The sequence below is a fragment of the Pseudomonas sp. TH49 genome (assembly GCF_016650625.1).
Classification (GTDB): domain Bacteria; phylum Pseudomonadota; class Gammaproteobacteria; order Pseudomonadales; family Pseudomonadaceae; genus Aquipseudomonas; species Aquipseudomonas fluorescens_H.
Window position 1 is genome coordinate 3,722,672 of the sequence record NZ_JAEKFL010000001.1, and the last position, 54,555, is coordinate 3,777,226.

Annotated in this window: 60 protein-coding genes (2 of these 60 only partly in view); 37 read left to right on the forward strand and 23 right to left on the reverse strand. The window is 58.5% G+C overall.

What is annotated here, in order from left to right; genetic code table 11:
• Positions 1 to 1,067, reverse strand: partial view of a heavy metal sensor histidine kinase gene (locus JFU48_RS16885; RefSeq protein WP_201136995.1) — the 5' portion only. It extends 283 nt beyond the left edge of the window; only the first 1,067 of its 1,350 coding nucleotides appear in the window; it begins with the start codon at positions 1,065 to 1,067; the stop codon falls past the left edge of the window.
• The gene (locus JFU48_RS16890; RefSeq protein ID WP_201136996.1) at positions 1,067 to 1,747 is read right to left on the reverse strand and encodes a heavy metal response regulator transcription factor; all 681 of its coding nucleotides are present in this window, start codon (positions 1,745 to 1,747) and stop codon (positions 1,067 to 1,069) included. The genes JFU48_RS16885 and JFU48_RS16890 overlap by 1 nt, the downstream gene beginning before the upstream one ends.
• A gap of 154 nt (positions 1,748 to 1,901) precedes the next feature.
• On the opposite strand from JFU48_RS16890, the gene copI reads away from it, so the two are divergent.
• Both copI and queF read left to right on the forward strand, forming a co-directional pair.
• Positions 1,902 to 2,435 (forward strand): copper-resistant cuproprotein CopI, encoded by a 534-nt coding sequence (gene copI / locus JFU48_RS16895; protein WP_201136997.1) that lies wholly within the window; start codon positions 1,902 to 1,904, stop codon positions 2,433 to 2,435.
• Positions 2,436 to 2,496: 61 nt separating this feature from the next.
• Complete coding sequence (gene queF / locus JFU48_RS16900) at positions 2,497 to 3,327, forward strand: NADPH-dependent 7-cyano-7-deazaguanine reductase QueF (protein WP_201136998.1); 831 nt, start codon at positions 2,497 to 2,499, stop codon at positions 3,325 to 3,327.
• 172 nt (positions 3,328 to 3,499) lie between these two features.
• On the opposite strand, the gene JFU48_RS16905 is transcribed toward queF, so the two are convergent.
• Positions 3,500 to 3,763, reverse strand: coding sequence for a DUF4404 family protein (locus JFU48_RS16905; protein WP_103485781.1), 264 nt, complete (start codon positions 3,761 to 3,763; stop codon positions 3,500 to 3,502).
• Positions 3,764 to 3,872: 109 nt separating this feature from the next.
• Positions 3,873 to 4,493 (reverse strand): hypothetical protein, encoded by a 621-nt coding sequence (locus JFU48_RS16910; RefSeq protein ID WP_003226562.1) that lies wholly within the window; start codon positions 4,491 to 4,493, stop codon positions 3,873 to 3,875.
• Positions 4,494 to 4,687: 194 nt separating this feature from the next.
• Between JFU48_RS16910 and JFU48_RS16915 the strand changes: the two genes are divergently transcribed.
• Positions 4,688 to 5,377: an MlaA family lipoprotein gene (locus JFU48_RS16915; RefSeq protein WP_103485780.1), complete on the forward strand. Its 690-nt coding sequence runs from the start codon at positions 4,688 to 4,690 to the stop codon at positions 5,375 to 5,377.
• 53 nt (positions 5,378 to 5,430) lie between these two features.
• Here JFU48_RS16915 and JFU48_RS16920 read toward each other — a convergent pair whose 3' ends face one another.
• On the reverse strand, positions 5,431 to 5,730 hold the full coding sequence (locus JFU48_RS16920) for a PilZ domain-containing protein (RefSeq protein ID WP_201136999.1): 300 nt from the start codon (positions 5,728 to 5,730) through the stop codon (positions 5,431 to 5,433).
• A gap of 274 nt (positions 5,731 to 6,004) precedes the next feature.
• Here JFU48_RS16920 and rssB point away from each other — a divergent pair, with 274 nt between their 5' ends.
• The gene (gene rssB, locus JFU48_RS16925) at positions 6,005 to 7,189 is read left to right on the forward strand and encodes a two-component system response regulator RssB (RefSeq protein ID WP_003226555.1); all 1,185 of its coding nucleotides are present in this window, start codon (positions 6,005 to 6,007) and stop codon (positions 7,187 to 7,189) included.
• Positions 7,186 to 7,668 (forward strand): anti-sigma factor antagonist RssC, encoded by a 483-nt coding sequence (rssC, locus tag JFU48_RS16930; protein ID WP_003226553.1) that lies wholly within the window; start codon positions 7,186 to 7,188, stop codon positions 7,666 to 7,668. Before rssB ends, rssC begins: the two co-directional genes overlap by 4 nt.
• A 238-nt stretch (positions 7,669 to 7,906) precedes the next feature.
• Here rssC and tal read toward each other — a convergent pair whose 3' ends face one another.
• Complete coding sequence (gene tal / locus JFU48_RS16935; protein ID WP_003226550.1) at positions 7,907 to 8,833, reverse strand: transaldolase; 927 nt, start codon at positions 8,831 to 8,833, stop codon at positions 7,907 to 7,909.
• Positions 8,834 to 9,040: 207 nt separating this feature from the next.
• Positions 9,041 to 9,991 (reverse strand): glycosyl hydrolase family 5, encoded by a 951-nt coding sequence (locus JFU48_RS16940; protein ID WP_201137000.1) that lies wholly within the window; start codon positions 9,989 to 9,991, stop codon positions 9,041 to 9,043.
• A gap of 291 nt (positions 9,992 to 10,282) precedes the next feature.
• On the opposite strand from JFU48_RS16940, the gene JFU48_RS16945 reads away from it, so the two are divergent.
• The 8 genes from JFU48_RS16945 to JFU48_RS16980 all read left to right on the forward strand — a co-directional run bounded on the left by JFU48_RS16945 (position 10,283) and on the right by JFU48_RS16980 (position 19,972).
• Entirely contained in the window at positions 10,283 to 10,723 is a 441-nt protein-coding gene (locus tag JFU48_RS16945; protein WP_003226547.1) for a low molecular weight protein-tyrosine-phosphatase, read from the forward strand.
• A gap of 38 nt (positions 10,724 to 10,761) precedes the next feature.
• Positions 10,762 to 12,990 (forward strand): polysaccharide biosynthesis tyrosine autokinase, encoded by a 2,229-nt coding sequence (locus JFU48_RS16950; protein WP_201137001.1) that lies wholly within the window; start codon positions 10,762 to 10,764, stop codon positions 12,988 to 12,990.
• Positions 12,991 to 13,031: 41 nt separating this feature from the next.
• Complete coding sequence (locus JFU48_RS16955; RefSeq protein WP_003226542.1) at positions 13,032 to 14,114, forward strand: glycosyltransferase; 1,083 nt, start codon at positions 13,032 to 13,034, stop codon at positions 14,112 to 14,114.
• 15 nt (positions 14,115 to 14,129) lie between these two features.
• A complete protein-coding gene (locus JFU48_RS16960; protein WP_201137002.1) occupies positions 14,130 to 15,242 on the forward strand; it encodes a polysaccharide pyruvyl transferase family protein in 1,113 nt (370 codons plus the stop codon).
• Positions 15,239 to 16,468, forward strand: coding sequence for a polysaccharide biosynthesis C-terminal domain-containing protein (locus tag JFU48_RS16965; protein WP_201137003.1), 1,230 nt, complete (start codon positions 15,239 to 15,241; stop codon positions 16,466 to 16,468). The genes JFU48_RS16960 and JFU48_RS16965 overlap by 4 nt, the downstream gene beginning before the upstream one ends.
• Entirely contained in the window at positions 16,459 to 17,562 is a 1,104-nt protein-coding gene (locus JFU48_RS16970) for a hypothetical protein (RefSeq protein ID WP_003226536.1), read from the forward strand. The genes JFU48_RS16965 and JFU48_RS16970 overlap by 10 nt, the downstream gene beginning before the upstream one ends.
• Before the next feature lie 12 nt (positions 17,563 to 17,574).
• The gene (locus JFU48_RS16975) at positions 17,575 to 18,618 is read left to right on the forward strand and encodes an acyltransferase family protein (RefSeq protein WP_201137004.1); all 1,044 of its coding nucleotides are present in this window, start codon (positions 17,575 to 17,577) and stop codon (positions 18,616 to 18,618) included.
• 214 nt (positions 18,619 to 18,832) lie between these two features.
• Positions 18,833 to 19,972, forward strand: coding sequence for an SGNH/GDSL hydrolase family protein (locus JFU48_RS16980; RefSeq protein ID WP_201137005.1), 1,140 nt, complete (start codon positions 18,833 to 18,835; stop codon positions 19,970 to 19,972).
• An 83-nt stretch (positions 19,973 to 20,055) separates the two neighbouring features.
• Here the strand turns inward: JFU48_RS16980 and JFU48_RS16985 are convergent, their stop codons facing one another.
• On the reverse strand, positions 20,056 to 20,460 hold the full coding sequence (locus JFU48_RS16985) for a mannose-1-phosphate guanylyltransferase (protein ID WP_201137006.1): 405 nt from the start codon (positions 20,458 to 20,460) through the stop codon (positions 20,056 to 20,058).
• A 38-nt stretch (positions 20,461 to 20,498) separates the two neighbouring features.
• Positions 20,499 to 21,332: a UTP--glucose-1-phosphate uridylyltransferase GalU gene (gene galU, locus JFU48_RS16990; protein WP_103484261.1), complete on the reverse strand. Its 834-nt coding sequence runs from the start codon at positions 21,330 to 21,332 to the stop codon at positions 20,499 to 20,501.
• Positions 21,333 to 21,721: 389 nt separating this feature from the next.
• Between galU and galE the strand changes: the two genes are divergently transcribed.
• The 6 genes from galE to JFU48_RS17020 all read left to right on the forward strand — a co-directional run bounded on the left by galE (position 21,722) and on the right by JFU48_RS17020 (position 27,919).
• Positions 21,722 to 22,738 carry a UDP-glucose 4-epimerase GalE gene (gene galE / locus JFU48_RS16995; RefSeq protein ID WP_201137007.1) on the forward strand — a complete coding sequence of 339 codons (1,017 nt, stop codon included), beginning with the start codon at positions 21,722 to 21,724 and terminating at the stop codon, positions 22,736 to 22,738.
• A 231-nt stretch (positions 22,739 to 22,969) separates the two neighbouring features.
• Positions 22,970 to 23,206, forward strand: coding sequence for a hypothetical protein (locus JFU48_RS17000; protein ID WP_003226528.1), 237 nt, complete (start codon positions 22,970 to 22,972; stop codon positions 23,204 to 23,206).
• A 144-nt stretch (positions 23,207 to 23,350) separates the two neighbouring features.
• Positions 23,351 to 24,412: a polysaccharide biosynthesis/export family protein gene (locus tag JFU48_RS17005; RefSeq protein WP_003226526.1), complete on the forward strand. Its 1,062-nt coding sequence runs from the start codon at positions 23,351 to 23,353 to the stop codon at positions 24,410 to 24,412.
• An 8-nt stretch (positions 24,413 to 24,420) separates the two neighbouring features.
• Entirely contained in the window at positions 24,421 to 25,086 is a 666-nt protein-coding gene (locus tag JFU48_RS17010) for a YjbF family lipoprotein (protein ID WP_103484263.1), read from the forward strand.
• A complete protein-coding gene (locus JFU48_RS17015; protein ID WP_103520635.1) occupies positions 25,083 to 25,844 on the forward strand; it encodes a capsule biosynthesis GfcC family protein in 762 nt (253 codons plus the stop codon). The genes JFU48_RS17010 and JFU48_RS17015 overlap by 4 nt, the downstream gene beginning before the upstream one ends.
• Positions 25,841 to 27,919: a YjbH domain-containing protein gene (locus tag JFU48_RS17020; protein WP_201137008.1), complete on the forward strand. Its 2,079-nt coding sequence runs from the start codon at positions 25,841 to 25,843 to the stop codon at positions 27,917 to 27,919. The genes JFU48_RS17015 and JFU48_RS17020 overlap by 4 nt, the downstream gene beginning before the upstream one ends.
• 1,228 nt (positions 27,920 to 29,147) lie before the next feature.
• Here the strand turns inward: JFU48_RS17020 and JFU48_RS17025 are convergent.
• From JFU48_RS17025 to JFU48_RS17035, 3 genes are all read right to left on the reverse strand, one after another.
• Complete coding sequence (locus JFU48_RS17025; protein WP_201137009.1) at positions 29,148 to 30,542, reverse strand: undecaprenyl-phosphate glucose phosphotransferase; 1,395 nt, start codon at positions 30,540 to 30,542, stop codon at positions 29,148 to 29,150.
• Positions 30,543 to 30,931: 389 nt separating this feature from the next.
• Positions 30,932 to 31,591, reverse strand: coding sequence for a winged helix-turn-helix domain-containing protein (locus JFU48_RS17030; RefSeq protein WP_103520637.1), 660 nt, complete (start codon positions 31,589 to 31,591; stop codon positions 30,932 to 30,934).
• Positions 31,592 to 31,870: 279 nt separating this feature from the next.
• Positions 31,871 to 32,614, reverse strand: coding sequence for a winged helix-turn-helix domain-containing protein (locus JFU48_RS17035; protein WP_201137010.1), 744 nt, complete (start codon positions 32,612 to 32,614; stop codon positions 31,871 to 31,873).
• A 507-nt stretch (positions 32,615 to 33,121) separates the two neighbouring features.
• Here JFU48_RS17035 and JFU48_RS17040 point away from each other — a divergent pair.
• A complete protein-coding gene (locus JFU48_RS17040; protein ID WP_201137011.1) occupies positions 33,122 to 33,952 on the forward strand; it encodes an undecaprenyl-diphosphate phosphatase in 831 nt (276 codons plus the stop codon).
• Here the strand turns inward: JFU48_RS17040 and JFU48_RS17045 are convergent, their stop codons facing one another.
• On the reverse strand, positions 33,953 to 34,381 hold the full coding sequence (locus JFU48_RS17045) for a DUF2388 domain-containing protein (RefSeq protein WP_242486645.1): 429 nt from the start codon (positions 34,379 to 34,381) through the stop codon (positions 33,953 to 33,955).
• Positions 34,382 to 34,408: 27 nt separating this feature from the next.
• Positions 34,409 to 35,419: a tRNA dihydrouridine(20/20a) synthase DusA gene (dusA, locus tag JFU48_RS17050; RefSeq protein ID WP_201137012.1), complete on the reverse strand. Its 1,011-nt coding sequence runs from the start codon at positions 35,417 to 35,419 to the stop codon at positions 34,409 to 34,411.
• Positions 35,420 to 35,521: 102 nt separating this feature from the next.
• On the opposite strand from dusA, the gene JFU48_RS17055 reads away from it, so the two are divergent.
• Positions 35,522 to 36,646: a site-specific integrase gene (locus tag JFU48_RS17055; RefSeq protein ID WP_201137098.1), complete on the forward strand. Its 1,125-nt coding sequence runs from the start codon at positions 35,522 to 35,524 to the stop codon at positions 36,644 to 36,646.
• Position 36,647: 1 nt separating this feature from the next.
• On the opposite strand, the gene JFU48_RS17060 is transcribed toward JFU48_RS17055, so the two are convergent.
• The 9 genes from JFU48_RS17060 to JFU48_RS17100 form a co-directional block, all read right to left on the reverse strand.
• Positions 36,648 to 36,923: a pyocin activator PrtN family protein gene (locus JFU48_RS17060; RefSeq protein ID WP_103305111.1), complete on the reverse strand. Its 276-nt coding sequence runs from the start codon at positions 36,921 to 36,923 to the stop codon at positions 36,648 to 36,650.
• Positions 36,920 to 38,101, reverse strand: a complete 1,182-nt coding sequence (locus JFU48_RS17065) for a hypothetical protein (protein ID WP_201137013.1) — start codon at positions 38,099 to 38,101, stop codon at positions 36,920 to 36,922. The genes JFU48_RS17060 and JFU48_RS17065 overlap by 4 nt, the downstream gene beginning before the upstream one ends.
• Positions 38,098 to 38,640 (reverse strand): phosphohydrolase, encoded by a 543-nt coding sequence (locus JFU48_RS17070; protein ID WP_201137014.1) that lies wholly within the window; start codon positions 38,638 to 38,640, stop codon positions 38,098 to 38,100. Before JFU48_RS17070 ends, JFU48_RS17065 begins: the two co-directional genes overlap by 4 nt.
• On the reverse strand, positions 38,637 to 39,176 hold the full coding sequence (locus JFU48_RS17075; protein ID WP_342216039.1) for a hypothetical protein: 540 nt from the start codon (positions 39,174 to 39,176) through the stop codon (positions 38,637 to 38,639). The genes JFU48_RS17070 and JFU48_RS17075 overlap by 4 nt, the downstream gene beginning before the upstream one ends.
• A gap of 55 nt (positions 39,177 to 39,231) precedes the next feature.
• Positions 39,232 to 39,549, reverse strand: coding sequence for a pyocin activator PrtN family protein (locus JFU48_RS17080; protein ID WP_038362343.1), 318 nt, complete (start codon positions 39,547 to 39,549; stop codon positions 39,232 to 39,234).
• Positions 39,550 to 39,707: 158 nt separating this feature from the next.
• Positions 39,708 to 39,989 carry a phage antirepressor KilAC domain-containing protein gene (locus tag JFU48_RS17085; protein ID WP_100847388.1) on the reverse strand — a complete coding sequence of 94 codons (282 nt, stop codon included), beginning with the start codon at positions 39,987 to 39,989 and terminating at the stop codon, positions 39,708 to 39,710.
• A 10-nt stretch (positions 39,990 to 39,999) separates the two neighbouring features.
• Complete coding sequence (locus JFU48_RS17090; protein ID WP_122612694.1) at positions 40,000 to 40,590, reverse strand: hypothetical protein; 591 nt, start codon at positions 40,588 to 40,590, stop codon at positions 40,000 to 40,002.
• On the reverse strand, positions 40,587 to 40,763 hold the full coding sequence (locus tag JFU48_RS17095; RefSeq protein ID WP_162999859.1) for a hypothetical protein: 177 nt from the start codon (positions 40,761 to 40,763) through the stop codon (positions 40,587 to 40,589). The genes JFU48_RS17090 and JFU48_RS17095 overlap by 4 nt, the downstream gene beginning before the upstream one ends.
• 84 nt (positions 40,764 to 40,847) lie before the next feature.
• On the reverse strand, positions 40,848 to 41,573 hold the full coding sequence (locus JFU48_RS17100) for an XRE family transcriptional regulator (protein WP_038362533.1): 726 nt from the start codon (positions 41,571 to 41,573) through the stop codon (positions 40,848 to 40,850).
• 100 nt (positions 41,574 to 41,673) lie between these two features.
• Between JFU48_RS17100 and JFU48_RS17105 the strand changes: the two genes are divergently transcribed.
• The 16 genes from JFU48_RS17105 to JFU48_RS17180 form a co-directional block, all read left to right on the forward strand.
• Entirely contained in the window at positions 41,674 to 41,898 is a 225-nt protein-coding gene (locus JFU48_RS17105; RefSeq protein WP_080750752.1) for a helix-turn-helix transcriptional regulator, read from the forward strand.
• Positions 41,899 to 42,225: 327 nt separating this feature from the next.
• A complete protein-coding gene (locus JFU48_RS17110; RefSeq protein WP_038362352.1) occupies positions 42,226 to 42,744 on the forward strand; it encodes a phage regulatory CII family protein in 519 nt (172 codons plus the stop codon).
• Entirely contained in the window at positions 42,737 to 42,967 is a 231-nt protein-coding gene (locus JFU48_RS17115; protein ID WP_122612692.1) for a TraR/DksA family transcriptional regulator, read from the forward strand. Before JFU48_RS17110 ends, JFU48_RS17115 begins: the two co-directional genes overlap by 8 nt.
• Positions 42,957 to 45,176 (forward strand): VapE domain-containing protein, encoded by a 2,220-nt coding sequence (locus tag JFU48_RS17120; protein WP_201137015.1) that lies wholly within the window; start codon positions 42,957 to 42,959, stop codon positions 45,174 to 45,176. The genes JFU48_RS17115 and JFU48_RS17120 overlap by 11 nt, the downstream gene beginning before the upstream one ends.
• A complete protein-coding gene (locus tag JFU48_RS17125) occupies positions 45,169 to 45,528 on the forward strand; it encodes a PA0613 family protein (protein ID WP_201137016.1) in 360 nt (119 codons plus the stop codon). Before JFU48_RS17120 ends, JFU48_RS17125 begins: the two co-directional genes overlap by 8 nt.
• 526 nt (positions 45,529 to 46,054) lie before the next feature.
• Positions 46,055 to 46,399, forward strand: a complete 345-nt coding sequence (locus JFU48_RS17130) for a phage holin family protein (protein WP_186633590.1) — start codon at positions 46,055 to 46,057, stop codon at positions 46,397 to 46,399.
• A gap of 146 nt (positions 46,400 to 46,545) precedes the next feature.
• Positions 46,546 to 47,148: a terminase small subunit gene (locus JFU48_RS17135; RefSeq protein WP_201137017.1), complete on the forward strand. Its 603-nt coding sequence runs from the start codon at positions 46,546 to 46,548 to the stop codon at positions 47,146 to 47,148.
• Positions 47,149 to 47,152: 4 nt separating this feature from the next.
• A complete protein-coding gene (locus tag JFU48_RS17140; RefSeq protein WP_201137018.1) occupies positions 47,153 to 49,177 on the forward strand; it encodes a phage terminase large subunit family protein in 2,025 nt (674 codons plus the stop codon).
• A gap of 1 nt (position 49,178) precedes the next feature.
• Positions 49,179 to 49,385: a phage head-tail joining protein gene (locus JFU48_RS17145; RefSeq protein ID WP_008087653.1), complete on the forward strand. Its 207-nt coding sequence runs from the start codon at positions 49,179 to 49,181 to the stop codon at positions 49,383 to 49,385.
• The gene (locus tag JFU48_RS17150; protein ID WP_201137019.1) at positions 49,385 to 50,866 is read left to right on the forward strand and encodes a phage portal protein; all 1,482 of its coding nucleotides are present in this window, start codon (positions 49,385 to 49,387) and stop codon (positions 50,864 to 50,866) included. The genes JFU48_RS17145 and JFU48_RS17150 overlap by 1 nt, the downstream gene beginning before the upstream one ends.
• Positions 50,863 to 52,017, forward strand: coding sequence for a head maturation protease, ClpP-related (locus tag JFU48_RS17155; protein ID WP_201137020.1), 1,155 nt, complete (start codon positions 50,863 to 50,865; stop codon positions 52,015 to 52,017). Before JFU48_RS17150 ends, JFU48_RS17155 begins: the two co-directional genes overlap by 4 nt.
• Positions 52,014 to 52,358: a head decoration protein gene (locus JFU48_RS17160; RefSeq protein ID WP_201137021.1), complete on the forward strand. Its 345-nt coding sequence runs from the start codon at positions 52,014 to 52,016 to the stop codon at positions 52,356 to 52,358. The genes JFU48_RS17155 and JFU48_RS17160 overlap by 4 nt, the downstream gene beginning before the upstream one ends.
• A gap of 64 nt (positions 52,359 to 52,422) precedes the next feature.
• A complete protein-coding gene (locus JFU48_RS17165; RefSeq protein WP_201137022.1) occupies positions 52,423 to 53,418 on the forward strand; it encodes a major capsid protein in 996 nt (331 codons plus the stop codon).
• Positions 53,419 to 53,420: 2 nt separating this feature from the next.
• Positions 53,421 to 53,741: a head-tail joining protein gene (locus JFU48_RS17170; RefSeq protein WP_201137023.1), complete on the forward strand. Its 321-nt coding sequence runs from the start codon at positions 53,421 to 53,423 to the stop codon at positions 53,739 to 53,741.
• Positions 53,738 to 54,403, forward strand: coding sequence for a hypothetical protein (locus JFU48_RS17175; RefSeq protein WP_201137024.1), 666 nt, complete (start codon positions 53,738 to 53,740; stop codon positions 54,401 to 54,403). The genes JFU48_RS17170 and JFU48_RS17175 overlap by 4 nt, the downstream gene beginning before the upstream one ends.
• A protein-coding gene (locus tag JFU48_RS17180; RefSeq protein WP_201137025.1) for a hypothetical protein crosses the window boundary here: on the forward strand, positions 54,396 to 54,555 show its start. 353 nt of this gene lie beyond the right edge of the window; only the first 160 of its 513 coding nucleotides appear in the window; the start codon lies at positions 54,396 to 54,398; the stop codon falls past the right edge of the window. Before JFU48_RS17175 ends, JFU48_RS17180 begins: the two co-directional genes overlap by 8 nt.

The following is a 54,555-nucleotide window of genomic DNA, read 5'->3' on the forward strand; positions in this document are numbered from 1 at the left end:
AAGCGCAGCGCGTTGTCCAGCAGATTCGACAAGGCCCGGCGCAACATATTGCGATCACCTTCCATGCGCGCATGACCTTCGCGGCTCAGCGTCACCCCGGCGTCCTCGGCCAATGGCGCAAAAAACTCCAGCAGCACATCGCTCTCATCCGCCAGTTCCAGCGCCTCACGCTTGGGCATCAGCAAACCGTGGTCAGCCTTGGCCAGATAAAGCATGTCATTGATCAGTTGCGCCATCCATTGCAGTTCTTCGAGATTGCTGTGCAGGGCTTCGCGGTAATCCTCGATCGGTCGCGGGCGGGTGAGGGTGACCTGGGTGTGGGTCAGCAGGTTCGACAGCGGTGTGCGCAGTTCATGGGCGATGTCGGCAGAGAACGCCGACAGCCGTTGAAACGAGTCGTCGAGGCGTCCGAGCATGGCGTTGAAGCTGTGGGCCATTTCCGCAAGTTCTGGCGGCATTTGCGCTTCCGGCAGTCGGGCGTTGAGCGAATGTGCGGAAATCCCACGCGCCACTGCACTCATGCGCCGCAGCGGACGCAAGCCGCTGCGTGCAGCCCAGGCGCCGAGCAGCGCGGTGGCCAGCGCCGACAGCCCGACGGTCAGCCAGATCAGGTGCTGCATGCGTTGCAAAAAGTGCTGGTGATGGGTGATGTCCAGCAGCAGTGTCAGTTGGGGCGTATCGGGTTTGTCCGGGTAGAGCGGAGCGTTGAGCACGCGATAGTCCATGCCGTCATTGCTGATGGTCGACAAGCCGGGCTGTTGCGGCAAGTCCTGTGGCACCTTGATCGAGCTGTCGTACCAGCGCTGGCCATCGGCCCCGGTGATGCGCAGCGAAAGATCGGCCTGCCGGCTGAGTTCATCGGCCAGCCGCGTTTCACTCTCGCTGGCCTGAACATCCTGCAAGGCACGGCGCAAACCGATCAGCTTGCCGTCGAGCAATTGCTGGTCGAGCTCAATGAAGTGCGCCTCGCTGGCGCGGTTGAACAACACCCCGGCGAACAGCGAGACCACGGCGGTGCAGGCGGCAAACAGCAAGGCCAGGCGCGAACTCAGGGACAGACGAGGCATCAGGCCGGACGCTCTTCAAGCACGTAACCCATGCCGCGCACGGTGTGGATCAGTTTGTTGGTGAAGTCATCGTCGATCTTCAGGCGCAGGCGCCGGATCGCCACTTCGATCACGTTGGTGTCGCTGTCGAAGTTCATGTCCCAGACTTGCGAGGCAATCAGCGATTTCGGCAGCACTTCACCCTGACGGCGCAGAAGCATTTCCAACAGGGCGAACTCCTTGGCGGTCAGGTCGATGCGCTGACCGCTGCGTTCGACCCGGCGGCGAATCAGGTCCAGACGCAGATCGGCCAGTTGCAGACTGGTTTCCTGGGGCAGGGCGCTGCCCCGGCGCAGCAGGCTGCGCACCCGGGCCAGCAGTTCGGAGAAGGCGAAGGGCTTGACCAGATAATCGTCGGCGCCGAGTTCGAGGCCGTGAACCCGGTCTTCCACGGCATCTTTGGCGGTCAGAAACAGTACCGGCGTGTCGAGGCCGGCAGTGCGCACCGCATGCAGGATCTGCCAACCGCTGCGCCCGGGCAGCATCACGTCGAGAATCAGCAGCGCATAATCGCCGCTCAAGGCCAGTTGCTGACCGCTGTTGCCGTCGGCCACCAGCTCTGTGTTGAACCCGGCCTCGGTCAGGCCCTGGCGCAGATAGTGGCCGGTTTTCGGTTGGTCTTCGACGATCAGCAGTTTCATGGGCGGCTCGGGTTGTAGAAACGAAAGCGTTATACCGTGAGAGCAGGCGACAGGCGCCAACCTGACAAAGTTGTAATCTGTCTGTCAGGTAGCTGCCAGCGCAGGCGGGCTAGAGTTTCCCACAGGCTGAACCTTTTCTTGTTGGAGTATGACTATGTTTTTGCGCAACCCTCTGGCCGTCGCCGCCTGTTTGCTGGCGCTGAGTTCACCTGTCTGGGCCGCACCCGCGCACAGCTATGACTTCGGCCAGCCGGCGCCAGCGGCCAAGGCCAGCCGCAACATCGAGGTGGTGCTGAACGACATGTCGTTCGAGCCGAAGGCGATTCAGGTCAAGGCCGGTGAGACGGTTCGCTTTGTGCTGGTGAATAAAGGCCAGTTGTTGCACGAATTCAACCTCGGCGACGCGGCGATGCATGCCAGGCATCAGCAGGAAATGTTGCAGATGCAGCAAAGCGGCATGCTCACGCCTACCGGCATGAAAGAAATGTCCCACGACATGGCCGGCATGGATCACGGCAGCATGGACCACGGCATGAAGCACGACGACCCCAACAGCGTGCTGGTCGAGCCGGGCAAGACCGCCGAGCTGACCTGGACCTTCAGCAAAGCCACCAGCCTGGAATTTGCCTGCAATATTCCCGGTCACTACCAGGCGGGCATGGTCGGCAAACTGACTGTCAGTCAGTAAGCACTCAAAGGCGGGCGCAAAGGCTGATAGAATCCGCTGATTCTTCAGTCAGGTTTCCGCCATGCATCCCGCAGCCGAACATTCGCCGCTGGGCAAATCCAGCGAATACATCGCCACTTACACGCCGTCCCTGCTGTTCCCGATTCCGCGTACCGCGAAATGGGCCGAGCTGGGCCTGACCGCCGAAACCTTGCCGTATAAAGGCGTGGATTTCTGGAACTGCTTTGAACTGTCGTGGTTGTTGCCATCGGGCAAACCGGTGGTGGCGATCGGTGAATTCAGCATTCCGGCGGATTCGCCGAACATCATCGAATCGAAGTCGTTCAAGCTGTACCTGAACTCGCTGAACCAGACGCCGTTTGCCGACATCACCAGCCTGGAAGCGACGCTGGTCAAGGACTTGTCGGCCGCTGCCGGCAAACCGGTCGGCGTGCGCGTGCGCAGCCTGAAAGATGTCGAAGCCGAAGGCGTCGTGGCGTTGCCGGGCGTGTGCATCGACGATCTGGATATCAGCGTCAGCAACTATGAGCATCCGCGTCCGGAACTGCTGCGTTGCGATGATTCGCGGATTGTCGAAGAGAGCGTGCACAGCCATCTGCTCAAATCCAATTGCCCGGTGACCAGTCAGCCGGACTGGGGCAGCGTGGTAGTCGAATATCGCGGCGCGGCGCTGGATCACGCGAGCCTGCTGGAGTACATCGTCAGTTTCCGCCAGCATTCGGACTTCCACGAACAGTGCGTGGAGCGGATCTTCCTCGACCTGCAACGTTTGCTGAAGCCAGAGAAACTGACGGTGTTTGCGCGCTATGTGCGTCGGGGTGGGCTGGATATCAACCCGTATCGCAGCACTGAAACGGTACAACTGCCGAACCATCGCCTGGTGCGTCAATGAACATCTGAAGGGTGGGAGCGGGCTTGCTCGCGAAAGCGGTGTGTCAGTTGATGATGCATTGGCTGACACACCGCTTTCGCGAGCAAGCCCGCTCCCACAATGACCGTGTTCACATCACGAATATGAAAAAGCCCTGCCAGACATGGCAGGGCTTTTTTGTATGGCGCGGGAATCAGATCCCCATGCTGCCCAGCGCATTGACGATATTGCGCAGGGTGCCGGCAATGGCCGGGTGTTCGACTTCGAAGCGTTCCACCGCCAGGTTCACACCGTCGGCGATGCTCGCGTCCTGAGTGGCAGTTTCCAGTTTGATTTCCGATTCAATCTGCGCCATCAGCGCACGCAGATCTTCACGCTCGGCTTCGGACAGCGGCGGATTCTGCTCCAGTTGCTCGCGCAGGGTATTGAGCTGTTCTTGAAGTTCACGGGCGGGCATGGTGTGGTTCCTTTTATCTAGAGGCACTGGCATTGACCACAGCCGCGCGCCAAAGGTCTATGGCTGACCTTTAGATTAATCCACTCTGCTGCAACCTGCATGATCCCGGTCAGGGCTTTTCGCCTTTGAGGCGGCGCAGGCTGATGTCGGCCAGGCAAGTGTCGAGTTCGCCCAGATGATCGATCACCGAGTGCACGCCGAGGCCAAACAACTGCATGGTCGCCTTGCCGCGCAGCTGCTCGCGTTCCTTCTGGCTCAAGGCTTGCCACTCGCTCGGCGCCAGGCCGCACAACGAGCCGCAGGACGCCAGGCCAATGGTCCACAACCCGGCGTTGAGGCCCGATTGCAGCAAGCGTGGCTCGCCGCTGACCAGCACGCAGCCATCCAGACGGCTGACGTTCAACCCCATCAGCGCCTGCCAGCAGGCGTTCGGCGCTGGCCATGGATTGATTGTTGCTGAATATTGCGTCGGTTTGATCCAACCCGGCAGCGAGGCCGCCAGCGGTTGCGCGAGGGCCGGGGGCAGCTCATCGATCCACGCACAGGGAATCTGCTGGCGCTGCAGGCTGAGCAGGCTGTCGAGGGCGCCGGGCGTGGCGTCGGCCTGTTCGGGCAGTACGCTGGCGTGTTGATGGGCGCGGGCACCGAAATCCACCAGACAGCCACTGAGTCCGAACAGCACGGCGGTCAGACCGGGTGCGGCGACAGGCAAGGCTTCAGCGTGTGTCATGGCAACGTCCCTGAAATAGTCATGAGGCTAGGGGACGGCGGTGACAGTTGGATGACAGACGTGTGAAGGGGCTTGGAAAGGTCCTACACGACTCTTCATTGGTAGACTGCCCAAAACGGCTTTTGCGCTTATACTAGCGGTCTTAACGCCTGGGCCCGGGTGCCCGCGCCAGTAAAAATCCAAGGAGTTTTTCTATGCGCTGGAGCAATCCTCTCGCTCAGCTATGTGTATGTGCCAGCGTCTTGCTGGTTCCGTTCGCCGCCAACGCCGCAACGGAAGAAGACCCTTGGGAAAGCGTCAACCGCCCGATCTTCCAGTTCAACGACTTCGTCGACACCTACGCGCTCAAGCCGCTGGCGCAGGGCTACGAGTACGTGACGCCGCAGTTCCTCGAGGACGGCATCCACAACATGTTCCGCAACGTCGGTGATGTCACCAACCTGGCGAACAACATTCTGCAGGCCAAACCGGCAGCAGCCGGTGTCGATACCGCGCGTATCATTTTCAACACCACCTTCGGCCTGCTGGGCTTCTTCGACGTCGGCACCAAAATGGGCCTGCATCGCAGCGACGAAGACTTCGGTCAGACTCTCGGTTACTGGGGCGTTGGCAGCGGTCCGTATGTGATGCTGCCGTTGCTCGGCCCTAGCACCCTGCGTGACGCACCGTCGAAGTACGTCGACAGCTACACCGCTCCGTATCGCTACATCAACGACATCCCGGTGCGTAACTCGACGTTTGGCCTGAACATCGTCGACACCCGCGCCAGCCTGCTGTCGAGCGAGAAGCTGATCAGCGGCGACAAATACACCTTCATCCGCAACGCCTACCTGCAGAACCGCGAGTTCAAGGTCAAGGATGGCAAGGTCGTAGACGATTTTTAATGTCGATCCATGACCAGAAGGCGGCCTCTTGAGGCCGCCTTTTTTGTGTGCGCTTATTTCATCTTCAGAATGGTCAGACCGAGTTTCTGGCTGTCACGGTCCTGGGGCTTAACCCAGACCACTTCAGTCTCGGCCTCCAGTCCGCTCAGCGCCGCGTGCTCGGAGTCGATGCGCACGCTCAAGCGGTCGCCGACCGCGAACTGGCGCGGTGCTTCAACCTGCATGCCACTGCTGGAGAGGTCGATGCACACGCCCGACACCTGATCCCCTTCATGAATCAACACCACATCGGCATCGACCCGCATGCGGATGAAATCGCGCTTTTCGCTGTAGTCCCGACCGGTTTGACTCATGGCTTTGACCTTCCATTGGGTTACGGTTTGAGCTGTTCTTATAACTCTCGGTGATTTGACAAGTAAAGTCGTCAAGCGACCATCGGCGCATGCTTGAAACGCCCCGCGGATGGGAGTACCGTCTGCGCCTTAGAAGGGCACCTCTGGTGCAATCGCGTTCCGGCTCAGTGCTCGAAAGCGGTGCAGCAGAGAGGCTAGAAAGCGAATCCAGTAGTCTGAGCCGGGCCGATGCCCCGCCTGCTACGCCAACCTAATTCTGGCGCCGTTTGCCCACATGCCAAAAACCAGTGCCACGCTGCTGATAATCGATGATGACGAAGTAGTGCGCGCGAGCCTCGCGGCCTATTTGGAAGACAGTGGTTTCAGCGTCCTGCAGGCCAGCAACGGCCAACAGGGTCTTCAGGTATTCGAGCAAGACAAGCCCGACCTGGTCATCTGCGATCTGCGCATGCCGCAGATGGGCGGTCTCGAATTCATCCGTCAGGTCACCGAGCGGTCACCGCAAACGCCGATGATCGTCGTTTCGGGGGCGGGCGTGATGAACGACGCGGTCGAGGCGCTGCGCCTGGGTGCAGCGGACTACCTGATCAAGCCTCTCGAAGACCTGGCCGTGCTCGAGCACTCGGTGCGTCGCGCGCTTGATCGTGCGCGCCTGTTGCTGGAGAACCAGCGCTACCGCGAGAAGCTGGAGAAGGCCAACCGCGAGCTCGAAGCCAGCCTGAACCTGCTCCAGGAAGACCAGAACGCCGGTCGCCAGGTGCAGATGAACATGCTGCCGGAAAGCCCGTGGCGCATTGACGAGTTCCAGTTTGCTCACCAGATCATCCCGTCGCTGTACCTGTCGGGTGATTTTGTCGATTACTTCCGCGTCGACGAGCGTCGGGTGGCTTTCTACCTGGCCGACGTCTCGGGCCATGGCGCCTCTTCAGCGTTCGTCACCGTGCTGCTGAAGTTCATGACCACGCGCTTGCTGTTCGAGTCCAAGCGCAACGGCACGTTGCCGGAATTCAAGCCTTCGGAAGTGCTTGGTCATATCAACCGGGGGCTGATCAGCTGTAAGCTGGGCAAGCACGTCACAATGGTCGGTGGAGTCATCGACGAGGAGACCGGTTTGTTGACCTATAGCATCGGCGGCCATCTGCCGTTGCCTGTGTTGTACACGCCTGACAGTGTTCGTTACCTCGAAGGCCGCGGTTTGCCGGTGGGCTTGTTCAATGAGGCCACCTACGAAGATCACGTGCTTGAGCTGCCTCCGACTTTCAGCCTGACGCTGATGTCCGACGGCATTCTGGATCTGTTGCCAGAACCGACGCTCAAGGAAAAAGAAGCTGCTTTGCCTCAACGGGTGAAGGCGGCGGGCGGCAGCCTGGATGGTCTGCGGCAAGTGTTTGAATTGGCCACGCTAGGGGAGATGCCGGATGATATCGCCCTGTTGGTGTTGAGCAGGAATCTTCAATGAGTACCGGTAGAATCCAGTTCGCCGAGCAGGACGGCACCTTCGTCCTGAAGTTCGTCGGTGAAGTTCGCCTGACCCTGTGTTCGGCGTTGGATGCGACTATTGAGAAAATCTTCACCGCGTTGAATTTCAACGCGATCGTGATCGATTTGACCGAAACCCGTAGCATCGACAGCACCACCCTCGGTCTGCTGGCCAAACTGTCGATCCTGTCGCGGCAAAAGGTCGGCCTGCTGCCGACCGTCGTCACCACCCACGAAGACATCACCCGTCTGCTGCAGTCGATGGGCTTCGAGCAGGTGTTCAACATCGTCAACCACCCGGTGCCTTGCCCCGAGTGCCTGGACGACCTGCCGGATCAGGATCAGTCCGAAGAAGTGGTGCGGATCAAGGTGCTCGAAGCGCACAAGATCCTCATGGGCCTGAACGACTCCAATCGTGAAGCCTTCCATGATCTGGTGAATGCCCTCGAAAGACACTGAGTGGCCTCTGTGGCGAGGGAGCTTGCTCCCGCTTGGCTGCGCAGCAGCCATAAAACCTGCCGGCACGGTGTTTCTGAAGAACTCGGATAGCCAATTGGGCCGCTTCGCAGCCCATCGGGAGCAAGCTCCCTCGCCACAGGGACACCACCTGCCATAAGTCATCATTTGCACTGATCAACACCAACAAAAAAGGGCGAACCCAACCGGGTTCGCCCTTTTTGCATTTCAGCGACTCAGATCACAGCTTGGCCTGCAGCAGCGCCTCAAGTTTCTCCTGGTCACGGGCAAACTGACGGATGCCCTCAGCCAGTTTCTCGGTGGCCATCGCGTCTTCGTTGGACAACCAACGGAACTGCGCTTCGTTCAGGATCAGGCGGGCTTCGCCAGCGTGGCCCGGGGCGAGTTTGCGCTCCAGTTTGCCGGTGTCTGCCGCGAGCTTGTCGATCAGGTCCGGGCTGATGGTCAGACGGTCGCAACCGGCCAGTTGCTCGATCTGGCTCAGATTTCGGAAGCTGGCGCCCATGACCACGGTCTTGTAGTCGTTGGCCTTGTAGTAGTTGTAGATGCGAGTCACCGACTGTACGCCCGGATCATCGGCACCGGTGTAGTCGTTGCCGTTGGCCTTCTTGTACCAGTCATAGATGCGGCCCACGAACGGCGAGATCAGGAACACCCCGGCGTCAGCGCAAGCGGCAGCCTGAGCGAAGGAGAACAGCAGGGTCAGGTTGGTCTGGATGCCTTCCTTCTCGAGAATTTCGGCAGCGCGGATGCCTTCCCAGGTCGAAGCGATCTTGATCAGCACGCGGTCACGGCCGATGCCGGCCTTGTCGTACAGCTCGATCAGACGATGCGCACGCTTGAGCACGGCGTCCTGGTCGAACGACAGGCGCGCATCCACTTCGGTGGAAATCCGGCCCGGGATCACTTTGAGGATTTCCTGGCCCACGGCGACGCCAAAACGGTCGCTGGCCAGGCCCACATCGCCCTTGCAGTCGCTGACGCAGGCGTTCAGCAGCTCGGCGTAAGCCGGGATGGCGGCGGCCTTGAGCAGCAGGGAAGGGTTGGTGGTGGCGTCGACCGGCTTGACCCGGGCGATCGCTTCGAAGTCGCCGGTGTCGGCAACCACGGTGGTCATCTGTTTGAGTTGTTCCAGCTTGGAAGTCATGGGTGTGCTCTGTCCTGTGGGTTTGACGACATTACCCGAGCGCTGACAGTCACTCAAGGGTATCCGGGCGTATCGGAGGCCCCGCTGGCAACAACCTGAGAACGGCTGCTTGATGGGCGGGGCGCGGTATCGATGAATACGATGCCAAAAGCGGTCACAGGTTCAAAGCAACTGACGGCCAGCGCCCTTTGGGCACATCAATGGAGGTTATTGCTGGCTCAGTTGGGTTTTGACCGCAGTTTCCGCCGGTTTCGGCTGGCCGTCGGCGGTCAACAGACCGAAGTTCTTCTCGCGGTCATTGCTGCCGGTGTCGCTGTTTTTCCATTCGTAAATCGAGGTCAGGGCAATGTTGCGGGTTTTGATATCGGCCACGAATGCACTGATTTTACTGGCTTGGCCTTCGGTGCCGCCGTTGGAGGGGAGCGCCGAGATACCCCATTCGCTGATCACCCCCGGCAGGTGGAAGTTCTGCTGGATAAACGTCTGGGCGTTGCTGATCTGCGTGCCGGTCATGCCATAGGGATGGTAGGAAACCGCGCTGAGGCATTTGGGGTATTCGCTGACGATTCGGTTCAGTGCCACGGTGGACGCCGAGCCGGCAGTCGGCGGGCGGGCAAAGCCAAAACCGATCACCGGGATGGCTTGCGGCTTGTCCTGCAGGGTTTTGCACGCCGCGCTCATGAACGGCACGAATGTCGTATCGAAATTGCCGGTCGGCCAGTAGGTGTCGAGGTCTGGCTCATTCCACAGCTCGACTGCGACCAGTTGTGAGCCATAGGTCGCTGCCAGGCTGGTCAGCGCGTTGGCATACGCGACCCCCGCGTTCGCCAGATCATTGGCCGGTAACGGCTTGGTCGCGCGCAGGGTCATCAGCACCGGCAGACCGGCTGCGCGGGCCACGGCGAAGGCATCGCTGATCTGCTTCTGGTAGGCCGCGCTGGGCAGGCTGTCAGTCCATACGCCAAAACGCACGAAACTGAATCCGGTGGCTTTGACGCGCTCGGCGTCGGCAGCGGAGAAGGTCTGGACTTTGACCTGAACTCCGATGGTCTTGTTGGTGGGTAATGCCGGGAACAGTTCATTGGCCTGACTCTCGCCGGTTGCCGCCAGCAGTAACAGGGTCAGGGCGCTCAGGTGTTTGAGATGGACTGACTTCATGTCGGTTCTCCAGGTGAGAAATGACAACGGCGAAAAGGTATCTCGTGATAACTGCTTCGAAACTAACATTGGCACTAAGTGCGCCAATGTTATTTTTTGTCAGGAAAACCAGACCTGAAAATCACAGTTATTTTTAGTCCGGTAATTCTATTTTGGCGACTTTTGGCGCTGTGGTACTTAATACACTGGTACTGACAGGGCGAATCTATTTCTGAGTGCGGAATGATCTAGTGGGTTCATTAAGATCCGCTCTAGATGTTGGCAGAATGATATTACACAGGAATGTAAACCTTGTTCAAAAAGATCCTTGTCGTGTGCGTTGGCAATATTTGCCGAAGTCCGACAGCAGAACTTCTGCTGCGTAACGCGCTGACCCCCTCAACCATCTCTGTGACTTCCGCAGGCCTCGCGGCGCGGGTTGGCGAGGGCATGGAAGCGTCGGCGCGCCAGGTGCTGGAAGACCACGGGCACAGCGCCGAGGGCTTCCAGGCCCGGCAATTGACCGCCGATATCGTCAATGAATCAGACTTGATTCTGGTCATGGAAAAACAACATGTGAATCAGGTACTGAAGATTGCCTCGCACGCCCGAGGCAAAGTGTTTCTTCTTGGCAAGTGGCAGAGCGAAAGAGAAATACAGGATCCGTATCGTCAAGGTAAGGCCGCTTTTATTCATGCCCATGCATTGATTGAAGATGCTGTTAGCTCGTGGGCGCAGCGCCTCGGACATTGATGAATATTCTTCAGATCAGTGAATGGTAAGAAAGACTTATGCAGTTACCGTCAGTAATCGCCAACCGTGATAACGATCAAGACAGTATTGATCTTCTGGGTATATTCGGCAGTTTGATCGACCAGAAATGGCTGATCGGTGCATTCACCGGTGCCTTCATGGCCGCTGGTGTTGCCTATGCGGTATTGGCGACGCCGGTGTACCTGGCGAACGCGCTGGTTCAGGTCGAACCGAAAAAGAACGACATGCTCGGCTTTTCCGACCTCAGCAGCATGCTCGGCGGGCAATCGCCGTCGGTGACCGAAATCGGCATCATCAAGTCCCGCGCGGTGATCGGCAAAACCGTCGACGATCTGCGCCTGGACATCGACGTCACCCCCAACACCTTCCCGGTCATCGGCGGTTTTCTCGCACGGCGTTATCGCGGCGAAACCGAATTCAGCGTGGCGCCGCCGCGTTTTGGCCTCAACAGCTACGCCTGGGGCGGCGAGCGTCTGGAGTTTACCCGCCTCAACCTGCCCAAAGAACTGTTGGGCAAGAAGCTCACCCTGGTGGCTGGCGAACAACAGCACTTCCAGTTGCTCGATGACGACGACAACCTGCTGGTCGAGGGCGTCGCGGGCGAAGCCTTCGCCCAGGACGGCGTCGAGGGTTTGATCGAACGCCTGCAAGCCAACCCAGGCACGCGCTTTGAAGTGGTGCGCTATCCACGGATTGTGACCATTCAGGGTTACCAGGATGCGCTGGATATTTCCGAGCAAGGCAAGGAGTCGGGGATTATTCGCCTGGCGCTGGCCAGTTCCGATGCCGCCGAGGCAGTGAAGATCCTCAACAAGATCGCCGCGCTGTACGTCGATCAGAACGTGCGCCGCACCTCGGCGGAAGCGGCGCAAAGCCTGGCGTTCCTGCAAAGCCAGCTGCCGCAGGTCAAGCGTGATCTGGCCAAGGCCAGCGATGCGCTCAACGCGTATCAGACCCGTGGCAAGACCGTGAACATTTCCCTGGAAACCCAATCGGTGCTCGGTCAATCCGTGGCGCTGGAAACGCGGATTTCCGAGCTGAAAATGCAGCAGGCGGAAATGGATCGCAAGTTCACCAAGCAGCATCCGGCGTATCGCGCGCTGATGTCGCAGATTGGCGAATTGACCCAGCAGCAGAAATCGCTGGAAGGCAAGGTCGGCGATCTGCCGGCGACGCAACAGGAACTGCTCAACCTGACCCGCGATGTGGAAGTCGCTTCGCAGATCTACACGCAGTTGCTGAACAAATCCCAGGAGCTGGACATCGTCCGCGCCGGTGCGGTGGGCAACGTACGCTTGATCGATCCGGCGGATGTCGACCTGAGCAGTCCGGTCAAACCGAAAAAAGCCCTGATCGTGTTGATCGCGACGTTCCTCGGCGCCTTTCTCGGTGTGGCGCTGGTGCTGTTGCGCAAATCCCTGAGCAAAGGTCTGGAAGGCCCGGAAGCCATCGAACAGCTCGGGCTGCCGGTGTACGCCTCGATTCCCTACAGCGCCTTGCAGCGCGACGAGGACACGAAAAAGGGCCGGGCCAAAATCACCGCCGAAACACCGGCCTATCTGCTGGCGCTGCGCAACCCGACCGACCTGTCCATCGAGTCGATTCGCAGCCTGCGCACCTGCCTGCATTTCGCCGCGCTGGATTCGACCAACAACCGCATCATGATCTCCGGCCCCAGCCCGCAGGTCGGCAAGACCTTCGTCTCGTCCAACCTCGCGGCGGTCATGGCGCAGAGCGGTCAGCGCGTGTTGCTGATCGACGCCGACATGCGCAAGGGCCACCTGCACAAGACGCTGAATGTACCGATCGCCAATGGTCTGTCGGACCTGCTGGTAAAGCGCTGCAGCATCGAGCAGGCGATCAATAAGGTGGAAATCGACAACCTGCACTTCATCAGCCGTGGCCAGGTTCCACCCAATCCTTCCGAGCTGCTGATGCACGCCAACTTCCGCGATCTGCTCGCCGAGCTGAGTCAGCGCTACGACGTGGTGATCATCGATACACCGCCACTGCTGGCGGTGACGGACGCGGCGATTGTCGGGCGTGAAGCCGGGATCAGCCTGATCGTCACGCGGTTTGCGGTGAACCCGGCCAAAGAGATCGAAATGACCATTCGCCGCTTCGCGCAGAACGGCATCGAGCTCAAGGGCGCGGTGTTCAACGGCGTCGAGAAGCGCGCTGCCAGTTACTACGGCAACGGCAACTACGGTTACTACAACTACGAATACGCGTCCGACAAATCCTGAGTGTCAGCGATTGTCCTTACATGCAAGGAAGTGGGTGGGTTGTGAAGAAAATACTGCACGTGGCTGAAACGATAAAAGGTGGGGTCGCCACCGTTATCCGCACCATCTCGGCCTCTCCCGAAGGCCAGGACTCGAATTACGAGCTGGTCTATCTGGTGCCGCTCGACCAGAAAAAAGAGCTGCACGGTATCGATGAGCAGCAGATTCGCACGTTCGAACGCAGCGGGCGCGATGTGCGTTCGCTGCTGCGTTTTGCCTGGCAACTGACCCGAGTGATGCTCAAGGAAAAACCCGATGTGGTGCATTTGCACAGCACTTTTTCCGGGGTGATCGGCCGCGTGGTCTGCGTGCTTCTGCGACCGTGGCGCAAACCGAAAATCGTCTACTGCCCGCACGCCTTTTCGTTCCTGATGGAAAGCTCGCCGACCAAGCAGAAGCTCTACGCGTGGATCGAGCGCGTCCTGCAGCGGGTCACCGACGTGATCATCTGCGTCAGCCGCTACGAGATGGACAAGGCCGCGCGGTTCGGCATTCAGCGCTCGCGCATGAAGCTGATCTACAACGGCATTCATCAGCGCGATGAGGCGCCGAAGGCCGAGAGCCCCGCGCCGATTCATCTGCTGTTCGTCGGTCGTCTCGACTACCAGAAAGGCTTCGACGTGTTGCTCAAGGCGTTTGCCAAGGTGCAGCGCAGCGATCTGAAACTGACGGTGGTCGGCAGTGCGGTCAACGAGGACAAGGTCGAGTGTCCGCAGATGGACGCCGTCGAGTACCTGCCGTGGGTCACCCCGGCCGAGGTGCAGGCGCTGTATCAACAGGCCGACGCGCTGATTGTCCCGAGTCGCTGGGAGGGCTTCGCCATGGTGCCGCTGGAAGGCATGGCCATGGGTTTGCCGGTGATCGCGAGCAACTGCACGTCGCTGCCCGAACTGGTCACCCATGAGGTGTCCGGCTACGTCTTTCCTACCGGTGATCACCAGGCGCTGGCCGATGTGCTGGCGCGAATCCAGAAGCCGCGGTTGCTCGACCTCGGCAGCGAGGGCCGGAACATCGTGCGCGAGCGTTTCAGCGCCGCGCTGATGATCCGCCAGACCTACGACGTGTATTGCGCTCCCACTTATTAAGTAGAACTCAAGCTTATGAACGTAACGATTTTGCATGGCTACAGTGCGTCCAACTCCGGTGACGGCTTGCTCGTCGATCTGGCCATCGCGTTGGTGCAGCGCAACTTTGGCGACGACACCGCGATCAATGTCGTGGCGTCCGATCCGCAGTCTTTCGCCTACTTGCCGCACCCGCGTTTCGACGCGCCGGTGATGGCGGCCAAGGGGCTGGGGCGGGTCAAGCAGGCGGTGTTCCTCAATCAGTCGTATGCCGGGCTGGCGGATCTGTTGCGCAAGACCGATCTGATCGTCGGCGTCGGTGGCGGCTACATGCGCTCGAAAAGTGCCTTCGAACACATCAAGCTGAAACTGGGCCACGCCAAGCAACTGGAAACGGCGATTCTCAGCAAGGTGCCGTCGGTGTACCTGCCGCAAAGCATCGGGCCGTTCCATGGCGAGAGCCGCAAGATCGTCGAGCACTACGCCAGCGCCGATGCGGTGTTCGTGCGCGATAACCGTTCCTCGGCGATGTTCGATGCCTGCGAAAACGTCTACCGCGCGCCGGATCTGGCGGTGCAGTCGCTGGCCAGCAAGATCCTTCAGCAACCCAAGTTCACCCGCTGCGCCGCGTCGCCGGCCACCGTGTGCGTGGTGCTGCGCAAACCGCCGGAGTGGAGCAAGGAAAAGAAGGTCGCTTACGTCGCCAACCTGAAGTTGCTGCTGCAGCGCCTGAAGAACAAAAGCAAAGTGGTCTGCGCCGTGCAGAGCGCCGTTCGCGGCAACGATGATGGTGCGTTCTATCGCGAGTTGGGCATCAGCGAAGACCTGCTGTCGTTGAAGGCGACGATTGCCAAATATCAGCCGGACCTGGTGATCTCGGTGCGCCTGCACGGCGCCATCGAGTCGCTGCTGTCCGGTGTCCCGGCGTACCACATCAGCTATGAGCGCAAGGGCTTTGGCGCCTATCAGGACATGGGCGTGGAAGACTGGGTGATCAACGGTGGCGACATCGATGTCGAGCAGATCATCGACACCGTTTACGCGCCGAATGCCCTGTCGAATTTCGGCAAGCGCCTGACCGACACCTGCCGCGAGATCGAGGCAAAAACCGTGGCCATGGACGAGATCATCAAAGGGATCGTTCGATGATATTTCGCCTGCTGCTGCGCGGCGGAGCTCTAGGCGCGAAGTTCTTGCTGGTGTTGGCCATCACCCATTACCTGGGCTACGAAGCGCTGGGGTTTTATGGCGTGGTGGTCGCAGCGTCGCTGATCGCCTCGAAGTTCTACAGCGTCGGTTTCAGTTCCGAGATCAATCGGCTGATCAGCGTCGGCGGCAGCTCGCGGCGGGTGGTCGACAAAGTCCTGCTGCTGTATCTGGCGGTGGGGCTGCTGCTGTCGCTGGTGACGGTGGGGATTTACTCGCTGTTCCAGCAGGTCGAGGCGGGCACCGCGTTGATTCTTTGCGTGACGCTGGTGCTGCTCACCGAACACCTGTCGTTCGAGATCAATTCGTTCGTGTTTTCCGCGCAGAAAGCCACCGCGGGCGCGCTGCTGTTCTTTATCAAGACCGGCCTCTGGGCGCTGCTGGCGGTGGGCGGGATGATGCTCGACTGGGTGTCCGGCATCGCCAGTGTGCTGTGGCTGTGGGTGGCCGCCAACGTGCTGGTGATCATCGCCGGTTACCTGATCGTGGTGAATGTGCACAAGGGCCGGGTCAGCGAAGCACTGACTACCGCGACCGTGTGGAAGGCCGGGCTGCCGTTCTACTTCGGTACGGGGTTGATCGCGCTCAGTCAGTACGCCGAGCGCTTCCTGATTGCCGATCTCGAACCGTATGCCAATCTCGGTAAATACGTGTACGCGTGGTCGGCGGCGAACACTTTGCAGGCGCTGTCCTACGCGGTGGTGGCGGTGGTGGGGATTCCGGTGCTGGCCAAGCGGTTTCAGGCGGATCAGCAGGCGTTCACGGTCAGGCATTTGTTCGTCAACAAGTGGGTGATGCGCTCGCTGCTGGTGTCGGCGGCGGTGGCGGTGCTGATCTATCTGTTCTTCAACGTGGTACTCGATTACGTCGCCACCAGCGTGCCGCGTCCGGATAACGCGATTCTCGGCGTGCTGATCTTTTCCTTTGCCTTGCGGGCCATTGGCGACATCGTCTGGGGCGGTCTGATTGCCTCGAAAAACAGTCGAGTGTCATTCGCCAGCGCGGCGATCTGCCTGCTGGTGTCGGTGCCGGTCAGCTACCTGCTGATCAAGCACTATTCGATTTATGGCGCGGCGTGGGGCAATGTCTTCGCGATCATCGTCCAGCTCGGGGTGATCGCCGTGTTGACTCGGGCGACCCGTGCAAAAGGGGCGCTGGCATGGGGTTGAAGTTGCCGTGCATCGAGTTTCGCGGACGCAAACTCGATTCCTCGCTGTCGTTCCTGATTCTGTTCACCGGGCTGTTTCTGTCGGTGGCGATGCCGCTGCTGATCCCCCGCGCTCCGGGCCCGGATGCGATGACGTTGTGGTCGTCCTATGCGCGCGCCGACAACTGCAATTTCTGGAACCCGTTCTCGCCGGATCGCTCCTCCTACGAGTGTTCGGCGTTCCTGCTGCGGCCCACCGGGATCAACCTGACCAACGCCTGGGCCTACGGGATGTTCTGCAATTTCTTCCTCACGGCGATTCCGGTGGTGGTGTTCCGGCGCATGCCGCTGGCGATCTTCGGCACCCTGTGTCTATGGGGGATTGTGCGTTCGTTTTTTCTGGAAAACCTGACCAAGGAAATCATCGTTTCGGTGGCGGTGCTGAGCATCTTGTTCAGCTCGCTGACGCGCAAATACCGCGGCGGATTTTTTCTGTCGGCGGTGATCTACGGCGTGCTGATCCGCCCTTACTGGATTCTGTTTTCGCTGTCGTGGGTCGGCGTCTGCGTGATGAAAAAGTACGTGTCGCGCTTCACTTTCTTCCTGATGTTGTTCCTGTTTTATCTGGCGGTGGCCATGGCGATTCAGCTGGCGCTGGGGTTTCCGGTGTCGTCGATTCGCGCCAGCAACAACGAGTTGCGTACGGCGGGGGAAGAGGGCTCGAAATCGCTGATCGTCTCGTGGCTCAGCGGCAGCGACTTTGTTTCCCAGGCGTTGGACTCGATGATCATCTTCTTCCGGCTGTCGTTCCCGGTGGAGCTGATTCTGTTGTCCGGGCCGGGGCAGGTGATCTTCGTTGCGTTGATGATCATGACCGCGCTGCTGCTGTTCAAAGTCATCACTTCCACCGACTACAAAGGCGCACCGATCGAAACCAAACCCAAGGAACTGATCGCGATTCCGCTGGCGTTCCTGCTGGTGCAGGGTTTGTTCGAACCGGACTTCGGCTCCTTCGCCCGGCACTTTTCCATGGTGGTGCCGGTGCTGTTTGTCGGCCTGGGTTTGATGTTGCGCGCCAACAAACCGGTGCGGGTTGAATCAAGAGTTCTGAATTAAGGCGGGTGCTGTATGTCGAGCAAGAAAAAATCGCTGGAGATCGAAACCCTGCGTGGCCTGGCGTGCCTGCTGCTGGTGCTCTATCACGTCATCGGCCCGTTGGGCGGGGGCTTGAAGATCGATCTCGGCTCGCCGTTCCGCGTCATCGCCGACTCGATGGTGTACGTGCGCATGCCGCTGTTCACCTTCATTTCCGGCTACATCTATTCGATCTACAAAATTCGCGGCAATGACTTTTCCGCATTCTTCAGCGGCAAGGTGCGGCGGCTGATCGTGCCGCTGTTTTGCGTCGGAGTGCCGTTCTCGGTGTTGCAGGCGGTGGGGCCGGGGGTGAACAAGGACGTCGGGGTGATCGATGCGTTGTTGTCGTTCTGGGTGCCGGTCAATCACTTCTGGTTCTTGCAGGCGGTGTTCATCATTTTCATGTTCGTCGGCCTGCTCGAATGGCGCGGGCTGCTGCGCTCGATGACGCGCTTGTATCTGCTGTTCGGGTTCGCTGCGGCGGTGTTTCTGCTGCCGCCGTTCAAGCTTGATGCGTTCGGCATCAATGGTGCGATTTACCTGCTGCCGTTTTTTGTGGCGGGGATGATCGGCCAGGAAAATGTCGAGGCGCTGAAGCAGCGCTTCAAGGTGATCGGGCCGCTGGTGTTTGTGTTGATCTCGCTGACGCTGCTGTACGTGGCGGCGATTGATCGCGAGTTGATTGTCGACCGCCGTAGCCTGATCGGTCTGACCGTGGGCTGCGTGTCGTGCATCGCCTTGCTGTCGAGTGACATGCGCTCGAAATGGCTGACCTGGCTGGGCGGCTACTCTTACGCGATCTTCCTGTTCCACGTGCTGTTCGCCGCGACTTCACGGTTTGTCATGGGTCGGCTGGGGATAAAGGACGAAAGCATTCTGGTGCTCAGCGGCGTGCTGTTCGGCTTGTTGGGGCCGGTGATGTTGTCGATGATTTTCAGCCGCTTCAATGTCACTTCGGTGCTGTTTCTCGGGGAGCGCGCGGCGAAGAAGAAGCCAGCGGTTGGCGTTACTCCGGTGGTGCCGGCCAATAGCTGAAAAGCTTCGCGAGCAAGCCCGCTCCCACAGATTTCGGTGCTGGACACAGATTCAGCAGATGACCGCAATTCCTGTAGGAGTGAGCCTGCTCGCGATAGCGGTATGTCAATCAGAGTTGCACCGTCTGAATCAACGCCATCGCGAGCAGGCTCACTCCTACAATGGATCTGGGTCGTACTCCAGTCCCCTCATTCCAGACTGAAGGAAATAACGCATGTTGGCAGTAGATGACGCTCAGCCCGTCGCGGCGTCGGTGGTGGAAGTGGGCGATGCCCGCGAGCGCTTTGCGCAGTGGCGCGAAGGCAAGAACGGGAAGGTGTTGTCGGTCTCGGTGATCGGCGACAGCTACAGCGCCGGGCAGAATTTTTATCTGAACAAACTGGTGCAGCGCGTGGCCGGCGAGGTCGGTTTTGCCGGCCCCGGTTATGTCGGTTTCAACCATGGCGCGGCGCTTGGTGGCACGCACTTCAAATACACCCGCAGCAGCGAAAAATTTTTCGGTGGTGGCTGGCAAGTGTCCGGCCTCGGCCAGGCCAGCCCCGACAGTCGCACGGTGACCGGCAAACCCGGCGCCTGGCTGCAAATCGATGCCAGTCCGACACCCGCCATCGACACCAAAGTCACTCAGGCGAACCTGCTCTACCTAGGCAACGGCGAGCCCAGTGAGCTGCGTTACCGTTGGACGCCCGCGCAAGACTGGCAGCCCTTGAAACTTGAAGGGGCAGGCGTACAGGAAGTACCGCTCGCAGGTCTCTCTTCGGCGGCAGACTGGTCATTCAAACTGGAAGTGGTGAAGGGCGCGCCGACCTTGTTTGGCCTGTGGCTGAGCAACGATCAGCACGGCGTGCGGGTCTCGAAACTGGCGGCATCGGGCGCGGCATCGGCGGACTTTTATCACCAGGATCCGCAATGGCAAATGCAGTGGAAAGCCGCCGTATCGAAGATTCCCGCCGACGTTTACCTGATCATGCTCGGCGGCAACGATCAGGGCTTCGGGGTGAAACCCGCGGAGTATCTGCAGAACGTTCAAGGCCTGGTGGCGATGATCCGCGAGATTCAACCGGCGGCGAGCATCAACCTGATCATGCGTCAGGACACCACGCGTTCCAGTGCCTATCCGATGTCAGCGTATGCGCAAGTCTTGCAGCCGTGGGCGCATGAGCAGCAGTTGGGCTTTGCCAATCTGCAATGCGCGTTCGGCCCTGACGTCAAACGCTATGCGGCGGCGATGATCGGCCCGGACAGGATTCATCCGCAGCCGGCCACGGGCGGGAAGGTGATTGCCGATTACTTCTATCGCTGGATTGTCAGTGGCATCAACGCGGACAGTTGCGACCCCACCAAACCTATGTAGGAGCTGCGGCACGCTGCGATCTTTTGATCTTAAAAACAAGATCAAAAGATCGCAGCGTGCCGCAGCTCCTACAGGGGGAGCGTTTATTGGAATTGGTCTATCTGGCTCAGGAGCTCGGCAGTCTTCTGCGGCATCAACTGCGTCGCACACCGCGTCTCGACATTGATGATGATCGCCGGCTCGTTGCAGCACAGGCGTACGCGGAAGCGCCAGTCGCTGAAGATCACTTTCAGGCCATCACGGTCATCCATTTCCAGCGCCTGATCGGCATAGCGTTGTTTCAGATGGGCGAGCAGGGGATAGGGATCCGCCAGCGCTCGGCGAATGTCGCCGGACGCCGGAAACATGCCGATGCGCTCCACCAGCAGAATGCTGCCCAGCCATGACTCGTTGGCGCTGGGCAACGGCTGATGGCGTGGCAGCCAACTCACCGCCCCGAGGTTGCCCACCTCCCGTTCAATGTCGGCTGAATGTTGTGCCATGTTCATGCTGGTCTCCTGAATAGAGAAGTGGGCGGGGGACCGTCTCAGCGGCCCTTGAGGTAAACGTTGTCGTAACAGAAGTTGGTCGCCTGCAGGTAACCCTCGGCGTCGCCGCAGTCGAAGCGCAGGCCCTTGAACTTGTAGGCCAGCACGCAACCGTTCTGCGCCTGTTTCATCAGCGCGTCGGTGATCTGGATCTCGCCGCCCTTGCCCGGTTGGGTGTCGGCGATCAGGTCGAAGATGTCCGGGGTGAGGATGTAGCGGCCGATGATCGCCAGGTTCGACGGCGCGTCCTGTGGCGCGGGTTTTTCCACCATGTTGTTGACCCGATAAATGCCGTCGGACATCAGCTCGCCGGCGATCACCCCGTACTTGTGGGTCTGGTCGGCCGGGACTTCCTGGATGGCGACGATCGAGCAGCGGAATTTCTTGTACAGCTGGATCATCTGCGACAGCACGCCGTCACCTTCCAGGTTCAGGCACAGGTCATCGGCCAGCACCACGGCGAAGGGTTCATCGCCGATCAACGGGCGGCCGCTGAGAATCGCGTGACCGAGGCCCTTCATTTCCACCTGACGGGTGTAGGAGAAGGTGCAGGTGTCGATCAGTTCGCGGGTGCCGGCGAGGAATTTTTCTTTCTCGGTGCCGCGAATCTGGTGTTCGAGTTCGTAGCTGATATCGAAGTGGTCTTCCAGCGCACGCTTGCCCCGACCGGTGACGATAGCCATGTGTTGCAGGCCGGCGTCCCGTGCTTCTTCAACGGCGTATTCGATCAACGGTTTGTTGACGATCGGCAGCATCTCTTTCGGCATGGCTTTGGTGGCCGGCAAGAAACGCGTGCCGTAACCGGCAGCGGGGAACAAACATTTACGAATCATAAAAGTATCCTGGACAGTCATGGAACACAGGCAACGGATGCGCACACTTACGAAGGCGCACAAGTTTCAATGATTATTGAGCGAGTACTTTAATACCTGAGTCAGGTTGTTAATGGCAATTAGCGCGAAGGCTAAAACATGACAATGTTATGAGATGTCGGTAATAACGTTATTAGTTATTTTTAGTCGGTATCTGTTGATAGTGATGAGTGTACTTGGAGTGCTAATAAGTACCGGGCAATACAGTTTGACCTGCAAAAATATTTATTGCCAGTGGTTGAACCAATTTTGTTTGAGGCTGTTGTCGTCCTTATTTGTGTGGTGCGCCACAGATTGAATAAAAGGGACTTGACACGCTACTTGTCACTTATCCAATGACGGACCGCGCTATGAAGATTCTGGTAACGGGTGGCGCCGGCTATATCGGCTCGCACACCACACTTGCGCTGCTTGAAGCAGGTTATGAAGTTGTTGTACTGGATAATCTTTGCAACAGCAGCGATGCGGCACTGCACGCGATAGAAGGTATTTGCGGCAAAAGCGCGCTGATGATTCGCGGCGATGTCTGCGACCGGGCGTTGCTCGACCGGATTTTCCGCGAGCATCAAATCGACGCGGTGCTGCATTTTGCCGGGCTCAAGGCCGTCGGCGAGAGCGTGCGCAAGCCGCTGGATTACTACGAAAACAACGTCGGCGGCAGCATCACCTTGTGTCAGGCGATGGCCGCAGCGGGGGTGTTCCGTCTGGTGTTCAGCTCGTCGGCCACGGTGTACGGCGAGCCTGAGCAGATGCCGATCCGCGAGGATTTCCCCACCGGCATTCCGACCAATCCTTATGGTCAATCCAAGCTGATCGTCGAGAACGTGCTGCGCGACCTGAGTCAGGCCGAGCCGCGCTGGAGCATCGCCTTGCTGCGTTACTTCAACCCGATCGGCGCGCATCACAGCGGGCACCTGGGCGAAGACCCCAACGGCATTCCCAACAACCTGCTGCCTTACATCAGCCAGGTCGCGGTCGGCAGCCTGCAGGAGTTATCGATCTTCGGCGACGATTACCCGACCATCGACGGCACCGGGGTGCGCGATTACATCCACGTCGTCGACCTCGCCGATGGCCATCTGAAGGCCTTGCAATCGATTGCCGGACGCCCGGGCATTCACACCTGGAACCTTGGCACCGGCGACGGCTACAGCGTGATGCAAGTGCTGCACGCCTTCGAACAGGCCAGCGGGCGACCAGTGCCGTACCGGGTGATGCCGCGTCGCAGCGGTGACATTGCCGAGAGCTGGGCCGACGCGTCCAAGGCTGCCAAAGAGCTCGGCTGGAAAGCCACGCGCAGTTTGCAGGACATGGTCACCGACACTTGGCGCTGGCAATCCAATCATCCGCGCGGTTATCTCGAATGATGTCGTTCTAATACTGAATGTTAGTTTCGGTCAGCTGTTAGATATCGTCGGGAAAATACGCTGGAAATGCCTTTTGCAAGTCCGTAGATATAAACCTGCCGTTCGACTTTTATCAGTTGGGTAAGACTGTGAAAGAACGACGGATCTTGTTCGCGCATTTTGCGGACTTGAACGCTACCACCGCTAACACAGGCCGGTTTTTAACAGGCCGAATGTTAGAAAGGAGTTGATATGAAAAAAGTGATGGCGATTGCCCTGTTGACGATGTTGAGCAACTGGGCGTCCGCTGCTGAAGCGCCGCTTACTGCGGTAACCAATGTATCTGGCAGTGTCGCGGCTTCTACCGCGCCTGCTGCCAGTACGGCAATGGTTGCCAGTGCAGTAGCGGCGTCCAACAGTGGTGGAAGTGCCAACGGCGGTACCACCGGTACTACGGGTACCACCGGTACAACCGGCACGCACAACTAACAGGAACATTTGTTAGTGCAGTACAGGGTCGCCCGACGCAAGTCGGGTGACTTTGTTTTTAGATTCGCCCTTGAATAGCGTAGTGCCATTATGACTCGTAGTTTTTCTCTTTTGCTGTTGGCAAGTATCGCTTTGCAAGGTTGCATGTTTTCCCCCGGCCAATACCTGAGCACCGGCGACATCACGCGCCAGGGCGCCAGCGAAAGCAGTCGGGTCGAGCTGATTCCGATCACGCCCAAACTGATCTCGATGACCCGCGCCACGCAAAAGCGTGAGACGGTGCCGGCGGAATTGTTGGCGACGCCGGCGGAATACCGCATCGGCAGCAACGATGTGCTGTACATCACGGTCTGGGATCACCCGGAGCTGACCGCGCCATCGGGGGCACAACAGCAGATCGACGCCAACGGTCGACTGGTGCGCTCCGATGGCACGCTGTACTACCCGTTCATCAAGGAAGTGCAGGCGGCCGGCAAGACTATTCAACAGTTGCGTGCGGACATCGAATCCCGCCTGTCGGCGTTCATCGCCGAGCCGCAAGTGGATGTCGCGGTGCTGCGTTTCGCCAGTCAGAAAGTGGTGGTCTCGGGCGCCGTGGCCAAGGCCGGCCCGCAGCCGATTTCCACCAACCCGTTGAGCGTGGTCGAAGCCCTCGGTACTGCCGGTATCGACACCAACAACGCCGATCTGTCGGGCCTGTTGCTGACCCGCAATGGCCGGGTGTATCCGCTCAATCTCGACTCGCTGAACCATCAGGATTCCGAGTTGCAGCACGTCTTTCTCAAGGGCGGCGACCAGCTGTATCTGCCGTACAACGACAACAAGCGCATTTACGTCATGGGCGAAGTCAATCAGCCCCGTGCGCTGAGCTTCAAGACCGCGACGATGAACCTCTCCGACGTGCTCGGTTCGGTCGGCGGCTTGAGCCAGACCACTTCCAACGGCAACGCGGTGTACGTGATTCGCGGGGTGGAAAACCTCGATGTCGAGCCGGCGAAGATCTATCAACTGGAAGCCCAGTCGCCGACCGCCATGGCACTCGCTTCGCACTTTGAAGTGCGTCCACAGGACGTGGTGTACGTCGGCCCGGCCAACGTCACGCGCTGGAACCGCTTCATCAGCCAACTGGTGCCGTCGGCATCGATTGTCGGGACCGGGGCTTCCGCTGCGAAGAACTGGAGCGAATTCAGTAACAACAGCAAATAAGGCCGACCGTGAAAACCTTGAAAGTTGGCGTCTGCCTGATGGCGGCCTTGATGTTGTGTGGCTGTAACCCGCTGATGACCGCTTCGGTGCGCAACCTCAAGTCGGCGGTGATCGGCCCGGATGAGCTGGACGTGAGCGCGGCCCAGGTGGCCGAGGTCAAGTATCCGCAAGTCAAACTGACCACGCCTTCCGGCTCCGGGGTGCTGGCGCTGGTGCGTGAGCGTGATGATCTGCAGTTCTGGGTCGCTTCCGGCAAACAGGTGTTGCTCCTGCGTGACGGCCTCGCCGTGCGCACCATCGGCCTCGGCGTCGAGGGCGATCTGGACGGCACGCGGTTGGCCGACAACGCGCCGTTCAAACGCGGCCTGCATCAAGTTGCCGATGGTTTCACCAGTCAGCGCTGGATCGACCTGTACAAGGGCCAGGAGGTTGGCTTGATCGTCAACAGCCGGTTCTCCCGCCGATCCACGCAAACCCTGGACATTCTCGACAAGCAATACACCGTGTTGCGTGTTGACGAACGTATCGACGTCCCGGCCATCGGCCTGCGCGCGACCAACCATTACTGGGTCGATCCGGTGGACGGTTTCATCCTGCAGAGCGAGCAGCAACTGACCGCGCAAATGCGCGTGCGCATCGTGCAATTGACCCCCGATCGCAGGCACCTGCCATGAAGCGCTTACGGATGTTATCGGCGGTTTTGCTGTTGCTCAGCGGCGTCAGTCAGGCAGCGGTCACGGTCAGTGGCGATGTGGCCAATCCGGGGCCGGTGGAATTGCCGCCGGGCGGGCGCTTGCTCGACGTGATCAGCGTGGCGGTGCCGAATGCCGAAGGTTACTGGCTGGCCGGTGAGTTGCTGCGCCAGTCGTTGCTGGAACAGCAGGCCCGGCTCAAGGCCGGGGTGCTGTTCGATCTTGATGTGTTGCAACGCATGGCTTCGTTGTTTGACCGACCCAGTCGCGCGGCGCTGGCGTTGCGCCTGGCCGAGCAGGTGCGGCAGATGCCGGTCACCGGGCGCCAGGTCGCGGATCTCGATCCGGTCGCGGTGGAAGTCGGTTTTGCGCGCAACATTCGTCTCGACGATGGCGATCGCCTGATTTACCCGAAACGGGTCGACGAGGTGCAAGTGTTGGGCGCCGTCGCCGAGACCTGCCACCTGCCTTATCAGCCTCTGCTGGAGGCGCGCGAGTACCTGGAAAGCTGCACGCCGCTGGACGATGCCGAGGCCGATTACCTGTGGCTGATCCAGCCCAATGGTGCGGTTCGGCGCGTGGGTATCGCCCACTGGAATCGCGAGAGCGGGCAGTTTCCCGTGGCCGGCAGCAAGATTCTGGTGCCGGTGAAAAACGATGATCTGGATCCGCCTGTTCCTGAACTGAATCAGCAGTTGGCCGAATTGATTGCCACGCAGCTGGCTGAGGTGGTTCGTTGAAGTTACGTGTTGCAGCTGTGTTGTTATTGCCGTGCGGTCTGGTGCATGCCGAACCGCGTATTACCCAGAATGATTTCGGTGGCACCGGTCTGTTGCAGACGCCGACCGCACGCATGGCCCCGGCCGGCGAGCTGAGCGTCAACGCCAACCGCACCGAGCCTTACAGCCGCTACAGCGTGTCGCTGCAGCCGCTGGACTGGCTCGAAGGCTCGTTCCGCTACACCGCCATCACCAACCGCCCGTACGGGCCGGAGTCGATGAGCGGCAGCCAGAGCTATAAGGACAAGGCGGTCGATGCCAAAGTCCGGCTGTGGCAGGAAACCCACTGGGCCCCCGATGTCGCTTTGGGCTTCCGAGACATTGGCGGTACCGGCTTGTTCGCCAGCGAATATTTCGTCGCCAACAAGCGCTTTGATAATTTCGATTTCAGCGCCGGCATTGCCTGGGGTTATCTCGGTAATCGCGGCGACCTCGACAACCCGCTGGGCTACCTCGATGATCGCTTCAAGACCCGTCCGGCCCTGGAAGGCACCGGTGACGTCAACGCCGGTTCGTACTTCCGTGGCAAGCCCTCGTTCTTCGGTGGTGTGAGCTATCAGACGCCGTGGGATCGACTCAGCCTGAAACTCGAATACGAAGGCAACGACTACAAGCACGAGCCGAAGGACAACGTGATCAAGCAAGACTCGCCGATCAACTTCGGCGCGGTGTTCAAGGTGGCGGATTCGGTGGACGTCAGCGCGGCGTGGGAGCGGGGCAACACGGCGATGTTCGGCGTGACCTTTCACACCAATTTCGTCAGCCGCAAGGCGCCGGCCAAGACCTACGATCCGACGCCTGAACCGCTGCCGGCGAAGATGCCGACCACGCCGATGGAACAGGTCAACTGGGCCGACGTGTCGCAACGCTTGCAGCAAAATGCCGGGTACAAGGTCGAGCGCATCAGTCAGCGTGATTCCGAGCTGATCGTCTACGGCGAGCAGCAGCGCTACTTCCATTCGTCCAAGGCCGTTGGCCGCGCGAGCCGGATTCTCGACAACAGTGTGAACGACGACATCAATTGGTTCACCGTGGTCAACAAGCGTTACGACCTGCCACTGGAAGAGACCAGCGTGCCGCGTCAGACCTTCCGCGAAGTGATCAACAATGAGGAGCCGCTGGAGTCGTTGCACCGCACCACCGAGATCAACCCGGCGATGCCGCACAACGAGAAAACCCTCTACAGCGAAGCGCCGCAGCACTTCAGTTATGGCGTTGGTCTGGGCTTCAAGCAAAACGTCGGCGGCCCGGATGGTTTGCTCTATCAATTGAGTGCCGATGCGGACGCCGAGTACCGTTTCAACCGCAACACCTGGTGGAGCGGGCTGGTCAGTGCCAACCTGGTGAACAACTTCGACAAGTTCACTTACGATGCGCCGAGCGGTCTGCCGCGGGTGCGTACCGATTTGCGTCAGTACCTGACCACCTCGGAAGTGACCATGCCGTTGTTCCAGATCAGCCATGCCGAGCAGTTGGACAAAGACCTGTATGGCATGGTCTACGGTGGTTATCTGGAGTCGATGTTTGCCGGCGTCGGCGGTGAGGTGTTGTTCCGTCCGACCGGCGAGCGCTGGTCGGTGGGGGCGGATCTGAACTATGTGCGTCAGCGCGAGTTCGACCAGGGTTTTGGCCTGCGCGACTATTCGGTCTGGACCGGGCACATCACCGGCTACACCGACTTGCCGTACGACACGCTGGCGGCGGTCAGCGTCGGTCGCTACCTGGCCGGCGACTGGGGCGGCACGCTCGACATCTCTCGCGAGTTCTTCAACGGCGTGCGCTTCGGCGCCTGGGCCACGATCACCACCGCCGGCAGTGCCGAGTATGGCGAAGGCAGTTTCGACAAAGGCCTCTACCTGTCGATCCCGTTCGACGAAATGATGAGCATGTCGACCATGCGCCGCGCCAACCTCGTCTGGGCCCCCCTGACCCGTGACGGCGGCGCCAGGCTCAATCGCAGCTTCCAGCTGCACTCGATGACCGATAGCCGCGAGGGCGACATGTTCTACCGCAACTTCTCGAAGATTACCGAGTAATCCTTGGGAATCGGTGGGAGCAGCTGGCCTGCTCGCGATGGTGCCGGCACATCCAACATTTGTGCAGCCTGACCCAACGCTTTCGCGCGCGAGCCACGCTCCCACAGTGGTCCGAGGGTGAAGCAAATATCTTGGTCCACACCCCAATCCCTGTGGGAGCGAGCTTGCTCGCGAAGGCGTCGGCACATTCAACATATGTGCTGCCTGACCCACCGCTTTCGCGGGCAAGCCACGCTCCCACAGTGGTTCGAGGGTGAAGCAAATATCTTGATCCACACCCCAATCCCTGTGGGAGCGGGCTTGCTCGCGAAGGCGTCGGCACATTCAGCATATGTGCTGCCAGATCCACCGCTTTCGCGGGCAAGCCACGCTCCCACAGTGGAACGGGATGAACTGGATATCCTGATCCCCCCCGATCCCTGTGGGAGCGAGCCTGCTCGCGAAGGCGCCAGCCCATTCAAAATCCATGTTGCCTGATCCACCGCTATCGCTTGCAGGCAAGCTCCCACAGTGATTTTGTGGTGTGCCCGATTTGAGTGAACGCCGCCGGACCCTGTGGGAGCGGGCTTGCTCGCGAAGGCGTCGGCACATTCAACATCTGCGCTGCCTGACCCACCGCTTTCGCGGGCAAGCCACGCTCCCACAGTGGTACGGGGTGAACCGAATACCCGATCCATACCCCGATCTCTGTAGGAGTGAGCCTGCTCGCGATGTCGTCGGCACATTCAACATCCCTGTCGCCTGAAACACCGCCATCGCGAGCAGGCTCACTCCTACAATGGGGTCGCGGTGAGGCCACACATCCCGATGCGATCCCCAATCCCTGTGGGAGCGGGCTTGCTCGCGAAGGCGTCGGCCCATTCCAGCATATGTGCTACCAGACACACCGCTTTCGCGGGCAAGCCACGCTCCCACAGGGGAACGGGGTGAAGTCAATATCTCGATCCACACCGAGATCCCTTGTGGGAGCGAGCCTGCTCGCGAAGGCGTCAGTCCATTCAAAATCCATGTTGCCTGATCCACCGCTATCGCTTGCAGGCAAGCTCCCACAGTGATTTTGTGGTGTGCCCGATTTGAGTGAACGCCGCCGGGCCCTGTGGGAGCGGGCTTGCCCGCGAAGGCGCCGGCACTGCCACCATCGCAACAGCCTGATCCACTACCCAAATCCCGCCCACAAAAAAGGGGACTTTCGTCCCCTTGCGGTATCGCCTGGCTTGTCACCAGTCCATCAATAAATATCTTTCGACAACAACGTAAACGGCGTCTTCACCAGGATCTTCAGATCCAGCCACAACGACCAGTTGTTGATGTAATGCAGGTCCATCTCGACGCGGCGCTGCATCTTGTCAATGGTGTCGGTCTCGCCACGGCAGCCGCTGATCTGTGCCAGCCCGGTAATACCCGGTTTGATTCGATGACGAGCCATGTACGCGAGGATTTTCCCCGAGTAGTAGTTGTTGTGCGCCACCGCGTGCGGACGTGGACCGACCAACGCCATTTGCCCCTGCAGCACGTTGAACAACTGCGGCAGCTCGTCCAGCGAAGTGCGGCGGATGAAGCGCCCGACCGCAGTAATACGCGAGTCATTGCGACTGGCCTGAACCACTTCGCGGTCATCGTGCACGCGCATCGAGCGGAATTTCCACACCTGAATCACCTTGCCGTTCCAGCCGTGGCGATCCTGCTTGAAGAACACCGGCCCCGGCGAGTTGATCTTCACTGCCAACGCAATGAACAGCAGCACCGGACTCAACAGGATGATCGCCAGCAACGCCACGCCTTTTTCCAACAGGCTCTTGCTCAGCGCAGCAGTAGGGCGGCTGGTCAGCGGGCTTTCGTTAAGGCAGATCGCCGGCAGACCGTCCACGACCTTCACCGAGTGATTGAGCAGGGTCAGACTGTTCAAGTCCGGCACCCAGACCACATCGACGTTGGCGCCGAGCAAATCGACGTACATCGCTTCGATTTTCGCCGCCTCCGCCAGCGGCAGGGTGATGTACAGACGACGGATGTCATGGTCTTTGATCAGCTCGAGCAAATCTTCCTGATCGCCGACCACACGCGGCGCATTCGCATCCAGATTCGGCGTCGGGCCATTGCTGACCAGGCCTACCAACGGCAGGTTTTCCACCTGACTGATCTTCTTCGCCAAACCCAGTGCCAGCTCGCCGGTACCAACGATCAGGGTCTTCTGCGCGCTGGTGCGGGAGCGCTGGTAGTACTTGGAAAAGGCGTGCAACGGTGCGTACAGCAACGCCTGACCGAGGAAACCGTACACCGCCCAACTCAGCGTCACCTCGCGGGAGAACACCTCGTCGGCCTTGCACACGAACGCGATGCAAGCCAGCGCGACCATGGTCATCGACCAGCCCATGAACAAACGTCCGAGCCCGGTCAGGTAATTGTCCTGCTTGCGATACACGCCGCTGAACGTATACGCCGGTACCGAGGCCAGTACCGCCAGTGTCGCGCACATGCGGTAATAGAACTCGACGGTGCCTGTGTGCCGTTCAGCCAGTATGAATAACAACGCAACAATGAAAGCCTGCGCCAATGCCCATTGGCCCCAGAAGGTAAGTCCCTTGAGGCCGTTATTTCGATTGATCCGTAGAGAAAGTTCCATGAGATATCCCCAGAAATACGTCCATTCAGGTTTCGACAGTTGAAGTCCGAGTTGCTAGATAGGCTTGTTGTTGTTATTGGACGAGTGTCCTGAGGTAACAACGTCGATAGGCCGAACTGTCGTCAATCAATAGACTAAGTTATTGCCGGAGAGGGTGTCTGACGAGTTCTAACAAGATGGCACAGTGCCAACTTTTTAATAATCAAATACAAGGTTGTTAGAAAAGGTCGCAGAGCAGGGGGTGAATAAATTATGTTGTGTTTGTTACTGTAGGAGGGGTGGAGGCAGGGAGCTATTATTACCAGGGAGGTGAAGTCAAACAGAGTGCTCTTGTTGTTTTTGTAATCGCACTGTTTTCTGTTTGTTTTGTTCGTGGATATCGTACGTGTTTACGCAACGATTTCCTGGATGAGGCAATAACCGCGGTTTCTTACGGCACGAAACAATCGCTCACCATTACTCGCGCTTTTGAACTTGTCCTGCAGTCGACTCAGGCACATCTCCAGGCCACGATATTGCTCCGGCTCGCGGCCGATGCTGAGGATCAGGTCATCACGACTGACTACGCGTTCCTCGTGATGGAGCATTTTGCGCACCAGTGCGGTTTCCAGGCCGGTAAGGCTGATCTCGACGCCTTCCTTGACCAGAGCGCCCTGATCGTTGTCCAGGTGCCAGGTTTCGCTGCACGGAGTGCCGTCTTCATTGGCTGAAGTCTGGTGGCTGGTGTCCGCGTTCATTGTCGGGGATTGGTGAAACGGGTTTGCCGATTGTGCGGCGAGCCATTCCGATTCGAGGGTGGCCAGTATGCGCTGGGTATCGTGTTCAATCGTGCGGGCGACGTTTTTCCGAGTGCCGCTTGGGTAAGAAAACTCCATCAGCATCGGGGCGGAAGAGGGCGAAGTAGCACCTTCAATAAACATTTGTGCCTGAGACGTGCCAAACGAATTGAAGCGCTCGCTGGACAGAATGCTCTCAAGTTCACGCTGCGACGTTGTACTGTTGGTCACGACGACAAAATATTTTCTTGGGAGGGTTGTACTAGTTTCCATGTCTCTCTCCTAAAATGTGCACCAAAATGGGCGAAAAGATAAATCGGCAGGCGAGCAATAACTTCCTTGGAAGTAATCGACAGGCAGGGTCTGGGCCCAAAATGGCCCTCGATAAGTTCCACTCGTTCTGCTGCTATGTTGTTAAGTTTATTGTTATGGTTCGGTGTAGCCGTGCTCATTCAATTGCTTGATTATAATTAGGTATGAAGTACAACTAGAGCGGTATGGTTGCATATGACGATCCTTCGTAAGTATGCAAAGAGGATGGCTGCCCGAGAGTCAGGCAGTCGATATCAGACCCCGCATCAGGCGATAGCCGTAGCCGCGGATGCTCTGAATCGCGTTCGTACCATACATGTCCTTGATTTTTCCACGCAAGCGGCTGATGGATTTTTCCAGCGCCCTCGGGTCGTAGAAATTGGTATTGAGCCCCATGATGCTGGCGATTTCATCATGGCTGAGAATGTGATTGCTGGTCTGCGCAAAGGCTTCCAGGATCTTCATCTCGGCAAACGAGATGTCGAGTTTCTGGCGGGTGCCGCCCAGCAGGCAGATGCGCGTAGGGTCGAGTGTGAGGTTGATATCCCGCTGCCATTCTTCACTGTTGAAGAACTCACCGAGCAACTCGTCGCCCTCGTCGGAAAGGGTATTGAGCTTGATACAGAAGTCGGCCCCGGCCAGGAAATACTTGATCTTGTTGAACGCGCCGCGACCGGTAATGACCGCGCAAATGATCGGCTTCAAGTTATTGACGCGCAGGTTCTCGATCAGCGCAAGATTGTCTTCCAGCGCTTGCGGAGTGTCGATAACGATGAAGATGGCTCGATACGAACCAGAAAGTTCATTGTGCTTAAATGAACTAGTGTATGAACTGGCCTCAAGTGCCATATCAGTGCGTACGTGCTTTGCGACCAGCGCTCTAAAATGTTCGGCCACGCCACAGGTTCGGCCCAGAGTGAGAACACCGGGTACGTCGTTTGTCGGGCGCGGACTTCTAGTCGCCAAGTTCCCTGAGAGCATCATGCATTGACTCGAATTAGGTGCTGACATCGGGATGTTAAAGCACCGGTTCTCATCTGTGACTGACAATTGGTAACATTCACGCGATTTTTAGACGTGGCTCCCGAGTTTTCTAACAATAATTAAGCATTTCAAGCTTTTAGTTGATTTTCTCGGGGCTGTGAACTAGTCGTTACATGGTGGCAATGTGGAATTGTGCCACTATTTTGAATCTATGGCCACGGCTTTATTCATGTCCAATTGCCACTGTCCGTGATCAAGAGATAGTGTGAGCTTGATCACACTTTATTGGCTGATCCAGATTTTTTCTACTAAATGCCTAAATATTTTTCGAGCGGTTCGTAGGCGGACGATTATTAACATGGCTTGAGTGTGTCTTTTGATAAGACATATTCTCCGTCGCCTGATCAGGCAATGGGTGTCGCGTTATACCGATTGTTTAACTTCAGATACTCAATTCCTGAATACAGTTGACCGGTCGCTCATCAAGAGCGCTCTGACGGAGGATTAATGGATTTCTGGACCTTTATCCAGGTGTTGATTTTAGGCGCAGTGGAAGGCCTGACCGAGTTCTTGCCGATCTCCAGTACCGGCCACCAGATCATCGTCGCCGACTTGCTGGACTTCGGCGGCGAACGCGCGATGGCGTTCAACATCATTATTCAACTGGGGGCAATCCTGGCCGTAGTCTGGGAGTTCCGCCCGAAGATCTTCGACATCGTCAAAGGCCTGCCCACCCAACGCAATGCGCAACGTTTCACCCTCAACCTGCTGATCGCCTTCCTGCCGGCGGTGGTCCTCGGCGTGCTGTTCGCTGACAAAATCCATCAATACCTGTTTAACCCGATCACCGTGGCCATGGCTTTGGTAGTGGGCGGCATCGTCATGTTGTGGGCCGAGCAGCGCAACCATGTCGTGAGCGTCGATCACGTCGACGACATGCACTGGTCAGACGCGTTGAAAATCGGTTTCGTGCAATGCCTGGCAATGATCCCCGGCACTTCCCGTTCCGGCTCGACCATCATCGGCGGTTTATTGTTCGGCTTGTCCCGGAAAGCCGCCACAGAGTTCTCGTTTTTCCTCGCCATGCCGACCATGGTCGGCGCCGCGGTGTACTCCGGTTACAAATACCGCGACCTGTTCCAGGCCAGCGACCTGCCGGTGTTCGCCCTCGGTTTCGTCATCGCCTTCATCTTCGCCATGATCGCCGTGCGCGGCCTGCTCAAATTCATCGCCAACCACAGCTACGCCGCGTTCGCCTGGTATCGGATCGCGTTTGGCTTGTTGATTCTGGCGACGTGGGTGTTTGGCTGGGTGAACTGGACGGAAGCGGCGGCGTGATCACTGACTGCTGATCAATGTCGCAACCGCGAGGTCGTTCAACTCCGAGTTGGGCGACTCTTGGCGGTAGCGCTGCAAGGCTGATGTGAAATACGCGGCTTGCAGCATGCCGTCGCTGGCGAGGTAATAGCGCGCCGCTTCGATTTCCTCTGGCGAGTAAACACGTTTCTTGAGTCTGGACACATCCGAGGTCGCATCGAACGAGGCCACCGTCGCCGTGAAAACCAGAAAGCCGGAAAGCTGAGTCGACTCAAAAGGACCACCGTCCCCCTTACCACACCCCTTCACAAAGTCGCAGGAGGCGACGGCGTTGGAAGAGATGGTCGAGATTAAAGCTAGGAGGATAAAGCGCTTGAACGAAACGCAGCGAAACGCGGGCATAAACAAAAGACATCCTGTCAGCACATCAAAACTCCGGGCAACGCTCATTCGTTGCCCGCACATTCAAACCATCTATCAACGGCCTTGCAGCAACTCGCCAGCCTGATCCAGCAACGCCAGCGGATCCTTGGCCTTGTGAATATCCACCGACAACAACTGGCGGAACTTGCGCGCCCCCGGGAACCCGGTGCCCAGCCCCAGCACATGTCGGGTGATGTGATGCATCGCGCCGCCTGCCTGCAAATGCTCGGCAATATACGGCCGCAACTGCGCCAGCGCCTCGGCACGGCTGATCACCGGCGCGCTGCTGCCGAACAACTGCTGATCCACCTCCGCCAGCAAATACGGATTGTGATAAGCCTCGCGCCCGAGCATCACACCGTCAAAGGTCTGCAAATGCTCATGGCAGGCCTCCATCGTCTTGATCCCGCCGTTCAGCACAATCTCCAGCTCCGGAAAATCCGCCTTCAACTGCGCCGCCACGTCATACCGCAACGGCGGAATGTCGCGATTCTCCTTCGGCGACAACCCCTCCAGAATCGCAATCCGCGCATGCACGGTAAAACTGGTACACCCGGCATCCCGCACCGTACCGACGAAATCACACAACTCGGCGTAACTGTCCCGCCCATTGATCCCGATCCGATGCTTCACCGTCACCGGAATCGACACCGCATCACGCATCGCCTTCACACAATCCGCCACCAACTGCGGATGCCCCATCAGGCACGCACCGATCATATTGTTCTGCACCCGATCACTCGGGCAGCCAACATTCAGATTCACCTCGTCGTAACCATGCGCCTGCGCCATGCGCGCGCAAGCGGCCAGATCCAGCGGGACACTGCCGCCCAACTGCAACGCTAGCGGGTGCTCGGCTTCGTTGTGACGCAGGAAACGTTCGTGATCGCCGTTGAGGAGAGCGCCGGTGGTGACCATCTCGGTGTAGAGCAGGGCGTTCTTCGACAGGAGGCGCAGGAAGAAACGGCAGTGGCGGTCGGTCCAGTCCATCATTGGCGCAACGGAAAACCGCCGAGATAGCGCAGGGCTTGAGTTTACTGGGCTGGAGTGGGTATTTGGTACCATTTGGCTCAACGTATTTATAGCGTGTTTTTAGGCGTTTTCAGGCGTTTTTTCGATGGCGCTGGTACAATGTACCAATCACTTTCGGAATTGTACCAGTCGATTATGGCAACGATCAGAGCACGAAAACGCACCGATGGCTCAGTCAGTTACACGGCACAGATACGCCTGTTTCGCGATGGAGCGCAAGTCTACCAAGAGAGCCAGACCTTCGCCCGGAAACAGGCGGCACAAGCGTGGGTGCGGCGACGTGAGGCAGAGCTAGATCAGCCTGGTGCGATTGAGCGGGCGAACCGCAAGGGCGTCACCATTCAGGACATGATCAAGCAGTACCTGGATGAAATGGAGAAAGTCCGGCCGTTGGGTAAAACCAAGGAAGCCACTCTAAATGCTATCGCGGCGACGGAGTTTGGCCAGACCGTTGATTCGGCTATCAACAGTCAACGATTGGTGGATTTTGCACTCTGGCGAATGAGTAAAGAGGGCGGCGGCGTCCAGCCGCAGACGGCTGGCAACGATTTGGCGCACCTTGGGGCTGTCCTTTCGATTGCGCGTCCCGCTTGGGGGTATGAGGTAGACCCTCACGCGATGCCGGACGCTCGGAAGGTGTTGAGGAAGCTCGGCTACAACATGAAGAGCCGGGAGCGCGATCGTCGTCCAACGAAGGACGAGCTGGATAAACTTCTGGAGCACTTCGTCAGCATGCAGCAGCGTCGGCCTAGTTCGATCAACATGCTGAAGGTGATTGGCTTCGCGATTTTTTCCACGCGTCGGCAGGATGAGATAAGCCGAATTCAGTGGGAGGACGTCGATGAGTCGAATCAGCGGGTGCTGGTGAGAGATATGAAAAACCCCGGGCAGAAAATTGGCAATGATGTTTGGTGCCACCTACCCGACGAAGCCTGGAGAATTCTGCAGAGCATGCCAAAAGAGCGTGGGGAAATTTTCCCGTACAACTCGTCGTCGATCTCCACGGCCTGGGCGAAGGCGTGCAAGTTTCTAGAGATCGAAGATCTTCACTTCCACGATCTGCGACACGACGGAGTGAGTCGGTTGTTTGAGATAGATTGGGATATTCCGCGGGTGGCCAGTGTGTCTGGGCATCGTGATTGGAATTCATTGCGTCGATATACCCATCTGCGCGGGCGAGGTGACCACTATGCCGAGTGGCCGTGGTTAAAGAGGATAATTCAGGCGCCCGTGAAGTTGGGCGCCTGGGGTAAGCAGTGATTTAACTGGCTCGGCGGTACCCGTTGAGCTGGTTGCACTCTTTCACCGCAGCTTCCCGTTGCAGATCAAGGTAGGCTGCCAGATCAGCGATGTGGATGCCTTTAGCGCTTTTCTGACTCGACTCCAGCCGTGTGATCGGGATTTTGATCTGTCCTGCCATAACCTTGCGCTGGAACATATCGGTCGTCAGGTGCGTGAAGTAATCCTTGCAGACCTGCTCAAGTGGGATAATGGCCCGGCCATTGTATTGGGCCATTAGAATGAAGGAAGTATTCATTCAATCTCCTCGCGAATAGCCACTTTTCTTCTGCTGGCCGCAGATAGGTTTGGTATTAATGCTGGTGCGGGCCTTACAGTAAAACATGTTCCACCCACCTCGACTGTTTGAACACCCCTAAGAAATCCAGTTATGTCGATATCAATGCCATTCTTTAAACGACGTTGATGAGCCGCTACCAAGTGTAGTATCGGTCGTTTTCGTCCTGTCTCGGTTAGTGGAACTGATCTCGCGTACAGCAAGGATTTAATTTGCTCGGGCATTGAGCCCAGGCGGGCGAGGCAGTTGGATTCGCGGGCCTCTATAGTCCAGCAATGTCGGCTATCGGCTATGAATTGCAGAGCGATTGAAGCCCTGGCTTCACGATCTTTGAGCTCCTTTTCGGGAGTGGTGAAATAATGATTACTTTTGTATCGATCAGATAGCTCAAAGCGTTGATCACAGGCAACCACTTTGCCTTCTTTCGTTATGCAAAAGAATGATCGCTCACCTTCTACAAATTCATTTTCCGATGCGGCAATTATAATTTCATACAACTGTCCACCTGACCGTCTATACCAGGTCTTGGGTAAGTTGGTGACTTTCCGAATATATGTGGCTTGAAAGAAACCACCATATTCATCGGGCCGGGCTTGATGAGTTCTCGTAAACCCAATGCATCCAATCGAAGGCATAGGGTCATTGATGACATCAAACTCCCAATCTCCAACGCACGTTGTATTGGGCGCGATGATGACTCTGTCGTTGCTCGGAATATACGGCCCGATCCGTCTGATAAGGTTCAATCGCTCATCAGTAAGCGTGTTAGGACCCGCTCCTTTACTTTTTTTGATTCTGGTCTCAAAACAGGTAATTAAGGCAGCGGCGACACAGTCTTCAAAAGAATCAGTTGTCCATAAATCTTGGGTGTCTGTCGCCTGATATCCATCGTTTCCAGAAAGGTGCGTATACCCCACTGCAGGCTGCGCGGGCGGGCGATCCTGAGCGATTAGCGTTGCATTGGGTGTGGCTGCCTCGCGCAGCTTTTCGTGGGGTATAAGTACCTCTGCAGTGGCGCTGGAAGAAGCAATAATGCCTGCTGCTGCGCAGCAGAGACTGTTGTTTACAGGCGTGTCGATCCCACTGTCATCGCGAAGCAAAGCGGCCTGCATTTGCGTGTTGTCCTGTGAGTGCGTCATGCCGCTTTCCTCCGATGTTCGATAGCAAGTTGATCCATCAGGCGCTGGTGGTAAGTGTTGCGCGCCTCTGCGGCAGACCACGGACGGATGGTTTCAACCATGGGTTCAATGCCGACCAAGCAATCCCAGATAGCCGGTTCGGTTGGCATGAGGTCGCGACGTTCGGTGGCCAGTGCTATCAGGTCGGCCTGATGGATGCAGGTCGGGAGTTCTGGGGCGATGTCGAACCGCTCGCAAACGCGCCACCAAATGCAGTCCTCGAAGTGTTGGTAGGCACTAATCCACTGCTTAAGTGGCCGTGTTATATCGCCCAAGTACGCCTCGGGAGCGTCATGGAGCAAGGCCACAAGTTTGTGTTCTTCTGGCACCAGGTCGGCGACGATGCAGCTGTGCTGAGCCACGCTGTAAAACTCGCGGGTGTGGCCGTTGAAGCGGCACAAATGAGCCAGCGAGTGTGCAATATCTCGCGGATCGATCATTTCGGCGTCCGGCTCAAGCAAATCAAAGCGCTTGCCGGTATGGGTGAGGATCCAGCTCATGCTGCACCTCTCGATTGCGCGGCGGTCGCAATAGCCTGGTGTTCTTGTTGGAAAAAAACGGCAGCGTTCTCCGCATCGTCCGTGCTGAGAGCAATACGAAGAGGAACCACCTCAACCTTTGCAAGGCCTGTTAATTCGGCGGGTTTCAGTAAATCGGCCATGGCGAGCGCTTGGTCGATCAGGGCGCGGGTTTCGCGTTCGAGTTTTTTCCCCGTGCGGAAGGCGGCGAACGTATCGGCGGCAATGCGGAGCTTTTCGGCGATTTCGAGCAGCGTCTGGCGTTCGGGATTGCCGAGCGTCAACGCTTGCTGAAGGCGTTTGCTGAATTGCGCCAAGTGGGCGTGGTCAGCCTTGATGAATTTGAGGGAGGCTCTTAACTCGCTAATGGTCTTGGCGCTTTCGGCGCGCAGGATGTCGTCGCTTTGTTTCATGCCAGCGGACATGCCGTCGGTACGGCCCATGATGTAGCCGGCCCAGACTAATAGTCCGGCCAGAATGATTAGGGCGATGAGTGCCCAGATTTGAATTGCAGTCATTTGGTTTGCTCCTGGTTCAGTGTCGGACTGGTGGTGGCAGTCCTTGAGATAAGGCTTACTCGGTTGGCTCGTCTTGCTGGCTCTGCATGTCTTCGTCGGCCTGGTAGGCGCGGATATCGATGAGCGATGCAACGTGTCGAATGTGGGCGTACTTGGGCGCTTTCCGACTTGAGTCCAGTGTGGTGATCGGAAGCTGGATCCGACCGCTGTTGATTTCAATCACAAACTTTTGCTCGTTGAGGTTGCGGAAATACTTTTCGCGTACGGCCTCCAGCGGAATCAGCACATCACCGAAGGTGCGGTACAGCAGCTCGATGGTCGTGGATTCAGGAGCGGGGCGTAGCCGCAGTGGGGCTTGGGCTGCATTACTCATGGCTTTATGTGGCCTCCTTGCGTTTGCTTCTTGCTGGATGGTTCCAGGCGTTCAGGCAATGGCGTTTGGTCAACTCCCGCAGATGCTCGGGCACCTCAAGGAGCGCGGCATTGCGCTCCTCTCGTGTCCGCATTGCGATGATCTGTCGGGCGTATTCCCTAGGCCACGTCACGGCGGTCTGCCGGAATTTCAGGTAGGTCGATGCCGAGTTTTTCAGCCAGCCAACGAATGCCGGCTTGCTTGACCCGCGTCGACTGGCTGTATTGCAAGCCGTACTTTTCGTCATACCAGGTGCCGTCCTTGACCCGCAGATACTCTTTGTCCCGTTTTGGGTAAGCCGGCAGGTTGCCCTTAAGCAGGTCTTTTTCCCGCATGAGTGCAATCAGTTTTGGACGTGTGAGGCCTAGTTGCGAGGCTGCTTGGGCGAGGGTGCGTTCCATGTCGTCCACCTCATGCCGCATGTGCGGCAGGTGTTGCTGCGGCCGCGAGATGGTTGATGGACTCGATAACCATCAGGTAAATCTCGGCATCGGTGTCGCTCACGGTGAAGCATCGGGTGTTGGGGCTTTTGTTCCCGATGCTCAGGATGATGGTCGCCCCTCGGCGCGTGTGTGTGCGGTGAATGGCAACGTGCAGGGGGAGATCAAACCCCATGTCGAGGCTCAGCACGCCGCCGGTGCGCACCAGCTCAAGCACGCGCTGCTTGTCTTGGGTTTCAAAGCGGCCGTATACGCGGCTGGCATGCGGGAGATGAACCGGATCGCTGCTATTGCTCGGATCGAACGGTCCGTTAGCGATCTCTTCAATGAAGTCGGCCAGCTTAAGGTGAGTTTTCTTGTCGCTTGGGAGGGTCAGCGTGTGACGCTCAGTCCCCAGCTCGACACTGAATGCGGTCTCAGTTGCGCCCCGTTCTACTTTGAGGCGGAACGCAAGGCACTCGCGCGTGGGAGCGGTTCGTAGGACATGATTGAAGGTTTCGGTCAGGTTGACCTGAGCTTTGAGCAACTGCAGGGTGCGGTTGTCGATTCGGTATTTGCTCATGCCGCGTGCCCTCCGCCATTTGGATCAAATGGAGAGGCTTGGGGCTTGGCAATAAGCTTCGGTTTGTTGTTGTGAATGATGACCAAGCAGCCGGTGATGGACTGCAGCTGCTCGATCATCTTTTTATTACTGACGCACGCCGGGTGGACGTGGAGGGTTGCACTGGTTTGCATAGGTGATGCCTCGCTCTGTGGTGTGAGAGTGAGGCAAATATCACGCAGTGTGTTTTTTAAGTCAACACGGTATGTGATTATTTTTCACGGCGCGTGCAAAAAACGAGATGACTTTAGGATGCCGCCGACCAGGTGGATCTCAATTACGTCGGCCGCGGCGATATGAATTGGTGGGTGTTCGGCATTCACGCTATCCAAGCGGTACATCCCATCTCTCAGGTAAATGAACTCCTTGATCATCGTTCGGCCTTCTGTGGTTCTTACCACGACCTCATCGCCGCTGAAGTAGTTCTTGTTGGGTTCGATCAGCACGTACTCACCATTTTTGATCCTGGGAAGCATGCTGTCGCCGGTAACCTTCAATCCGTACGCATCTGGGTCATCGCTGTGGATACTTAAGTAACCATCGCCGTGGCCTGGAGGAAAATCAAGCGCTTCAAAATATCCTTCATTGCCCAGCTGTGCGGTTCCAACCACCGGAACACTCCCTGTTTTCGCTTGTCCTGCCGATGTCAATCCTTCGCTCTGGCTGCTCTTGAGTCGAGGAGGATATCTGATGTCGTAAATGTTGCCGTGCGCATCACCAGATAGGTGAGGTAACGGCCCCTCGACATCTTTGACCAACTGTGTGAGCGATGTTTTTAGGGCAGCAGCAATTTTCCCTAGATCCTGAAGGTTGGGCTGGCGTTGGTCCTTCTCATAGTTACCTATGCGAGATTGTGATTCCCAGCCACAGGCAAGGGCCAGATCTTTCTGGCTCATACCCTTGGCTTTTCTAAGTGATTTGATGCGTGAGCCGAGTGTGTTCATTTGCATTTTTTACCACGCATTGAAATAAATTTATCGCACTTTGCGTGTTGTAAAAATCACGAATCGTGTTTATTCTGCGCTTCAGTTATAGGAGTTCGTTATGAACAGGATTGCTGACCATCGAGAAAGGGCGGGTATAAAGCAGCGGGATTTGGTTTCGACTCTTGGATGGACGCAGACACGGCTTAGTAATTATGAGTCCGGACGACGTATAGCTGGACTTGCAGAATCTCGTGCAATTACGGCTGCGTTGAATCAGCTCGGAGTCAAATGCTCGCTTGATGATGTCTTTCCGCCAGAGATAGATTTCAAAAAAGTAGCTTAGAAAAAAGGCGACCCAAGGGTCGCCCAGTTCCTCCCGACACGCACCACCACAGCGCTGTCGGGCCACGATTGGGATTGGCGGGCAAACCAAATGCAAAACCGCCCATACCTCTCGCGTTTTCCAGAGCTCGGAAGCTTTGGTGTTGCTGCCTTTTCCACCACAGAGCTGGCAGCTTTTGCGCCAGGGGTGAACAACGGATTGTTCGCCCCGGCACGGTGCCGGTGTTGGTCATAGGGACCTCGCCGGCGTTTGGGCCTATCAAGCCACACGACAAATGTATCACTACTGCCTGTCGTGCGGCACTGGCAACATTCAAGGATTAATGCCATGAGCCGAATCGCTCTGAGTTCTGTAGATCGAGCCCAGCGGGAAGTCCTGCCGCTCGATCTTGCGCTTTATCACGCTGCACGCGACTACCCAGGCGGCGCCGCTGCTATCGCAGCCACCACTGGCCGCAACGCCACGACGTTGCAGCACAAGCTTTCCCCAACCCATCCAAGCCACACCGTGAACATCCAAGAGTTTGGCGAGATCCTGGAACTGACTAAGGATCGCCGCATTCTGGATGCGGTGCATGCGCTGGTCGGCGACACGACTTGGCAGGAACTGGCTGAGGCCTACACCAACGACATGCCCGAGACATTGACGACCGGCATCGCGGAGTATTTCCGGCAAGTGGCGGATCTGGCCGAGACCTGGGCTAAGAGCATCGGTGACGGCGTCGTCACCGACCAAGAACTGGCGGCGATTCGTCTGCAGGTATTCCGTGGGATTCAGGGTCTGCTCGGATTGTTCAACCGCGCCACCTACGTCAACCAGACGACGCGAGGTGCTGACCATGGCTGACATCGCAGACTTCGCTAATGATCTGGTTCTAGAGCGTGTTGACCAAGCGCTCGCAGCACGTCGAATCGCCGCCAAACCTGCCTTGGCGGCGCACTCGTTTCAGTTCTGCGAAGAGTGCGATGAGCCAATTCCGGAAGCGCGCCGTGTGGCGCAGCCTGGCTGCACGCATTGTGTGGATTGTCTTTCCCTCGTGGAATTGAAGGGAGCTCGTCATGCTCGATGAAGTATTGGCGCAGTTCGCGGACTACGGTCTTTTACCAGCGCAGCCGCTGGTGTTCGGTAAGCTCACTCGGTGCAAGACAGCGCAGGATAAGGGCACAGAGAAAAACGGCTGGTATGTCGCCCATGAACATCGCACCGAGAAAGGCGAGACGCTTATTTTCGGCTCATTCGGCGATTGGCGTTCGGGCGAAACGCAGAAGATCAAGGTTAAGGCCGGTCGGATGTCTCCCGAAGAACGCGAGGTTATGCGCGCCCGTCAGGAGGAGGGCAAACGTCGTGCTGCTGAGGTGGCAGCCAATTCGGCGCGCCGGGCGGCGAAGCGTGCGGGCGGCTTATTCCAGCGCATGCCGGAGAAGGGTCGCAGCGAGTATCTGGACCGCAAGCAGATTGTCGGTTTCCGGGTTCGCTACGCGCCGCGCTCAGGTGCAGTCTTGGTTCCCATGAGCAATGCGCGGGACGAAATCGTCGGGCTTCAGGTGATTTACCCGAGCAAACAGGAAGACACCGGTCGGGACAAGTCCTACTGGCCCTACGGGATGTCGAAAGAGGGTGCTTTCCACCTTATCGGGCCGGATGCTGAGCCAGGTGATCCAGTGCTGGTATGTGAGGGCTACGCCACCGGCGCCAGCCTGCACATGGCGACTTCGCTGACCGTGGCGGTGGCATTCGACGCGGGTAACCTGCTGGCCGTGTGTAAGGCCATGCGCGAGCGGTTTGCCGGTTGCCCTCTGATCATTTGCAGGGACGATGACTGGAAGACCACGAAGCCAAACAGCGACGCCTGGAACCCAGGTGAAGAGAAGGCCAATAACGCGGCACTGATCGTCGGTGGCCAAGTGGTTGCGCCGATCTTCTCCAGTGAGCGGGAAGTGAAGTGGACCGACTTCAACGATCTGCATGTCGCCGAGGGTTTGGAGGCGGTGCGCCGTCAGGTATTGGCTGTGGTCAAGCCACCGGCTGCAGGTGGTTGGAAAGATCTACTAGCTCGCAGCGATAGCGGCGCTCTGATCGCACACATGCAGAACGTTGAATTGATACTGGCCAATGATCCACGTTGGGCTGGGGTCATCAGCTACAGCGCCTTCAGTTCGAAGCTCGTCAAGCTACGTGCGGCGCCTTATGGCGGCGGCACGGGAGACTGGGCGGATATCGATGACGTGCGGGTGATGAAGTGGCTCGCGCAGCAATACAACCTTCGGGTCAAGGCGTCCCATGTGATCGAGGCGGTCAGTGTGGTCGCACATGATCATGCGTTTCATCCGGTGCGGCAGTACCTGCGCAAGCTCGAATGGGATCGCGTGCCTCGTCTGGAAAGCTGGCTCACCGATGTCATGGGTGTGAAGGCCACCGACTACTCGTCCAAGGTTGGCAAGCGCTGGATGTTGTCGGCCGTGGCGCGAGTGATGAAGCCTGGCTGCAAGGCTGACTCGGTGATGATCCTTGAGGGTGCGCAGGGCGCCGGTAAGTCGACGGCTATGAGCATTCTTGGCGGCGAGTGGTTTATGGATACGCCGTTCGCGCTGGGCGACAAGGACGGCTTTCAGGCGATCAGGGGCAAGTGGATTGTCGAGCTGGGCGAGCTGGACAGCTTCAACAAGGCCGAGAGTACCAAGGCCAAGCAGTTTTTCTCGGCGTCCACGGACACTTATCGCGAGAGCTACGGCCGTCGCACCATGGACGTGCCGCGCCAGTGCGTGTTCGTGGGTACGACGAACCAGGACGAATACCTCAAGGACGCGACTGGTAACCGCCGTTATTGGCCTGTGGCATGTACCAAAGTGGATCTGGAGTTGTTGCGCTCGATCCGCGACCAGCTTTGGGCCGAGGCGGTTTTCTGCTACGACGCGGGCGACCTCTGGTGGGTAACGCTGGATGAGGCGGCATTGTTCGCGGAGGAGCAGGACGAGCGCTTCGTAGTGGACGAATGGGAAACACCAATCTTGACCTGGTTGGAAGAGTCGCAGATTGGTGAGACCACGACAGGCAGCGAGGTGCTGACTCAGGCTCTCAAGCTCGACCCGGGACATTGGGGTAAGCCGGAGCAAATGCGTGTCGGTGCAATCCTGCATCGGTTGGGCTGGAGACGTTTCCGGCTCGGTGCAATGACCAAGAGTCGGCAGCGGTTGTGGGGCTACAAAAAGCCAGCGGACTGGGGGAAGGCGCCTGCCTTGGAATTAGAAGCTTCAGAGGAGCCTTGTTTCGGTGATTAAGGAGATCGATTCGCTGCTTCGGTTGTGGGCGCAGGAGCTGCATTCCGAACATTCGAAAGGGGGGCTTGCTGGGGGGAACATGGTTGCCATGATGATGGAGAGCAATGGGCAACTGATTCGTGGACGGCGGGCCTTTCGTGCGCCGCTGGAGAGTTCTCTCGACATCGAGCTGATCGTGAACAAGCATCTTCCGCCTGAGCTGGTGACGGTTGTGCGGGAGCATTACTGCACGCTCGACGTTGATATGCGCTTGCGGTACGCGCACTGCGGTTGTGGCCGTGACACGTACTACCAGCGCCTGCATGAGGCACACCTGCGGATCTTCGGCGTAATGATGGGGATGGCTGCGTGACCCCAGGCTTTCGTCCGGCTGTTGCTGTACCACCGGCCCGCCTTGTCCCACTATGTTTAGACGTAGTGGGACAGGTGCGGGCCTTGTCTTTGCTGGGCTGTCCCACCGTCCCACCTTGCAACGTCACCCGCCCGCATATGCGTAGCAGACACAATGCACGCGCGCTTCACGCGCAAGCGTGTTTATAAATTTCTCTCTTTACACGAGAAAATAGATAAATAAGTAGGACGGTGGGGCAAAGCCCCGAATCTAGGCGCTCTCAGGCGTCCCACCTCAATTCTAAAAGGTGGGACAGATGGGACGCCGCCGAAACAACAGAATGCCGTGGTGAGTTATTCGCTTACATTCGCTAGACGTTCACACCACATTGACCACTTATTCACCGGGTGGCATTAAACCGGGGTTGCTGCCACCGGAATCGACCTGTAAAAAGTAGTCATCTTCGATAGGTGCGACCGCAGAGAGCGGCACGTACCAACTACCAAACCCGGCCATTGCGCCGGGTTTTTGCGTTTAGGGGTTGGCGATGACAAGCGAGCAACAAGCACTGGCAGAAATGCCGATCTGGTTAGTGATCGTCCTGGCCCTGGTCGGTGGCGTATCGGGGGAAATGTGGCGGGCCGACAAGGACGGGGCGCGAGGCTGGGCATTGTTGCGCAGGCTGGCACTTCGGTCCGGTGCCTGCATTGTCTGCGGGGTGTCGGCGATGATGTTGATGATCGCCGCCGGCATGACGATCTGGACGGCGGGCGCCTTGGGTTGCCTGACGGCAATGGCCGGCGCGGACGTAGCCATTGGGTTGTACGAACGATGGGCCGCCAAGCGATTGGGCGTGTGCGAAGTTCCGCCGAATGGGGGCGGGCCAGCCTGAAACCGCCGGGGACCCTGGGGTTATTCGGTGGGTACGGGGTCGGAAACCCGCGGGAAAGTGTTAGCGGGAGCGCCCCCAGCTTACTGAAATTTCAATCATTGAAATCTTGAAAGGATTCATTGAAATACGTTGAAAAAGGAGGGCTCATGACAGAACCAACCTACCTGTCGAAGAGTGCCTTCGCGGCCCGGCTCGGCAGGTCGCCGAGTTACATCACCTGGCTGAAAGACAACAACCGTTTGGTGCTTTCGCCTAACGGCAAACAGGTTGATGTACATGCCACCGAAGCGCTGATTCGCGACACCGCAGACCCGAGCAAGGTCGCCGTCGCCGAACGACACCAGCAGGACCGGATTCAGCGTGACGTTTACAGCCAACTGTCCACTCAGACCGAGCCGACTTCCACGGCTGCGCCGCCGCAGGTGCTTTCCAGCGACGGCAAGCTACCGGACTTCCAAAAGGCCCGCGCTCTGCGCGAACACAACATGGCCAAGTTGGCGGAGATCGAGCTGGGCAAAGCCCAAGGCTCGCTGGTGTCCAAGGAGGCGGTCGAAACCGGTGCCTACAACGCCGGCCGCTTGTTGCGCGATCAGCTTTTCGGTCCGCTACCGCAACTGTCCCATGACCTGGCGGCCATGACCGATCCTTGGCTGATCGAAAAACACCTGACCGCCACTTTCCGTCGAACGCTGGAGGAAGCCGAGCGCCTCTCTTCAGCAGACCTTGAACATGCCATGACAACGGACTGAACCCATGCACACGGAATTTCCTGACGGTGCAGAGGTGTACCGTGAGGCTTATTTCCGTGGACTGCGCCCCGACCCAGATCTCTGGATCGACGAATGGGCCGACGAGTACATGCGAATCCCGCGTGACACCGGTGCCCCTGAGCCCGGCCAGTACCGCACCTCTCGAACACCTTATGCCCGCGAGCCGATGCGCTGCCTGTCGCCGGCTCACCCTTGCAGGCGCGTGGTCACCATGGTGGCCTCGCAGTTGATGAAAACTCAGATCGCCCTGAACTGGATAGGCGGCCTGATCCACATGGCGCCGTCCAACATTCTGGCGCTGCTGCCGAGCCTCGGCTTGTCCAAGCGGGTGTCGGGGCGGATCAGCAAGACCATCAAAGCAACGCCCGTTCTGCGTGAACGTGTTGCGGCAACTCGTTCACGGGATGCGCGCAACACGATGGACACCAAGGAATTTGAGGGCGGTTCGCTGTACGTCACCACCGCCGGTTCTGCGGCTAACCTGTCTGAGCTGTCGGCCCGTTACATCTACGGCGACGAAGTCGACCGCTGGGAGAACGACGTCGGCCAAGAGGGTGACCCCATCAAGCTGGCAGAAACACGAGCGACCAACTTCGGGCGTAACGCCAAGATCTACTTTTCCAGTTCTCCGACGATCAAGGGCGCCTCGCGGATCGCAGACCTGTTTGAATCCAGCGACCAGCGGCATTACTACGTGCCTTGTCCCACCTGCGGTCATATGCAGGTGCTGGAATGGGAGCGGATGCACTACAGCAAGGACTTCAGCACTGTGCATTACGAGTGCGGAGCCGCTGAGTGCGACGTGCTGATCGAGGAACACCACAAGAGCGACATGCTCGCCCGGGGTGAGTGGCGCGCACATGCTGGTGGCGACGGCAAAACCGTTGGCTTTCATCTCAATGCACTGTACTCGCCGACCGGTTGGATGGACTGGGGATCGCTCGCCGTTGAGTTTGAAGACGCTAAAAAAGCCCAGGCCCAAGGCGATACGAGCCTGATGCAGGTGTTCTACAACACCCGTCTGGCCAAGGTTTGGGATAGCGCACTCGAACAGACCAAGGCGGAAGTGCTGATCGCTCGGGCGCGGCTGGAGAACTACACCCTCGGTGCGATGCCGGCCGGTGTGCTGATGCTGACCGGCGCCGTCGACGTCCAAGCCAACCGTCTGGAGTTGATGGTGATGGGCTTCGGCGTCGGCATGGAACGTTGGGTTGTTGACCATCAGATCATCTGGGGTGATCCCGCAGACGAACGCACCTGGGCGGTTCTGGACGAGAAACTCAAAGCCCGTTACCGGCATCCTTGTGGTGTGGGTCTGGCGATTCTCGCCGTGGGTGTCGACTCCGGTGGTCACCACACCGATGAGGTCTACCAGTTCTGCCGCGTTCGCCGCTGGCGCAACATCTTCGCCATTAAAGGCGCGAGCAAGCCCGGCAGGCCGGTGATTGCACAGCGCCCGTCCATGGTCGACGTGACATGGAAGGGCCAGACCGAACGCAACGGCGCCGAGCTGTGGTTCGTCGGTACCGACACCGCCAAAGACTGGATTTACAACCGCTATCCATTCCCGGACGGTCCGGGATCGCTGCACTTTGCCAATGACCTGCCGGACGAGTTTTTCGCCCAGTGCGTCGCCGAACGCAAAGTCGTGCGCTACGTGCGCGGACACAAGCGCATCGAGTGGGTGAAGGGCAAGGCTGAGCGCAACGAAGCGCTCGACCTGATGGTGTACTGCCTCGCGATGGCGCATTACCTCGGCATCAACCGCTACCAGGAACACGATTGGGACAGGGTGCGACAAGCCCTCGCTCAGTCCGGCTTGTTCGATGACGCCCTGAGCATCAAGCCTGTTCAGGGCGAGCGACTTGATGTTGAGCAAACACCGGCGCCTGCTGCTGTGCGCCAAGCCCAGCCCGCACCACCACCCGCTGCACCGGTTACGCAAGCGCGACCGGCAGCACCCCCTCAACGCCGCAGCTCAGCCAGCGGCTACTTGAAGAGACGCTGATATGTCCTTTACAAAAAAGCACCTCGACGCGGTTGAGGCGGCCATTGCTCGCGGTGAGAAAACTGTGCGCTACACCGACCGTACCGTGGAATACCGCACGGTCGATGAACTGCTCAAGGCGCGCGAAGAAATACGCTCGTCACTTGCCAGCGCCGCCGGGCCACGCTCACGTGTGGTCCGGCTGTACCACGCAGGGAAGGGGGTCTGATGGCCCGACACTTCCCAACGCTGACCCGTAACGGATTTGTCCTGCCGTCCAACATCAAGGCCAGTTACGAAGGCGCTGGAGAAGGGCGCCGCTCCACTGGCTGGGACGCTCCCGACAATGGTATCAATAGCATCAACACCCCGGCGCTGCGTAACCTGCGGTCGCGTTCCCGGGCGGCGGTTCGCAATGATCCGTATGCCTTTAATGTGATCGACAAGCGCGTCAGCAATCTGATCGGCACGGGCATCACTCCTCGGCCTACAACTGACGACGATGCTTTACGCAAGTTGTTGCAAGAGCTGTGGGGTGATTGGGTCGATGAGTCGGACGCGGATGACCGCACCGACTTTTACGGCCAGCAGGCGCTGGTGGCGCGTACGGTGGAAACTTCGGGCGAATGCTTTGTCCGGTTGCGTCCTCGCAGTCTGGATGAAGGTTTGGCGGTTCCGCTGCAGCTGCAGATCTTGGCACCGGAATTCGTGCCGCACGACAAATTCGAGACCACCAAAAATGGCAACGTCATCCGCGCTGGCATCGAATTCACCCCCGGCGGTAAGCGGGTGGCGTACTGGATGTACCTGTCGCATCCGCGTGATGCAGCCTCGCTGAACGCCGGCTACAACCAACTGGTCCGCGTGCCTGCCGCCCAGGTGCTGCACATCTTCGAACCGGTAGAGCCTGGCCAGTTGCGCGGTGTGCCGCGATTGTCGCCTGTGCTCAAACGCCTGCGCAGTCTGGACAACTACGACGACGCGGTGCTGTTCCGGCAGGAAGTGGCCAACCTGTTCGCCGGTTTCATCAAGCGTCCGGCGCCGGACTCGGGACCACTTCCCAGAGATCCGGTGACCGGTCAGCCACTCGATCTGGATCGAGACGGCTTCACCCCGATGGTCGCTCTCGAACCCGGCACCATGCAGGAACTGGGGGCAGGTGAGGAAGTTGAGTTCTCCAAACCACCAGACGCCGGCAACAACTACCCGGACTTCATGCGGCAGCAATTGATGGCTGCGGCAGCGGGTAGCGGCACGCCTTACGAGATCCTCACTGGCGACATGCGCGGCATCAACGACCGAGCGCTACGCGTAGTACTTAACGAGTTTCGCCGCCGCCTGGAACAACTGCAATTCAGCGTGTACGTCCATCAACTCTGCCGCCCGGTGCGGGCAGCTTGGATGGATATGGCTGTGCTGTCCGGTGTCCTGGTACTGGACGATTACGCGCAAAAGCGCCGCGAGTACCTGCGTATCCGCTGGGTGCCGCAGGGCTGGGCCTACATCCAGCCAGTGCAGGACGTGCAGGCCCGCCGCATGGAAGTGCAGGCCGGCTTTTCTTCGCGCAGCGAGATGGTCCTGCGCACAGGCTACGACGCCGAAACGGTCGATCTGGAAAACGCCGCCGATCTGGCACGGGCCACAAAACTCGGCCTCAACTACAACACCCTTGATGCCGTCGAAGACAACGACGACAAGGAGCAAATATGAGCAAAACCGCGAAACCGCGTATTTACAACTGCGCTGGCAAACGCGTCGAGGTTCAGGACAAGACCTGGTACGCCCTGCAGGCCAGCGGAGAGACCACCGAGCGAGTGATCGAGGTTTTCGTCTATGGCGAGATCGGCGCGTGGGGCATCACTGCCAATCAGTTCGTGCAGGATCTGCGCGCCATGGATGATGGTGTGTCGCCGGTGGTGGCCGCGTTCAATAGTATCGGTGGCGACCTGTTCGACGGTCTGGCCATGCACAACGCGCTGTCGCGGCTGGGCGAGCGCTGCACCGGGCGGATCGATGCACTCGCCGCCAGCGCCGCCAGCGTGGCCGTGTGCGGTGCGCACCGGGTGGTGATCGCTTCCAATGCGATGTTGATGATCCACAACCCATGGACCTATGCAGCAGGTGATGCGGAAGACTTCCGCAAGGTGGCCGACGTCCTCGACCAGACCATGGAAGCGATCATCGCGGCGTACAAGGCCAAAGCACCCGACATTGATGAGGTGGAGCTGCGGCGTTTGGTGGCGGCCGAGACTTGGCTCACTGCAAATGAAGCCGTGGCGTTGGGCTTGGCTGATGAAGTGGGCGACGGCGTCAAGGTCAAGGCCTGCCTCGGCCAAGGCGCGGTGCTGCAGCGATTCCAGAACGCACCGGCTGAATTGTTGGCCCAGCTCGACGAGCCACCTGAACCAGATCCCGAACTCGAACCTGTAGATCCGCCGCTGGTGCCGCCTGTAGTCGACTCGGCCAAGTTGGCACTGATGATCACTCAGCGCTGCACGGCGGCGGGCATTAGCAATTTGGTCGAGCCGCTGCTCAGTTCCACCCAGCTCGAAAGCGAAGAGATCGTACTGGCGGGTCTGGCGCGTGCAAAGGCAGTAAACGATCTCTGCGTGGCCGCACGACTGCCTGAGTTCAGCGCCGAGTATGTCGCGGCCGGTCTGGATGCACCGGCGGTGCGGGCGCGTCTGTTCGACAAGATTGTCACCAGCGGCAAAGGCTTTGAAATCGACAACAGCCTGCCACTGGACGATGACCCGGCACCTAAGGTGCAAGCCAAGAAAATTGATCAGCCATCTATCTGGTCGGCCCGCCAAGCTGCCCACACAGGTAAATCCCATTCCGCTACAGGAGCAAGACGATGACGATCCAACGAGAGCCGATGCATGCAGGTGAATTTCTCCTGTCCGAAGCGGCTGGCACCATTTCCCGCGAGGCAATCAATGTCGCTGCCGGCCCTGCATTAGAGCCGGGGCAGATCCTCGGTTTAGTTAGCCTAACCGGCGAATTCGCCCCGTACAACTCAACGGCCGAAGACGGCAGCGAAAACGCTATCGCCATTCTCTACGGTCCGCTGGGTGAATCGGACGTGGTTCGTCGCGGTCGTGCTGTGGTGCGGCTGGCCGAAGTCAGCGAAGCGCACCTGACCGGCCTGGATCCGGCAGCCGAAAAAGCGCTGGCCACCCACTTCCTGATCGTCCGCTAAAGGCGACCGCCACCAATTATCCAGCCCGCACTGTGCGGGTTTTTTGTTTTCTGGAGATAGCTTCATGGCTGACATTGAAATCTTTAACGATGATGCGTTCTCGGTCTCTTCGCTGACCGCCGCCATCAACGAACAGGAATACCTCCCGGGTCGCATCAGCAGCCTCGGTCTGTTTCAGGAGGAGGGCATCACCACCCTGACGGTCCAGATCGAAAAGGACGGCGACACCCTGGCCCTGGTACCAGCCGGTGAGCGTGGTACATCCGGCTTGGTCGTCGGTGGCAGCAAGCGCAACCTAATCCCGTTCAACACCGTGCACCTGCCGCAACGCTTCGCCATCAAGGCCGATGAGATCCAAGGCATTCGCGCCTTCGGCACCCGTTCGGAACTGCAAGCCGTGCAGGACGTGGTCAACAAACGTTTGGGTAAAGCTCGTCGACAGCTCGACGCTACGCACGAATTCCAGCGCATGGGTGCGCTGAACGGCCAGATCCTGGACGCGGATGGCAAAACCGTGTTGCTCGACATTTACAAAACGTTCGGTGTGACCCGCAAAAAAATGTCCATGGGACTCGACAATCCTGACACGGAATTTCGCGTTAAGTGCGGTGAAGCGCTGGATTTGCAGGAAGAACAGCTAGGCAGCATTACCAGCAGTGGTTCGAGAGCGTTCTGCGGTAAGAATTTCTGGAATCAGCTCCTAAAGAACGTAAAGGTGAAGGAGACTTTCCTCAACACCCAGCAAGCCGCAGCGTTGCGCGGTGATGCCCGTGAAAGCTTCGAGTTCGGCGGCATTGTCTGGGAGCGTTATCGCGGCAAGATCGCTGGTGTGTCGTTCGTCCACGACGATAAAGCACTGCTGATTCCCGAAGGCGTACCAGACCTGTACATCTCGGTGTTTGCACCGGCTGACTACATGGAAACGGTCAACACCGAAGGCGTACCGTACTACAGCAAGATCGAACCGATGCCGTTCAACAAAGGCATGGTGGGCGAGGCTCAATCGAACCCGCTGCACCTGTGCACGCGACCGCTGGCGCAGATCCTGCTGGAACTCTGACCATGGCCTTTCGAGATCTGGTCGCCGAGGTGGACGCGGTGGTGTTCGAGACGCTGGGTGATACCGCACGGATCGAGGGTCGCGAAGAACCAGTGTTCGGCATGTTCGCCGCGCCCTGGCTGCAACCCAAGTTCGGCAAGCTCAATACCGGGTTGCGCGAGCCTCGCTTCGAGATCCGCGTCAGCGATTCGCAAGGTCTGGAACAGGGCATGCTGGTCAGCGTTGACCTGCCTGCCCTGGATGGCGGCGGTGACTACGACTTGATACAGCTCGAGCCGAGCGGCGACGGACTGGTCGCCCTGATTCTGAGGTTGCGGCCATGAGTGTCGGCAGCTATTTCAAACCCTCGGCCGGGGGCGGGATGATCTCTATCCAGTCCTCGGCCGCAGATTTTCAGGCGTTCCAGGACTTTGCCAAGGTGTTGCCGAAAGCGGCTGCTGCGGCGCATCGGCGCGCGATCAACAAGACGTTGGGAAGGTTGCGCACGCACATCGCCCGAGCCGTCAGCCGGTCAGAGCGCATTGCCGTAGCGGCGGTGCGTCAGCGGTTGCGCAGCTATCCAGTTTCCGGCGCTGCCGCGAGCGGCAAGCTGTGGTTCGGGTTGAACACCATCGAATCCAGCCGAATCGGCCGGGCGCGGCAGACCGGGAGCGGTGTGTCGGTGGCGGGGCGGCGTTACGAAGGTGCCTTTCTCAAGAAGGTCTACGGTAACAAGCCCGACATCTGGATCCGCACAGCCAGCAAGCATTTCAACGCGGATGACTACCCCGACAGCACGGTGTCCCCCGGTCGCGGGCCGAGTTCGGGTTGGGTCGCTGAAAACGGTAGTCGTTTCCCGCTGGCCAAAGCCAAGGTGTCGCTGGAGCAAGCCCGGCCGCATTTCGACAGCTGGGTCAAAAAGGCAGACGAGATCCTGTTGGCGATTCTCAAACAAGAACTCAACTTTGAGCTGCAGAAATACCTCAAGAGGATCGGCAATGTCTGAAGAACCGTTCAGCCTGGACCAGCTTTATCGGGCGGTAGAACAGCATCTGCGTACCCACTTGCCTGGCGTGCAGGCCGTCACGGCCTGGCCAGACATTAAGGATCGCGTGTTGCTGCCAGCGGTGTTTCTGGAGGTGGCCGAGATCGAGCCGG

Excerpts from the sequence above, each read along its gene's own strand:
- JFU48_RS17070 (WP_201137014.1), bottom strand. The coding sequence starts at position 38,640 with ATGAGCTGGATCCTCACCCATACCGGCAAGCGCTTTGATTTGCTTGAG.
- galE (WP_201137007.1), top strand. The coding sequence starts at position 21,722 with ATGAAGATTCTGGTAACGGGTGGCGCCGGCTATATCGGCTCGCACACC.
- dusA (WP_201137012.1), bottom strand. The coding sequence starts at position 35,419 with ATGGTACCAAATACCCACTCCAGCCCAGTAAACTCAAGCCCTGCGCTA.
- JFU48_RS16910 (WP_003226562.1), bottom strand. The coding sequence starts at position 4,493 with ATGACACACGCTGAAGCCTTGCCTGTCGCCGCACCCGGTCTGACCGCC.
- JFU48_RS17155 (WP_201137020.1), top strand. The coding sequence starts at position 50,863 with ATGAGCAAAACCGCGAAACCGCGTATTTACAACTGCGCTGGCAAACGC.
- JFU48_RS17030 (WP_103520637.1), bottom strand. The coding sequence starts at position 31,591 with ATGGAAACTAGTACAACCCTCCCAAGAAAATATTTTGTCGTCGTGACC.
- JFU48_RS17045 (WP_242486645.1), bottom strand. The coding sequence starts at position 34,381 with ATGAGCGTTGCCCGGAGTTTTGATGTGCTGACAGGATGTCTTTTGTTT.
- JFU48_RS17090 (WP_122612694.1), bottom strand. The coding sequence starts at position 40,590 with ATGAGCAAATACCGAATCGACAACCGCACCCTGCAGTTGCTCAAAGCT.
- JFU48_RS16970 (WP_003226536.1), top strand. The coding sequence starts at position 16,459 with ATGGGGTTGAAGTTGCCGTGCATCGAGTTTCGCGGACGCAAACTCGAT.
- JFU48_RS16905 (WP_103485781.1), bottom strand. The coding sequence starts at position 3,763 with ATGCCCGCCCGTGAACTTCAAGAACAGCTCAATACCCTGCGCGAGCAA.
- JFU48_RS17035 (WP_201137010.1), bottom strand. The coding sequence starts at position 32,614 with ATGATGCTCTCAGGGAACTTGGCGACTAGAAGTCCGCGCCCGACAAAC.
- JFU48_RS17075 (WP_342216039.1), bottom strand. The coding sequence starts at position 39,176 with ATGACTGCAATTCAAATCTGGGCACTCATCGCCCTAATCATTCTGGCC.
- JFU48_RS17135 (WP_201137017.1), top strand. The coding sequence starts at position 46,546 with ATGACAGAACCAACCTACCTGTCGAAGAGTGCCTTCGCGGCCCGGCTC.
- copI (WP_201136997.1), top strand. The coding sequence starts at position 1,902 with ATGTTTTTGCGCAACCCTCTGGCCGTCGCCGCCTGTTTGCTGGCGCTG.
- tal (WP_003226550.1), bottom strand. The coding sequence starts at position 8,833 with ATGACTTCCAAGCTGGAACAACTCAAACAGATGACCACCGTGGTTGCC.
- JFU48_RS16985 (WP_201137006.1), bottom strand. The coding sequence starts at position 20,460 with ATGAACATGGCACAACATTCAGCCGACATTGAACGGGAGGTGGGCAAC.
- JFU48_RS17085 (WP_100847388.1), bottom strand. The coding sequence starts at position 39,989 with ATGGAACGCACCCTCGCCCAAGCAGCCTCGCAACTAGGCCTCACACGT.
- JFU48_RS17040 (WP_201137011.1), top strand. The coding sequence starts at position 33,122 with ATGGATTTCTGGACCTTTATCCAGGTGTTGATTTTAGGCGCAGTGGAA.
- JFU48_RS16950 (WP_201137001.1), top strand. The coding sequence starts at position 10,762 with ATGCAGTTACCGTCAGTAATCGCCAACCGTGATAACGATCAAGACAGT.
- JFU48_RS16940 (WP_201137000.1), bottom strand. The coding sequence starts at position 9,991 with ATGAAGTCAGTCCATCTCAAACACCTGAGCGCCCTGACCCTGTTACTG.
- galU (WP_103484261.1), bottom strand. The coding sequence starts at position 21,332 with ATGATTCGTAAATGTTTGTTCCCCGCTGCCGGTTACGGCACGCGTTTC.
- JFU48_RS17140 (WP_201137018.1), top strand. The coding sequence starts at position 47,153 with ATGCACACGGAATTTCCTGACGGTGCAGAGGTGTACCGTGAGGCTTAT.
- JFU48_RS17130 (WP_186633590.1), top strand. The coding sequence starts at position 46,055 with ATGACAAGCGAGCAACAAGCACTGGCAGAAATGCCGATCTGGTTAGTG.
- JFU48_RS17055 (WP_201137098.1), top strand. The coding sequence starts at position 35,522 with ATGGCAACGATCAGAGCACGAAAACGCACCGATGGCTCAGTCAGTTAC.
- JFU48_RS17095 (WP_162999859.1), bottom strand. The coding sequence starts at position 40,763 with ATGCAAACCAGTGCAACCCTCCACGTCCACCCGGCGTGCGTCAGTAAT.
- JFU48_RS16975 (WP_201137004.1), top strand. The coding sequence starts at position 17,575 with ATGTCGAGCAAGAAAAAATCGCTGGAGATCGAAACCCTGCGTGGCCTG.
- JFU48_RS17160 (WP_201137021.1), top strand. The coding sequence starts at position 52,014 with ATGACGATCCAACGAGAGCCGATGCATGCAGGTGAATTTCTCCTGTCC.
- JFU48_RS17120 (WP_201137015.1), top strand. The coding sequence starts at position 42,957 with ATGCTCGATGAAGTATTGGCGCAGTTCGCGGACTACGGTCTTTTACCA.
- JFU48_RS17175 (WP_201137024.1), top strand. The coding sequence starts at position 53,738 with ATGAGTGTCGGCAGCTATTTCAAACCCTCGGCCGGGGGCGGGATGATC.
- JFU48_RS16965 (WP_201137003.1), top strand. The coding sequence starts at position 15,239 with ATGATATTTCGCCTGCTGCTGCGCGGCGGAGCTCTAGGCGCGAAGTTC.
- JFU48_RS17005 (WP_003226526.1), top strand. The coding sequence starts at position 23,351 with ATGTTTTCCCCCGGCCAATACCTGAGCACCGGCGACATCACGCGCCAG.
- JFU48_RS16980 (WP_201137005.1), top strand. The coding sequence starts at position 18,833 with ATGTTGGCAGTAGATGACGCTCAGCCCGTCGCGGCGTCGGTGGTGGAA.
- JFU48_RS17165 (WP_201137022.1), top strand. The coding sequence starts at position 52,423 with ATGGCTGACATTGAAATCTTTAACGATGATGCGTTCTCGGTCTCTTCG.
- JFU48_RS17105 (WP_080750752.1), top strand. The coding sequence starts at position 41,674 with ATGAACAGGATTGCTGACCATCGAGAAAGGGCGGGTATAAAGCAGCGG.
- JFU48_RS17025 (WP_201137009.1), bottom strand. The coding sequence starts at position 30,542 with ATGGAACTTTCTCTACGGATCAATCGAAATAACGGCCTCAAGGGACTT.
- JFU48_RS16960 (WP_201137002.1), top strand. The coding sequence starts at position 14,130 with ATGAACGTAACGATTTTGCATGGCTACAGTGCGTCCAACTCCGGTGAC.
- JFU48_RS17145 (WP_008087653.1), top strand. The coding sequence starts at position 49,179 with ATGTCCTTTACAAAAAAGCACCTCGACGCGGTTGAGGCGGCCATTGCT.
- JFU48_RS17115 (WP_122612692.1), top strand. The coding sequence starts at position 42,737 with ATGGCTGACATCGCAGACTTCGCTAATGATCTGGTTCTAGAGCGTGTT.
- rssC (WP_003226553.1), top strand. The coding sequence starts at position 7,186 with ATGAGTACCGGTAGAATCCAGTTCGCCGAGCAGGACGGCACCTTCGTC.
- JFU48_RS17000 (WP_003226528.1), top strand. The coding sequence starts at position 22,970 with ATGAAAAAAGTGATGGCGATTGCCCTGTTGACGATGTTGAGCAACTGG.
- JFU48_RS17015 (WP_103520635.1), top strand. The coding sequence starts at position 25,083 with ATGAAGCGCTTACGGATGTTATCGGCGGTTTTGCTGTTGCTCAGCGGC.
- JFU48_RS17150 (WP_201137019.1), top strand. The coding sequence starts at position 49,385 with ATGGCCCGACACTTCCCAACGCTGACCCGTAACGGATTTGTCCTGCCG.
- queF (WP_201136998.1), top strand. The coding sequence starts at position 2,497 with ATGCATCCCGCAGCCGAACATTCGCCGCTGGGCAAATCCAGCGAATAC.
- JFU48_RS16920 (WP_201136999.1), bottom strand. The coding sequence starts at position 5,730 with ATGAGTCAAACCGGTCGGGACTACAGCGAAAAGCGCGATTTCATCCGC.
- JFU48_RS17100 (WP_038362533.1), bottom strand. The coding sequence starts at position 41,573 with ATGAACACACTCGGCTCACGCATCAAATCACTTAGAAAAGCCAAGGGT.
- JFU48_RS16915 (WP_103485780.1), top strand. The coding sequence starts at position 4,688 with ATGCGCTGGAGCAATCCTCTCGCTCAGCTATGTGTATGTGCCAGCGTC.
- JFU48_RS17060 (WP_103305111.1), bottom strand. The coding sequence starts at position 36,923 with ATGAATACTTCCTTCATTCTAATGGCCCAATACAATGGCCGGGCCATT.
- JFU48_RS16890 (WP_201136996.1), bottom strand. The coding sequence starts at position 1,747 with ATGAAACTGCTGATCGTCGAAGACCAACCGAAAACCGGCCACTATCTG.
- rssB (WP_003226555.1), top strand. The coding sequence starts at position 6,005 with ATGCCAAAAACCAGTGCCACGCTGCTGATAATCGATGATGACGAAGTA.
- JFU48_RS17170 (WP_201137023.1), top strand. The coding sequence starts at position 53,421 with ATGGCCTTTCGAGATCTGGTCGCCGAGGTGGACGCGGTGGTGTTCGAG.
- JFU48_RS17110 (WP_038362352.1), top strand. The coding sequence starts at position 42,226 with ATGAGCCGAATCGCTCTGAGTTCTGTAGATCGAGCCCAGCGGGAAGTC.
- JFU48_RS17080 (WP_038362343.1), bottom strand. The coding sequence starts at position 39,549 with ATGAGTAATGCAGCCCAAGCCCCACTGCGGCTACGCCCCGCTCCTGAA.
- JFU48_RS17065 (WP_201137013.1), bottom strand. The coding sequence starts at position 38,101 with ATGACGCACTCACAGGACAACACGCAAATGCAGGCCGCTTTGCTTCGC.